54 protein-coding genes (1 of these 54 only partly in view) are annotated in these 55110 nt (G+C 64.6%); 23 read left to right on the plus strand and 31 right to left on the minus strand.

Features of this window, described 5'->3' with window-relative positions; genetic code table 11:
- The first annotated feature begins 367 nt into the window (after positions 1 to 367).
- The 10 genes from CKW13_RS08725 (at position 368) to CKW13_RS08770 (ending at position 10538) form a co-directional block, all read left to right on the plus strand.
- Complete coding sequence (locus tag CKW13_RS08725; RefSeq protein WP_095108192.1) at positions 368 to 970, plus strand: transposase; 603 nt, start codon at positions 368 to 370, stop codon at positions 968 to 970.
- A gap of 89 nt (positions 971 to 1059) precedes the next feature.
- Complete coding sequence (locus tag CKW13_RS08730) at positions 1060 to 2646, plus strand: ShlB/FhaC/HecB family hemolysin secretion/activation protein (protein ID WP_095108193.1); 1587 nt, start codon at positions 1060 to 1062, stop codon at positions 2644 to 2646.
- 24 nt (positions 2647 to 2670) lie between these two features.
- Positions 2671 to 4497, plus strand: a complete 1827-nt coding sequence (locus CKW13_RS08735; RefSeq protein ID WP_095108194.1) for a DUF2341 domain-containing protein — start codon at positions 2671 to 2673, stop codon at positions 4495 to 4497.
- Between the two features lie 11 nt (positions 4498 to 4508).
- A complete protein-coding gene (locus CKW13_RS08740) occupies positions 4509 to 4934 on the plus strand; it encodes a biopolymer transporter ExbD (RefSeq protein WP_095108195.1) in 426 nt (141 codons plus the stop codon).
- Between the two features lie 2 nt (positions 4935 to 4936).
- Positions 4937 to 5641, plus strand: a complete 705-nt coding sequence (locus CKW13_RS08745; RefSeq protein WP_095108196.1) for an energy transducer TonB — start codon at positions 4937 to 4939, stop codon at positions 5639 to 5641.
- Between the two features lie 42 nt (positions 5642 to 5683).
- Positions 5684 to 7378 (plus strand): putative porin, encoded by a 1695-nt coding sequence (locus CKW13_RS08750; RefSeq protein WP_095108197.1) that lies wholly within the window; start codon positions 5684 to 5686, stop codon positions 7376 to 7378.
- A 17-nt stretch (positions 7379 to 7395) separates the two neighbouring features.
- Positions 7396 to 8043 carry a DNA repair protein gene (locus CKW13_RS08755; RefSeq protein WP_095108198.1) on the plus strand — a complete coding sequence of 216 codons (648 nt, stop codon included), beginning with the start codon at positions 7396 to 7398 and terminating at the stop codon, positions 8041 to 8043.
- 20 nt (positions 8044 to 8063) lie between these two features.
- The gene (locus CKW13_RS08760) at positions 8064 to 8546 is read left to right on the plus strand and encodes a YbjN domain-containing protein (protein ID WP_095108199.1); all 483 of its coding nucleotides are present in this window, start codon (positions 8064 to 8066) and stop codon (positions 8544 to 8546) included.
- On the plus strand, positions 8543 to 9493 hold the full coding sequence (locus CKW13_RS08765) for a peptidylprolyl isomerase (protein ID WP_095108200.1): 951 nt from the start codon (positions 8543 to 8545) through the stop codon (positions 9491 to 9493). The genes CKW13_RS08760 and CKW13_RS08765 overlap by 4 nt, the downstream gene beginning before the upstream one ends.
- A gap of 64 nt (positions 9494 to 9557) precedes the next feature.
- Positions 9558 to 10538: a LysR family transcriptional regulator gene (locus tag CKW13_RS08770; protein WP_095108201.1), complete on the plus strand. Its 981-nt coding sequence runs from the start codon at positions 9558 to 9560 to the stop codon at positions 10536 to 10538.
- A 137-nt stretch (positions 10539 to 10675) separates the two neighbouring features.
- Here the strand turns inward: CKW13_RS08770 and CKW13_RS08775 are convergent, their stop codons facing one another.
- Entirely contained in the window at positions 10676 to 10942 is a 267-nt protein-coding gene (locus CKW13_RS08775) for a hypothetical protein (RefSeq protein WP_095108202.1), read from the minus strand.
- A 354-nt stretch (positions 10943 to 11296) separates the two neighbouring features.
- On the opposite strand from CKW13_RS08775, the gene CKW13_RS08780 reads away from it, so the two are divergent.
- Positions 11297 to 12622 carry a sigma-54 dependent transcriptional regulator gene (locus CKW13_RS08780; protein WP_095108203.1) on the plus strand — a complete coding sequence of 442 codons (1326 nt, stop codon included), beginning with the start codon at positions 11297 to 11299 and terminating at the stop codon, positions 12620 to 12622.
- Between the two features lie 55 nt (positions 12623 to 12677).
- Here CKW13_RS08780 and CKW13_RS08785 read toward each other — a convergent pair whose 3' ends face one another.
- The 9 genes from CKW13_RS08785 to CKW13_RS08825 all read right to left on the minus strand — a co-directional run bounded on the left by CKW13_RS08785 (position 12678) and on the right by CKW13_RS08825 (position 20903).
- Positions 12678 to 13982: a transporter gene (locus tag CKW13_RS08785; protein WP_095108204.1), complete on the minus strand. Its 1305-nt coding sequence runs from the start codon at positions 13980 to 13982 to the stop codon at positions 12678 to 12680.
- Positions 13983 to 14028: 46 nt separating this feature from the next.
- The gene (locus CKW13_RS08790; protein ID WP_095108205.1) at positions 14029 to 14787 is read right to left on the minus strand and encodes a hypothetical protein; all 759 of its coding nucleotides are present in this window, start codon (positions 14785 to 14787) and stop codon (positions 14029 to 14031) included.
- Between the two features lie 46 nt (positions 14788 to 14833).
- Positions 14834 to 15526 carry a C39 family peptidase gene (locus CKW13_RS08795; RefSeq protein ID WP_095108206.1) on the minus strand — a complete coding sequence of 231 codons (693 nt, stop codon included), beginning with the start codon at positions 15524 to 15526 and terminating at the stop codon, positions 14834 to 14836.
- A 65-nt stretch (positions 15527 to 15591) separates the two neighbouring features.
- Complete coding sequence (locus CKW13_RS08800) at positions 15592 to 16563, minus strand: heme utilization protein (protein ID WP_095108207.1); 972 nt, start codon at positions 16561 to 16563, stop codon at positions 15592 to 15594.
- Positions 16564 to 16627: 64 nt separating this feature from the next.
- Positions 16628 to 17206: an adhesin gene (locus tag CKW13_RS08805; protein WP_095108208.1), complete on the minus strand. Its 579-nt coding sequence runs from the start codon at positions 17204 to 17206 to the stop codon at positions 16628 to 16630.
- Positions 17207 to 17208: 2 nt separating this feature from the next.
- Positions 17209 to 17661: a hypothetical protein gene (locus CKW13_RS08810; RefSeq protein ID WP_095108209.1), complete on the minus strand. Its 453-nt coding sequence runs from the start codon at positions 17659 to 17661 to the stop codon at positions 17209 to 17211.
- Between the two features lie 328 nt (positions 17662 to 17989).
- Complete coding sequence (locus CKW13_RS08815) at positions 17990 to 18526, minus strand: AAA family ATPase (RefSeq protein ID WP_095108210.1); 537 nt, start codon at positions 18524 to 18526, stop codon at positions 17990 to 17992.
- A complete protein-coding gene (gene pnuC / locus CKW13_RS08820) occupies positions 18523 to 19086 on the minus strand; it encodes a nicotinamide riboside transporter PnuC (RefSeq protein ID WP_095108211.1) in 564 nt (187 codons plus the stop codon). Before pnuC ends, CKW13_RS08815 begins: the two co-directional genes overlap by 4 nt.
- A 182-nt stretch (positions 19087 to 19268) precedes the next feature.
- Positions 19269 to 20903 carry a methyl-accepting chemotaxis protein gene (locus CKW13_RS08825; protein ID WP_095108212.1) on the minus strand — a complete coding sequence of 545 codons (1635 nt, stop codon included), beginning with the start codon at positions 20901 to 20903 and terminating at the stop codon, positions 19269 to 19271.
- Between the two features lie 279 nt (positions 20904 to 21182).
- On the opposite strand from CKW13_RS08825, the gene CKW13_RS08830 reads away from it, so the two are divergent.
- Together CKW13_RS08830 and CKW13_RS08835 are read left to right on the plus strand one after the other, a co-directional pair.
- Entirely contained in the window at positions 21183 to 22013 is an 831-nt protein-coding gene (locus CKW13_RS08830) for an undecaprenyl-diphosphate phosphatase (RefSeq protein ID WP_095108213.1), read from the plus strand.
- A complete protein-coding gene (locus CKW13_RS08835) occupies positions 22010 to 22408 on the plus strand; it encodes a DUF1294 domain-containing protein (RefSeq protein ID WP_095108214.1) in 399 nt (132 codons plus the stop codon). The genes CKW13_RS08830 and CKW13_RS08835 overlap by 4 nt, the downstream gene beginning before the upstream one ends.
- Here CKW13_RS08835 and CKW13_RS08840 read toward each other — a convergent pair.
- Together CKW13_RS08840 and CKW13_RS08845 are read right to left on the minus strand one after the other, a co-directional pair.
- The gene (locus CKW13_RS08840; RefSeq protein WP_095108215.1) at positions 22405 to 22755 is read right to left on the minus strand and encodes an MmcQ/YjbR family DNA-binding protein; all 351 of its coding nucleotides are present in this window, start codon (positions 22753 to 22755) and stop codon (positions 22405 to 22407) included. The genes CKW13_RS08835 and CKW13_RS08840 overlap by 4 nt on opposite strands.
- Positions 22752 to 23660, minus strand: a complete 909-nt coding sequence (locus tag CKW13_RS08845; RefSeq protein ID WP_095108216.1) for a LysR substrate-binding domain-containing protein — start codon at positions 23658 to 23660, stop codon at positions 22752 to 22754. Before CKW13_RS08845 ends, CKW13_RS08840 begins: the two co-directional genes overlap by 4 nt.
- 129 nt (positions 23661 to 23789) lie before the next feature.
- Here CKW13_RS08845 and CKW13_RS08850 point away from each other — a divergent pair, with 129 nt between their 5' ends.
- Both CKW13_RS08850 and CKW13_RS08855 read left to right on the plus strand, forming a co-directional pair.
- Positions 23790 to 24401: an FMN-dependent NADH-azoreductase gene (locus tag CKW13_RS08850; protein ID WP_095108217.1), complete on the plus strand. Its 612-nt coding sequence runs from the start codon at positions 23790 to 23792 to the stop codon at positions 24399 to 24401.
- Between the two features lie 135 nt (positions 24402 to 24536).
- A complete protein-coding gene (locus tag CKW13_RS08855) occupies positions 24537 to 25574 on the plus strand; it encodes a dienelactone hydrolase (RefSeq protein ID WP_095108218.1) in 1038 nt (345 codons plus the stop codon).
- 12 nt (positions 25575 to 25586) lie between these two features.
- Here CKW13_RS08855 and CKW13_RS08860 read toward each other — a convergent pair whose 3' ends face one another.
- The 5 genes from CKW13_RS08860 to CKW13_RS08880 all read right to left on the minus strand — a co-directional run bounded on the left by CKW13_RS08860 (position 25587) and on the right by CKW13_RS08880 (position 32023).
- The gene (locus CKW13_RS08860; RefSeq protein WP_095108219.1) at positions 25587 to 26783 is read right to left on the minus strand and encodes an MFS transporter; all 1197 of its coding nucleotides are present in this window, start codon (positions 26781 to 26783) and stop codon (positions 25587 to 25589) included.
- 372 nt (positions 26784 to 27155) lie between these two features.
- A complete protein-coding gene (locus tag CKW13_RS08865) occupies positions 27156 to 28214 on the minus strand; it encodes an ABC transporter substrate-binding protein (protein ID WP_095108220.1) in 1059 nt (352 codons plus the stop codon).
- Between the two features lie 27 nt (positions 28215 to 28241).
- Positions 28242 to 29294, minus strand: a complete 1053-nt coding sequence (locus CKW13_RS08870) for an ABC transporter substrate-binding protein (RefSeq protein ID WP_095108221.1) — start codon at positions 29292 to 29294, stop codon at positions 28242 to 28244.
- Positions 29291 to 30469, minus strand: a complete 1179-nt coding sequence (locus CKW13_RS08875; protein WP_095108222.1) for an LLM class flavin-dependent oxidoreductase — start codon at positions 30467 to 30469, stop codon at positions 29291 to 29293. The genes CKW13_RS08870 and CKW13_RS08875 overlap by 4 nt, the downstream gene beginning before the upstream one ends.
- 288 nt (positions 30470 to 30757) lie before the next feature.
- Complete coding sequence (locus CKW13_RS08880) at positions 30758 to 32023, minus strand: acyl-CoA dehydrogenase family protein (protein WP_095108223.1); 1266 nt, start codon at positions 32021 to 32023, stop codon at positions 30758 to 30760.
- Between the two features lie 329 nt (positions 32024 to 32352).
- Here CKW13_RS08880 and CKW13_RS08890 point away from each other — a divergent pair, with 329 nt between their 5' ends.
- Positions 32353 to 33396, plus strand: a complete 1044-nt coding sequence (locus CKW13_RS08890; protein ID WP_095108225.1) for an ABC transporter substrate-binding protein — start codon at positions 32353 to 32355, stop codon at positions 33394 to 33396.
- A gap of 15 nt (positions 33397 to 33411) precedes the next feature.
- Positions 33412 to 34143: a class II aldolase/adducin family protein gene (locus CKW13_RS08895; RefSeq protein ID WP_095108226.1), complete on the plus strand. Its 732-nt coding sequence runs from the start codon at positions 33412 to 33414 to the stop codon at positions 34141 to 34143.
- 218 nt (positions 34144 to 34361) lie between these two features.
- Here CKW13_RS08895 and CKW13_RS08900 read toward each other — a convergent pair whose 3' ends face one another.
- The 6 genes from CKW13_RS08900 to CKW13_RS08925 are packed head-to-tail and all read right to left on the minus strand — an operon-like array spanning position 34362 to position 39766.
- A complete protein-coding gene (locus CKW13_RS08900) occupies positions 34362 to 36284 on the minus strand; it encodes a response regulator (protein ID WP_095108227.1) in 1923 nt (640 codons plus the stop codon).
- Entirely contained in the window at positions 36274 to 37149 is an 876-nt protein-coding gene (locus CKW13_RS08905; RefSeq protein ID WP_095108228.1) for a sensor histidine kinase KdpD, read from the minus strand. The genes CKW13_RS08900 and CKW13_RS08905 overlap by 11 nt, the downstream gene beginning before the upstream one ends.
- Positions 37142 to 38158 carry an ATP-binding protein gene (locus tag CKW13_RS08910; protein ID WP_176465078.1) on the minus strand — a complete coding sequence of 339 codons (1017 nt, stop codon included), beginning with the start codon at positions 38156 to 38158 and terminating at the stop codon, positions 37142 to 37144. The genes CKW13_RS08905 and CKW13_RS08910 overlap by 8 nt, the downstream gene beginning before the upstream one ends.
- Entirely contained in the window at positions 38149 to 38553 is a 405-nt protein-coding gene (locus CKW13_RS08915; protein WP_095108229.1) for an anti-sigma regulatory factor, read from the minus strand. Before CKW13_RS08915 ends, CKW13_RS08910 begins: the two co-directional genes overlap by 10 nt.
- Positions 38550 to 38912, minus strand: coding sequence for an STAS domain-containing protein (locus CKW13_RS08920; RefSeq protein WP_095108230.1), 363 nt, complete (start codon positions 38910 to 38912; stop codon positions 38550 to 38552). Before CKW13_RS08920 ends, CKW13_RS08915 begins: the two co-directional genes overlap by 4 nt.
- Positions 38913 to 38914: 2 nt before the next feature.
- Positions 38915 to 39766, minus strand: a complete 852-nt coding sequence (locus CKW13_RS08925) for an STAS domain-containing protein (RefSeq protein ID WP_095108231.1) — start codon at positions 39764 to 39766, stop codon at positions 38915 to 38917.
- A gap of 687 nt (positions 39767 to 40453) precedes the next feature.
- On the opposite strand from CKW13_RS08925, the gene CKW13_RS08930 reads away from it, so the two are divergent.
- Together CKW13_RS08930 and CKW13_RS08935 are read left to right on the plus strand one after the other, a co-directional pair.
- The gene (locus CKW13_RS08930) at positions 40454 to 42016 is read left to right on the plus strand and encodes a TerC family protein (protein WP_095108232.1); all 1563 of its coding nucleotides are present in this window, start codon (positions 40454 to 40456) and stop codon (positions 42014 to 42016) included.
- Between the two features lie 62 nt (positions 42017 to 42078).
- Positions 42079 to 42537 (plus strand): NUDIX hydrolase, encoded by a 459-nt coding sequence (locus CKW13_RS08935; RefSeq protein WP_095108233.1) that lies wholly within the window; start codon positions 42079 to 42081, stop codon positions 42535 to 42537.
- A gap of 40 nt (positions 42538 to 42577) precedes the next feature.
- Here the strand turns inward: CKW13_RS08935 and CKW13_RS08940 are convergent, their stop codons facing one another.
- Both CKW13_RS08940 and CKW13_RS08945 read right to left on the minus strand, forming a co-directional pair.
- A complete protein-coding gene (locus CKW13_RS08940; RefSeq protein ID WP_095108234.1) occupies positions 42578 to 43606 on the minus strand; it encodes an LLM class oxidoreductase in 1029 nt (342 codons plus the stop codon).
- 2 nt (positions 43607 to 43608) lie between these two features.
- A complete protein-coding gene (locus CKW13_RS08945; RefSeq protein WP_095108235.1) occupies positions 43609 to 44232 on the minus strand; it encodes a glutathione S-transferase family protein in 624 nt (207 codons plus the stop codon).
- A gap of 138 nt (positions 44233 to 44370) precedes the next feature.
- Between CKW13_RS08945 and gcvA the strand changes: the two genes are divergently transcribed.
- Both gcvA and CKW13_RS08955 read left to right on the plus strand, forming a co-directional pair.
- Positions 44371 to 45258, plus strand: a complete 888-nt coding sequence (gcvA, locus tag CKW13_RS08950) for a transcriptional regulator GcvA (protein ID WP_095108236.1) — start codon at positions 44371 to 44373, stop codon at positions 45256 to 45258.
- Positions 45259 to 45297: 39 nt separating this feature from the next.
- Positions 45298 to 45978: a GNAT family N-acetyltransferase gene (locus CKW13_RS08955; RefSeq protein WP_095108237.1), complete on the plus strand. Its 681-nt coding sequence runs from the start codon at positions 45298 to 45300 to the stop codon at positions 45976 to 45978.
- A 4-nt stretch (positions 45979 to 45982) separates the two neighbouring features.
- Here CKW13_RS08955 and CKW13_RS08960 read toward each other — a convergent pair whose 3' ends face one another.
- Together CKW13_RS08960 and CKW13_RS08965 are read right to left on the minus strand one after the other, a co-directional pair.
- A complete protein-coding gene (locus CKW13_RS08960) occupies positions 45983 to 46606 on the minus strand; it encodes a glutathione S-transferase family protein (RefSeq protein WP_095108238.1) in 624 nt (207 codons plus the stop codon).
- A gap of 265 nt (positions 46607 to 46871) precedes the next feature.
- Positions 46872 to 47720: a CAP domain-containing protein gene (locus CKW13_RS08965; RefSeq protein WP_095108239.1), complete on the minus strand. Its 849-nt coding sequence runs from the start codon at positions 47718 to 47720 to the stop codon at positions 46872 to 46874.
- Between the two features lie 159 nt (positions 47721 to 47879).
- Here CKW13_RS08965 and CKW13_RS08970 point away from each other — a divergent pair, with 159 nt between their 5' ends.
- Entirely contained in the window at positions 47880 to 48485 is a 606-nt protein-coding gene (locus CKW13_RS08970) for a cell wall hydrolase (RefSeq protein WP_095108240.1), read from the plus strand.
- A 120-nt stretch (positions 48486 to 48605) separates the two neighbouring features.
- Here CKW13_RS08970 and CKW13_RS08975 read toward each other — a convergent pair whose 3' ends face one another.
- From CKW13_RS08975 to CKW13_RS08985, 3 genes are all read right to left on the minus strand, one after another.
- A complete protein-coding gene (locus CKW13_RS08975) occupies positions 48606 to 49247 on the minus strand; it encodes a LysE family translocator (RefSeq protein ID WP_095108592.1) in 642 nt (213 codons plus the stop codon).
- Between the two features lie 52 nt (positions 49248 to 49299).
- On the minus strand, positions 49300 to 51504 hold the full coding sequence (locus tag CKW13_RS08980; protein WP_176465079.1) for an LTA synthase family protein: 2205 nt from the start codon (positions 51502 to 51504) through the stop codon (positions 49300 to 49302).
- A 114-nt stretch (positions 51505 to 51618) separates the two neighbouring features.
- Positions 51619 to 52509 carry a DMT family transporter gene (locus tag CKW13_RS08985; protein WP_095108241.1) on the minus strand — a complete coding sequence of 297 codons (891 nt, stop codon included), beginning with the start codon at positions 52507 to 52509 and terminating at the stop codon, positions 51619 to 51621.
- Positions 52510 to 52592: 83 nt separating this feature from the next.
- Between CKW13_RS08985 and CKW13_RS08990 the strand changes: the two genes are divergently transcribed.
- Complete coding sequence (locus CKW13_RS08990; protein ID WP_095108242.1) at positions 52593 to 53924, plus strand: PLP-dependent aminotransferase family protein; 1332 nt, start codon at positions 52593 to 52595, stop codon at positions 53922 to 53924.
- A 275-nt stretch (positions 53925 to 54199) separates the two neighbouring features.
- Here the strand turns inward: CKW13_RS08990 and CKW13_RS08995 are convergent, their stop codons facing one another.
- Positions 54200 to 55110: the 3' portion of a class I SAM-dependent methyltransferase gene (locus CKW13_RS08995; protein WP_095108243.1), read on the minus strand. The gene runs 34 nt beyond the window's last position; the window shows 911 of its 945 coding nt (coding positions 35-945); its start codon lies beyond the right edge, outside the window — the gene reads right to left on this strand; its stop codon occupies positions 54200 to 54202.

A 55110-nucleotide genomic window follows, 5' to 3' on the forward strand; every position in this document is an offset into this window, starting at 1 on the left:
TCTCAGGCTCGATGCGCGGGTGAAGCCATCACATACCCGCAGCCTGCGGCCTGGCTACTGTCAGATCTGACAGTAGCGATGAACGGTATCGGTCCTTGCCCCACCCTGTGGAAGCGGGCTGGCCCGCCATGGCGGCCTGACAGCCAGGCTGTTCCGGCGCCTTCGCCCGCTCCCCACTGTTGCACGGGGAATCTGGCTTCAGTCTTGGCCCCTTGCCGCTCACCACGCCTTCGCTAAGTGAAGCTTTCATGACAAAAGTTCGGTAGCACTTGGCCAGGCCCGTCATGGATATGTACAGCGCTTGGGGCGGCCGCGAGGTCGGTTTTCCTGTCGATGACAGGGAGCAGGGAGTGAGGCAGTGGGCACTATGGAACGCTACTCGAAAGTAGGGATGCAGGAGCTGGACCAGCGCTTATCGAAGATCGTCGAAGCCGCGCGCAAGCGCCCGGTGTCGGTCTATCGCTACGGCGCGCCATGGGTCTGGATTGTCTCGCAGGACGACTGGCAAGGCGCGCGCAAGGATGTGGCCAGCTATATCCCGCCAGGTCACTCCCTGGTGTTGCTGCGCCCGCAAATCGAGGCGCTGCTAGACGAGCACCATGAACTGCTGCGAGGGCTGGGCGCCGAGCCGGGTTTGTCGGTGGCGCCGCAGACCCTGGTGCAGATCCTGTTGCTGCAACTGCTCTATTCGGTGCCCGGTGAGCAGCAGCTGTACGAGCAGCTCAATTACAACCTGCTGTTCCGCTGGTTCGTCGGCCTGGACCTGAACCAGAAGGTGTGGGGTTTTAACGTCCTGAGCCATGACCTGGGCGCGTTGTTGAACAACCCGGACGCGGTGCAGTTGATCCACAAAATCATTGGTGAAGTGTTCTGTGGCGCCTTGCTGCACATGCCGGAGTTCTCGCTGAACTTCGCGCTGCTGCACACCTGGCTGTCGCGGCACGCCACACCATCGGCATCAAGCCATTGAGTGGGCCGCACGCTGCGCGGGCGGCACCGGTCATTTCAAATCTAGGGGGCGGTGTGGAGCAATTTTTCAAGGCAGGGCGGCCGCGCACGATGGGCAACGGCCTGGCGCTGTGGAGCTGCCTGGCGGTGGCTCTGGGCGTGCAACCGGTACTGGCCGAAGAAGACGGGCAGGGCGCAGCGCCGGCGAAGTTGGTGGATGTGAATGAGTATTTTGTGCGCGGCAACACGGTGCTTGATGCGCGGGCCATCGAGGAAGCGGTGTACCCGTTTCTCGGCCCGCAAAAGGCCCTGAGCGATATCGAAGGCGCCCGCGAGGCGTTGCAGAAGGTCTATCAGAGCCGCGGCTATCAGTCGGTGTTCGTCGAGTTGCCCGAGCAGAAGGTCGAGGACGGTATCGTCTACTTGCAGGTCAGTGAAACCAAGGTCGGCCGGGTGCGGGTGGTGGGCGCCAAACACTACTCGCCGGTGGAGATCCGCGACCAAGTGCCAGCCCTGCAAGAAGGCCAGGTGCCGGACTTCGGCCGCGTCCAGGGTGAGTTGGCCAACCTCAACAAGAGCGCCGGGCGCCAGGTCATGCCCCTGGTACGCGAGGGCCAGCGCCCGGGCACCATGGACGTGGATTTGCAGGTCGAGGACCAGAACCCCTGGCAGGCCAGCGTCGGCCTGAACAACGACTACAGCGCCGACACCGAGAAGCTGCGCAGCGTGGTCAGCCTGGGCTACAACAACCTCTGGCAACTGGGCCACACCATTTCCCTGACCTACTTCACCGCGCCCCAGGAGCAGGACAACGCCAAGGTCTGGTCCGGCTCGTACACCGCGCCTTTGAGCGAGCGCTGGAGCCTGCAACTGGCGGGCTACCAGTCCGACAGCGACGTGGCCACCATCGGCGGCAGCAACGTGCTGGGCAAGGGCCATTCCTACGGGGTGTCGGCGATCTACAACCTGCCGCCCAGCGGCGTGTGGGCCAACTCGTTCTCGGTGGGGGTGGACTTCAAGGACTTCGAAGAGCAGATGACGCTTGCAGGCAGCAGCGACAAGGTGCCCCTCAAATACGCGCCCTTCACGTTCGCCTACAACGGCTTTCGCTACACCGAAACCTCACAGTTGGGCCTGAGCCTGAGCCTGGTGGCCGGCACCCGCGGGCTGTTCGGCTACGGCAGTTCGGACGAGGAATTCAACTACAAGCGCTACCGCGCCAATCCCAGTTTCGCCGTGCTCAAGGGCGACGCCGATTACACCTACACCTTCGCCAACGACTGGCAGAGCGCGAGCAAGGGCTCGTTCCAACTCGCCTCTGGGCCCCTGGTTTCCAACGAGCAGATCAGCGCCGGTGGTGCGACCTCGGTGCGCGGCTACCTGGCGGCCGAGCGCACTGGCGATGACGGTTATGTGATTTCCCAGGAGCTGCGCACGCCGTCCCTGGCCAAGTACCTGGGCAAGTACGTCAACGAGTGGCGTTTCTACGCCTTTGCCGAAGGCGCCCAGTTGTCCCTGCGTGATGAGTTGCCCGACCAGGAGGCCGATTTCAGCCTGGCCAGTGTCGGCCTTGGCACCCGCGCCAGCCTGAGCAAGTGGCTGTCCGGCAGCCTGGATTGGGGCTACCCGTTGCTGGAAGGCCCGAACACCTCGAAACAGGAATCGCGCGTGCATTTCAACCTGCAAGCGACGTTCTGAGAACCCTATCAAGGAGCACTTTTGATGCAACGCCTATTTATCAGCCTGATGATCTGCCTGGGCTTCGTGCTCCCGGCGACCGCCCATGCCTGGTGGCAGGACGACTGGCAGTACCGCAAGCAGATTTCGGTGGACACCACGCCCCAGGGCGCGGCCATCAACGAAAGCCTGGGCCGTACCGCGCTGCTGGTGCGCCTGCACACCGGCAACTTCACCTTTGATGGGGTCAAGGAAGACGGCGCCGACCTGCGCTTCGTCGCCGCCGACGACAAAACCGTACTCAACCACCAGATCGAAAGCTTCGACCCGCTGATGGGCATGGCGCTGATCTGGGTCGATGTGCCCAAGGTCGAGGGCGGCCAGCGCCAGGACATCTGGATGTACTACGGCAATCAGAAAGCCGCGGCCAGTGGCAACGGCCAACTGACTTTCGACCCCAGCTACACCGCGCTCTATCACTTTGACGGCGCCAGCGGCACCCCGGCCCGCGACACCACGGCCTACGGCAACACCGCCCAGAGCGCCACCGGTGCCGCCATCGATGGCGTGATCGGCCGGGCTTTGCAATTCAACGGCCAGCCGCTGCTGTTGCCGGCCAGCCCTTCGCTGCAACAGGTCGCCGGTGGCGCGTTCACCTTCAGTGCCTGGCTGCGCCAGGACCAGGCCCCCGGTGAACAAGTGCTTTTGGCCCGCCGCGAAGGCGCCAATCGCCTGCTGGTGGGGGTGAACCAGGGCGTGCCTTTCGTCGATATCGATGGCCAGCGCAGCGCCGCCACCCAGGCCCTGAGCCCCGGCCAATGGCAGCACCTGGCCCTGAGCGCGGAAGGTGCCAAGGTCACGCTGTACCTCAATGGCCGCGAAGCCGCCAGCCTGGCGGTGGCCTTGCCGGCGTTCAACTCGGCCACGGCCATTGGCGCCGACCTGCCAGTAGTGGTGGCGGTGGAAAACCCCGACAGCAGCGTGTACCAGGGCTTTGTCGGTGCCATCGATGAGTTGCGCCTGTCCAAGGTCGCGCGCCCGGCGGCGCTGCTGCTGGCCGACGCCACCTCCCAGGGCGCCGAGTCGAAACTGGTGGCCTATGGCGTGGACGAAGAACAGTCCGGTTTCGGCTTCGGTAGCCTGGGCTTCTTGCTCAACGCGGTGCCCTTGGACGCCTGGGTCATCATCGCCGTGCTGGTGCTGATGATGTTCCAGTCCTGGATCATCATGATCCGCAAGAACCGCACCGTGACCCGTGTGAGTAACGCCAACGAGGCCTTCCGCGAGCAGTTCGCCAACGTTGGCACGCGCCTGGAGCTGTTCGCCGACGACCGCGAGTTGGCTACGCGCCTGGAGCATTCTTCGCTGTGGCGCCTGTACCTGGTGGCGGTCAAGGAAATCCGCACCCGCCGCGCCCAGGGCGCCGACACGTCGTCGGTATCGGCGGCCACCATCGAAGCCATCCGCTGCTCGATGGACGGCGTGCGCACCCGGGAAAACCAGCAACTGAGCGCCAAGCTCTCGACCCTGTCCAACGCTATCGCCGGCGGCCCCTACATCGGCCTGCTCGGCACCGTGCTGGGGATCATGGTGGTGTTCCTCGGCACGGCCATGGCCGGCGACGTCAACATCAATGCCATCGCCCCGGGCATGGCGGCGGCGCTGCTGGCCACGGCCATGGGCCTGTTCGTCGCGATCCCCGCGCTGTTTGGCTACAACCGCTTGATTACCCGCAACAAGGAAGTCAGCGCCGACATGCGCGTGTTTGTCGACGAGTTCATCACGCGCCTGGCGGAGATGCACGGTGAAAGCCAGCACAGCGAAGCGGCCCACGGTCGCGGCCACCACTTCAACGCGCCCGTGTCGGCCTGAGGGAAACAGCCATGGCTTCTGTAAACGCCTCCCACGACGATGACGATGATGCGGCCGTCGACACGATCAACATCACGCCCCTGGTGGACGTGCTGATGGTGGTGCTGGTGATGTTCATCCTGACCGCTACAGCCCAGGTTTCGGGCATCCAGATCAACCTGCCCAAGGCCAGCGCCTCGGTGTCGCTGTCGGAGGCCAAGACCAAGGCCATTTCGGTCAACGACGGCGGCCAGGTGTTCCTTGACGCCTACCCGGTGACCCTGGCAGAGCTGGAGGATCGCCTGCGGATCGAGAAGGCCCAGAGCCCGGACTTCCCGGTGATCGTGCGCGGCGACGCCACGGTGCAGTACCAGAAAGTCATCGAGGTACTGGACCTGCTGCGCCGCCTGGAGCTGTCCCAGGTCGGGCTGGTTACCGGCAAACCGAGCCAGGGCTGACCATGACCGCACAATTACCTGTCAAGCCAGCACCGCTGAAAAAGTCGCCCCTGCGCCCACTCAAGTGGGGCGCGGGCCTCTTGCTCGGCGCCGTGGCCGCGTGGTTGCTGTGGCAATGGGCCAATGACATGAGTGGGATCCGCCGCGAAGCGCCGAAGATCCCCACCATCATTCCGTTGCCGCCACCCCCACCGCCGCCCCCGGAAAAACCGCCGGAGCCGACACCGCCGGTGGAAGAAAAGGTCGTCGAACCAGAACCCACGCCCGAGCCTGAGGACGTCAAGCCCGAGGAAGAGGCGCCGCCATCCCCGGCCGACGACCTGGCCAACCCGATGCAGATCGACGGCGACGCCCAGAGCGGCAACGACGCCTTCAACATCGGTGCTGGCAAGGGCGGCGGCATGGCGGGTGGTGGCGGCGGTGGGTTGGGCAGTGGCTCTTACGGCCAGTTCCTGGCCATGAGTTTCCAGCGCCTGCTGCGCGACAACCCCGAACTGCGCAACCAGGTTTACGCGGTGCAGGCCGATGTGTGGCTCAGCGCGGTGGGGGAAGTCACCCGCGTGGAGCTGACCCGCACCAGCGGCAACCCGCAGACCGACGCCCAGCTCCTGGCCACCTTACGCGCCGCGCCGGCGTTCACCCAGCGCCCGCCGGCCACCATGAAGATGCCCATCCGCCTGTCCCTGCAAGGGCGGCGGCCGGGTTAACCCTCTTATTTTTTAAGCTTTGCCAAAAGGAGTTGTGTGCAGATGATTTCCAACCTGAATCGATTGTCCCTGGCGGTTGGCCTGGTCATTGCGACCCTGGTCGGGCCCGTGGCGGCAGCGCCTGCGCCCTCGGAAAACGCCACGATCAATCTGATCCGCCTGCTGGTGCAGCAAGGCGTGCTCAAGCAGGACCAGGCCGAAGGCTTGATCGCCCAGGCCGAAAAGGAAGCGGTGCAGGCCCGCCAGAGCGCCAGTGCGGGCACCGCCGTGGCCGCCACCGGTGCGGGGGGAGATGTGCGCGTGCAATACGTGCCGGCGATTGTGCGTGACCAGATCCGCGACCAGGTCAAGGCCGAGGTCATGGCCACTGCCAAGCAGGAAAACTGGGCCCAGCCCAATACCTTCCCGGATTGGGTCTCGCGCATCAGCTTTGACGGCGATATCCGCCTGCGTGATGAGTCGCGCTACTACTCGGGCACCAACAGCAACGAAATCCTTGACTACGCCAAGCTCAACGAAAAAGGCCCCTACGACGTCAACCCCGACAGCGGCACTACATTGCCGCCGCTGCTCAACACCCGCGAAGACCGCGAGAACCTGTTCCGCCTGCGGGCGCGCCTGGGCATGAAAGCGCAGATTGCCCAGGACTGGAGCGCGGGCATCCGCATCGGCACCGGCTCGGACAACAACCCGGTGTCCACCACCCAAACCCTGGGCGGCGGCTTTGGCAAGAAGGACATCTGGCTCGACCAGGGCTACCTGACCTGGAAAGCCACCGACTACATGACCCTGACCGGCGGGCGGGTGGCCAACCCGTTCTTCTCCACCGACATGCTCTATTCCAACGACCTGAACTTCGACGGCGTAGCGGCAATTTTCAACCATGCGCTGAACAAGCAATGGGGCGTGTTCGGCACCGTCGGCGCGTTCCCGGTGGAGTACACCAACGACACCGCCTCCAGCAACGGCCAGGACAAGGAAGAAAGCGACAACAAGTGGCTGTACGGCGCGCAGATCGGCGCCAATTGGGCCATCAACGCCAGCAACCGCCTCAAGGGTGCGATGGCCTACTACCGCTTCGAGGACATCGAAGGCCAGCGTTCCAGCCCTTGCGAACCCTGGGCCGGCGACCCTGGCTGCGACACCGACGGCAGCCGCGTGGCGTTCATGCAAAAAGGCAACACCGTGTTCCAACTGCGCGACATCGTGCCCAACCCGCAGGACCCGGTGCGCACGCCGCAACCGCAGTTTGTCGGCCTGGCCTCGCAGTTCAACCTGCTGGACCTGAACCTGGTCTGGGAAACCGACCTGCCGCAAGACTTCAAGTTGCGCACCCAGGGCAACTACGTGCACAACCTGGGCTACGACGAAGGCGAGATGCGCAAGCGCTCCGAAGGCCAGATCGTCAGCAACCTGGACAGCAACGGCCAGCTCAAGAGCGGCGCCGATGCCTGGATGGTGCAGTTCACCCTGGGCAACGACCTGGAACTCAAGAAGCAGGGCGACTGGAACCTCTTCGCTGGCTACAAATACATCGAGCCAGATGCCTTGCCGGACGGTTTCAACGACTCCTCCTTCCACCTGGGCGGCACCAATGCCAAGGGTTACTTCCTGGGCGGCAACTATGGCCTGGCCAAGAACGTCACGGCCACTGGCCGCTGGTTGAGCTCGGAGGCGGTGTATGGCGCGCCGTTCGATATCGATGTCTTGCAGCTTGAACTCAACACGCGCTTCTAAGGCGCCAGGAGAAACCCATGAACAGGCTCGCCACTTCTCGCTGGAGTTACCTGCTGCTGGCCGCTGGTGTATTGATTGCCAGCGGGGCCAGCGCCGAAGGCATGGAAGAGCGCTTGCGCACCCAGTTGCGCAGCACCACCGCGCAGTTGCAGGCGCTGCAAAGCGAACAGGCCCAGGCCAGCGCCGCGCGCCTAGCGGCAGAAACCCAGGCCAAGGCCGCCCAGGCGCAAATCAAGCAATTGAGCGCCGAGCTGGCCAAGGCCCGCGGCACGGCCGAACAACTGGCCGGCCAGCAGGACGCCCTGCAAAGCCGGGCCCAGGCTCAGGCAGCAGCCAGCAGCGAACAACTGGGCAAGTTCAAGCAGGCCTATGAAGAACTGCTGGTGATGGCCCGTGCCAAGGAGGCCGAGCGGGCCAAATTGCAGGCGCAACTGACTGAACGTGACACACAAGTGCAGCAATGTTCGGCCAAGAATCAAGAAATGTACGGCGTGGCCAAAAGCATCCTGCACGCCTACGAAACCATCGACGTCGCCCAGGTGATGAACATCCGCCAGCCGTTTGCCGGCGGGGCGCGGGTCAAGTTTGAAGAAATGGCCCAGGCCTTTGGCGACGACCTCTACAAAACCCAGTTCGATGCCCCTCAGGCAGCGATTGCTCAATGAACAGTAAGGAAGCAACGACCATGACCCAAGCACAGTTGATTACCCGCGTTTCCCCCCAGAGCCTGACCGAGTTGCTGCAAGGCGCTGGCTACCGGGTCAACCAGACCGAACAGAACGCCATTGTGCAGTTGCTCAGCGCCAGTCAGGGCATCGGTTACGCCGTGCGTTTCGGCAACCCGGCCGCTGAGGCGGGTGAGTACGTGGACTTCACCTTCAGCTGCGCGCTGCGGGTGCAAGGCCAATTGCCGGCCGGCCTGGCCGAGCTGTGGAACGCCTCGCGTCGCTTTGCCCGGTTGTCGGTGCAGGGCGAATTCCTGGTGATGGAAATGGACGTGGTGGTGGCCGCAGGTGTCAGCGCCGACCACCTGCGCGCGAGCCTGGAGTTGTGGGATCGCCTGCTGCAAGAGTTCATCGTCTACCTGCGTGAATACAGCCAGAGCGCCGCCCAGCTCAGCGCCCAGGAACCTGAGCAGGTGCCAGCCGAAGAGGTGACCGCGCTGTGAGCAAAACGGCCCTGTGGGCCGGCGCGGGTGCGCTGGCCTTGCTGGTGGTGGCAGTTGCCGTGGGCCTGCGCCCAGGCAGTGAACCGGTGGCGGCGCAACCGCCAGCGCCGGTGGCCCATACGGCGGTCGGCGAGCCTGCGGTGGCGCGCCTGGGCAGCCAGCAGGTGACGCCTGAGGAACTCAAGGAACTGCTGGCCGCGTTACCTGCTGAGTCGCGCGAGCAATTGCGGGCCAACCGCCCGGCCCTCGAAGGCTGGATCCGCTCGCGCCTGGCGGAAAAAGCCGTGCTGGAGCAGGCCGAGGCCCAAGGCTGGCGCCAGCGCCCGCAGGTGGAGCGCCAGACCCGCGCCGCCACCGAGCAGATCGTGTTTCGCGATTACTTGCAGTCGGTCAGCCAGGTGCCGGCGGGTTACCCCAGTGAGGCCGAGTTGCAGCAGGCCTATGACGCGGGCAAAGCAGATTGGGTGACGCCGCCGCTGTACCGGGTCAGCCAGATTTTCCTGGCGCTCGCTTCGCCCCAGGAGCTCGATGCAGTGCGCAAGCAGGCCCAGGAACTGAGCCAGAAGGCCCAGGCCATGCCCGCGCAATTCGCCAGCCTGGCGAGCCAATATTCCCAGGCCGCTGACAGCGCCCAGCGCGGCGGCGACACCGGCCTGCAACCCTTGCAGCAACTGCTACCGGAGGCTCGCAGCGCGGTGATGCGGCTCAAGGTGGGCGGGGTGTCCGAGCCGGTGCAGAGCGCGGCGGGGTTTCATGTACTCAAACTCATCGAGCAGCAACCGTCCCGTACCGCCAGCCTGGAAGAGGTGCGCGAGCGCCTGACCCAGGCCCTACGGGCCCAGCGTCAGGAACAGATCGCCAAGGCCTACCTGGAAGGCATGCTCGATAGCGCCACCCTGAGCATCGATGGAGCGGTGTTGAACCAGGTGTTGGAGCAAAAGCAGTAGCGCAGCTGTCGGTAGCCTTTACCTGCCGCAATGGAAAACCAACAAGATCGACAGGGAGTCATCGATGTCATTGACCGAGCCCACAGGACGTCAGGGGGCTGGCGAATATCCCGGCCAAACGCAGTCATCGGCCTCTTGGCTGGCGCTGGCCGCCGAGATCGAGCCACAGGTGGCCCAGTATTTTCTGGTCAGTGCCCGTTGTGGTTGTTTCATGCAGGCGGCGCGCAGTCTCAACATCAAGTCCACCGTGTTGCGCAAGCAACTGATGTTGCTGGAGGAGCATCTGCGCCGGGCGCTGTTCTGCTACCAGGGCAGCGCCTTGAGCCTGAGCCGCGAAGGCCAGCAATTACAGGCACAACTGATTGCCCTGGCCCATGAGCGCAAATTGCCGGTGATCGAGCAGCCGCTGATTCGTCTGGCGGTGGCCGAGTCGATCCTGCATGACATCCTGGGACGCGACCTGATAGCCCTGTTGCGGCGCAATGCCAGCGCGCGCCTGGAAGTGCTCTCCCTGGACAGCCCCCTGGCCCTGCAAGCTGTCAGCGCCGATGTGGTGGTATGGCTGGCCGAGCCGGAACAGCCCCTAACGGGCCCCAGCTTTGCCACCCACGCACCGGTTTGCCTGGCCGAGCTCACTTACTTGCCCCATATTGCCAAGCGCTATTCGCGGGTGGCGGCGCGGCCCGACAGCCTCGACGACCTGGCCGACTACATGCTGGTGCAATGGCAGCAAGATGCCCAGGTCGAAAGCTTCGGGCCGTGGAATGAATTGGTGGAACAGCGCCTGGCGGGGGTGGTGCAGGTGCAGGCGTATGAGTTGATGCTGGAGATGATCCGTTGTAGCGCGTGTATCGGTCTGTTGCCGGCCTATATGAGCCATTTCGATCGAGGCTTGACCGCATTGCCCGGGCTGTTCGCCCAAGGCATGGCGCGGCAGGTGTGGATGGCGACCAATGCGCGGGTGGAACACCACGAGTCGGTGGCGTTGATCGTGGAGTTGATCCGCAACACCTTTAATGAGCGCAAAGAGTGGTTCGAGTTGTAGCAAGCGGGTTGGCTTCGGGCGCCGATCCCGCTCTGGAGTGCGTAGCGCGCCTGAAAATGTGAGTTGCTCCATCCATTTTCAGGGCGCCTGCGCAGCCCAGCGCGGGCGAGCCCGCTGACTACTTAGGGGCAGGCAGATCAGGCCGGCATGGTCCAGGGCTTGAGGGCGTAGCCTTCCTGGCTCAGCTGCTCGCGGGTCTGGGTCAGCAGGTCGGCCAGCTTGGCTGGGTCGCGGTAGGCGCTGCTCGGGATCTGCTGGTGGCCGATGTGGGTGTTGGTGCGGTCGACAACGGCCAGGTTCAGTTCACCGTTGCCGTCTTGTTGGGCCCAAGCGATGCACTGGAAAGGTTCAAATGCATGGCCGGCGATCAAAAGTGCTTCGTTGAAACGGAGCGGGGCGTTCATGGGGTCTTCTCTCTGTATGCCCAATCAAATGATGTGCCGTCGGTTGGGCGTACCGTGCGGCTGGATACTTGTACTGATGCTTGATGTCCGGTGGCGGGTCACACATTCAGCGTAAGTTTTTTCATGTTTGTTTCGTTTGGCTGTTTATAAACACAATATTGAAAGCTAAATGAAAGCTTTTGCTTCGCAAGGTAACTTCAGACGTGGATTCTTATAACCAATACAGAGGTATTTGCTATTACCGCTATAGTCAATCGATACAAGGGCGCGTCAAGTTCTTGCTAGTGTTACAACCGGGCTAGCCAAATCACTGTTTCTACTCACAATTCTTAATTTTGGCGCCAAGGAACAGTCATGAACGAAGCGCCGGCCCTACGCCGACTACTGGTGGTCGATCCCTGCGATGACTGTCATGGCCTGCTGCCCGGTTTACGGGCGGTGGGCTGGGACGTCGACAGCTGCAACCTCGAAGCGGCCAGTGACCGCACCTGCGATGTCGGGTTATTGCGTTTGCAGTCTTTTCACCTGGAACGTCCCGAAGCGGTCAAGGAACTCATCAGCCGCAGCGGCACCGAATGGATTGCCGTGCTCAGCCCGGAAGTCTTGCGATTACAGAACGTTGGCGACTTTGTTTGCGAGTGGTTCTTCGATTTCCATACCTTACCGTTCGATGTCTCCCGTGTGCAGGTGACACTTGGTCGCGCCTTTGGCATGGCACGCTTGCGCGGCAAGGGTTCGGTGCGCATCGACGAGCCCGAACACGAGCTATTGGGCGATAGCCGGCCGATCCGCGAACTGCGCAAGCTGCTGGGAAAATTGGCGCCCACCGAGTCGCCGGTACTGATCCGTGGCGAAAGCGGCACCGGCAAGGAATTGGTGGCGCGCACCCTGCATCGCCAATCACAGCGCCACAGCAAGCCCTTTGTGGCGATCAACTGCGGGGCTATTCCCGAGCACCTGATCCAGTCCGAACTGTTCGGCCACGAAAAGGGTGCCTTTACCGGCGCTCACCAGCGCAAGGTCGGGCGCATCGAGGCCGCCCATGGCGGCACTTTGTTCCTGGATGAAATCGGCGACCTGCCCTTGGAGTTGCAAGCCAGCCTGCTGCGTTTTCTTCAAGAAAAACATATCGAACGGGTGGGCGGCAGCCAGCCGATCCCGGTGGATGTGCGGGTGCTGGCCGCGACCCACGTTGACCTGGAGGCGGCCATCGAGAGGAAGCGTTTTCGCGAAGACCTGTACTACCGCTTGAATGTCCTGCAAGTGGTCACCGCGCCCCTGCGCGAGCGCCATGGCGACCTGGGGATGCTGGCCAACCATTTTTCCCACTTCTATAGCCAGGAAACCGGGCGCCGCCCCCGCAGTTTCAGCGAGGACGCCCTGGTGGCCATGGGCAAGCACGAATGGCCGGGCAACGTGCGCGAGCTGGCCAACCGGGTCCGCCGCGGCTTGGTGCTGGCCGAAGGCCGGCAGATCGAGGCCCGCGACCTGGGCCTGCTGAGCAACCAGGCCATCGCCGCGCCCATGGGCACCCTGGAAGACTACAAGACCCGCGCCGAGCGCCAGGCCTTGTGCGATGTGTTGAACCGCCACAGCGACAACCTCAGCGTCGCCGCCCGGGTGCTGGGGGTGTCGCGGCCCACCTTTTATCGCCTGCTGCACAAACACCAGATCCGCTAAACGGGCATAAAAAGGCCCGCTGCGACGTGAATCGCGGCGGGCCTTTTGGCATGGCTTAGAAGTAGTAGGGGAATTTCAGGCTGAAGGTGAAATCCGGGGCGTCGTCGGTCAGGCCGATGGACAGGTTGGGCACAATGGTCAGGTTGTCGGTGGCGGCCACGGTCATGCCGACGTTGAAGTAGCCGGCGTTGGCATCGCTGGACACCACCGATTGCCAGTCGCCACCATCGGACTTGAGCTTGCTCTTTTTCTGGATCAGGTCGGACACCGAAAACGACATACTCATTTTCTCGTTCAACGCAAAAGCAATACCGGCGCCAATCTGGAAGCTGTCGCCCAGGCGTACGCTGCCAGGGGTCTTGATGCTGGGTGAGGAGCTGATGTCGTCGAAATCCTGCTCCAGGTTGTGGGTGTACGACAGGCTGCCGAACAGCACGGCCGGGTCGAAGGTCTTGACCAGGGAAATGCCCGGGGTGATCGACCACACACCGTTACCGGTGGGCAACTCATCCGGTACGAACAGGTTGGTGTTGTTGCTTACCTGGCGCAGCTTGATGCCGAACGGCTCCTTGCCGGTGGGCGCCTTGACCCGCAGGGTGACGACCGCGTCGGGGGTGTTTACCGACTCGTCCATGAACTTGTACGCCACGCCGAAGTTGACATCGCCGATGGTCGGGTCGCGGGTGATGGATTTTTCGCTGGTCACGCCCGCCGCGCCGTTTTGCGCGCCGCCGGATTGATAAGTGGATTCGCGATAGACCACCGGCACGTTCAGGTCGAACTGCCAACGGTTGTTGAAGTTGTAGCGCCCGGTGACGTCGAAGGTCCAGTTGTCGGCCTTGATCCGATCCAGGTTGATGTTGCCCAGGAAGATCGAATCCAGGGCCAGGAAGCCGTTGAGGATCAACTGGCGCGTGTCGTAGCGCGAATAAGTCATGCCGGTTTCGAGGCTGAAACTGCCGCCGCCAAAGAAGCCGCTGGCCTCGTCATACAGGTTGGAGACGCTCTGGGCCGGTGCCGAATCGTCCTGCAGGGACTGGCCGTAGGAGGTTGCGCCCGCGCCACCGGCCGCCCCTCCCGAGGCGGCTGCGGCACCGGTGCCCGCGACCTGGTTGCCGCGCATATCGGCGGGGGATTTGGCCAGGCGTTTGGGCGCCGGTGTCGCCGGTTGGTCTTCCACTTGGCGGACTCGTTGTTCAAGTACCGCCAACGCTTTTTGTTGAACTTCGTAGCGTTGTTTCAACGCTATAAGTTCTTGTTTCAATGCCTCTATGTCCGCATCGGGCGCCGCTTGCAATAAGGCCGAAGGAAACAGAGTGCTCAGACACACAACAGCGCGCAGCGTCGATGATCGGTACATGAATTAAGCCGTCCCTTTAAACCCAATGGTCGAGAAGCAGCGTAGTTCAATATCCCAAGTTGCGTAGGCCAACGAGTTGGCTCAAGTTGCAATCCAGTGCGCCGGCGCTAGGGCCGTTGTTATTGAGTACTACGTTGAGTTGAGTGAGGTTATTGACCAGGTTGCTACTGCCCAGTAGCCGGGTGTTTTGCAACAGGCCGCCTTGAGCTACTTGTTGCAGGGTGCTGCCCTGGTTGTTGCTGGCCTGGATGGCCATCTGGATGCCGCCGCCGTTGTTGGACACCGCGATGCTGCCGGCGCCATTGCTGGCGGTGACGGCGTTGTCGCCGGTCAGCAGCACACCCTGGTTGGGCGCCAGGGCCGGGGCCTGGTTGGCTTCGCTGACGTCGATGCTGACGTTGTTATAGGCCGTGTTGCCATCCCCCGCGGCCCGCACGCTCTGGGTTACGCCCTGGCCGCTGCCCAGGCCCGCGCCGCCGATGATGTTGCCCGTGCCCGGGTTGCCGGGCGTACCGCCGCCCTTGCCGGGTTCATTGATGGTGGAGACGTAAAACTGCGGCTTGATGGTCGATTGCTGAACTTGCATGGACGTGGCGGCGCCAATCACGTCGCCAGTGGCGTTGCGCCATGTAGTACTCATGACAATACCGAAGCTGATGATCCGCCCCGGCATCACATAACGGCCGCGAAGTTCCGAGAGTTCCGCATCCTTGATCTCGATGGGTTTGAATCCCGAACTGGCCAGTGCGGGAAGGGGAAGTACGGCAACCAGACAAGCGGTCGCCAGCCAGTATGGAGTTTTCATGTGCTGCTGCTCCCGGAGCGTCCTGCTCCTTTATCTAAAGTGGCGTTTAGAAGAAGTCGCTTTGAATGAAACCAAAGTCCAGTAGTTCTGCATCTTTGACCGGGTTGAAACCGTCGAGCTTGTTTTTGGCCGTGACTGGCAGCGGTGGCGTGAGCAGGGCGTTGGCTTTGTCATAACCGGGGCCGATGATGGCGAACACGATGCCGTTCCAGCCTTTGACGAAATCTTCATGGGTGTAGCGTTTATGGCCCAGGACGGGGTCGCCGATGTAAACCCAGTCCTTTTCCGTGCGTTGCAGTACCACGAAGTGCTTGTAGCCGCGGATATCCACCAACACCACCACGGGAATGGAGATGTCCTGCAGCTTGTCCGCCGGTATCCGATACCCCCGCGCACGCATGCCGATGCTTTCCACGTAGAGCTTCATGTCCAGCATGGAAAACCCTTGTGTGCGCACCAAGTCATGGTCAGCGTTGGCCAACATGCCCTCGATCACCTGGTTTTCATCGACATCCAGCCAGTAGCTCTGGCGCAGCACCGTGGCCAGTGCGGCGGCGCCGCAACTGAAATCGGTTTTTTGTTCCACCAGGTCGACGAATTTACGCTCACGCACGCTTTGCACTTGCTTGTAAACCAAGGTGCCGCCAGGAAGGGCGGCAATGGCCATGGAGGCCGCCTGGCACTGCGCCGAGGCCAACCCGGTCAGGCCCAACAGAACGGCGAGGGCGGCAATTCGCATGGTCGATACGCCTTGCTGGGGGAAATGGGAAAGCCCCGTTGCCGGGGCTTTGGGGTTTATTGCCGTCAGTTGCCAGCAGGGCAAGCGTTGCAACCGGCCGCAATCGACATCGAGTTGACTTGTTGGTTACTCACGCCAGCGGCGTTGTTGTAGCCCACGTTGCCGGAGTTGCTGTTCACCGAACCGGTGGTGGTAGCGTTGTTGACTACAGGGTTTTTCCAGCCGTCTTTGACCAGCACTTGTTGGGTCCATACCGCGCCCAGCAAGAAGTTGCCTTGTTCTACGAGGTCAACTTTCTGGCCTTTGTTGCCACCGCTGCCGCTACCACCTTTGTCGTCGTAGTAGCCACCTTTGTCGTCTTTGATGGTGCCTTTGATGGTGCCTTTGTAGGAACCACCGGCGATGGCACCGCCACTGAGGCTGACCACTTTGTTTTCACGATCGGCTTTGTTGTTGACACCCAGGTCGGTGCTGTTTTGCGATGCGCCTGAAACCGCGTTGGCCACGCGGCCGCCGGACACAGCAATCGCCAGGTCGTTTTTCTGTTGGTTGAAGTTGCCGGCCGCGTTGTTGAAGCCGATGTTGCCGGAGTTGCTGTTAACGCTGTTGTCAACTTGCGCACGGTTTTGGGTCGAGGCGTTTTTCACGTAGTTGTTGACGTTGTTCTGGCTCGCCAATGCCAGGGCGTTGGCGCTACCGAACACAAAGGCTTCGTCAGCGGTGGCGATGGCTGCGTTGTTGGCTTGTTGGTTGCCGTCGCCGGCTGCGTTGTTGCCGCCTACGTTGCCGCTGTTGCTGTTGAATGAGTTGTCAGACTTGGCATTGTTTTTGGTGGCCTGATTGTTCACATAGTTGTCTTCACTGTTCTGCGTGTCGGCGGAAATGGCGGTAGCGCCGGCGCCGATTTGCAGTTGGTCCTGCCAGGTTGGCCCTTGTGGTTTGTGCGGGTGTTTTTTGTCGCTGTCAGCCTGAGCAGCCATAGCCATCACTGCAGCCAAGGCGAAAACCAGTGGTTTCAGAGCGGTTGTAGGTTTCATGGTGTTTCTCCGTGCCTATTGAATTGGTTAAGTGTTGCGACTTGCCAAGTGCACTGCGGTTGGGTCAATCAGCGACCCGGATGCTCAGGGTGTTGGCCATGCGGTTCCCCACACCCGCGCTCTGGTTCACCTGAATCACGCCACGGCTGCCGGTGAAGGCCTGGTCACTGGTGGTGACCTGGCGGCTGCCGGTGGGTGTGCCAGTTGCTCCCGAGACTGGTAGCAGCGCCACGTTCTGTTGCGACAGGGCGCTGTCATCGACGCTTTGCGGTTGGGCACTGATGCTGACCCGCAAGGCGTTAATCATTTGGTTATTGGCCCCGGCGGACTGGTTGACGCCCAGTGCACCGTTGCCGTTGATGAACGAGTTGCCGCTGATGTCGCTGCTGGCGTTCATCGAACGGTTGGCGGCGGTATTGATGCTCTGCTGCAGGCTGTTGACGGCTTTGGCGTCTTTGCCTATGGCAATGGCCCGGCTGTTGACTTGCTGCTGTTGATCGCCGGCGGCCTGGTTGACCATCAGGTTGCCGCGATAGGCCGCGCCGGAATTATCGATCCGGGCCTGGTTGACCACCGCTACGGCGGAGTCGGCCAGGGCGCTGGTGCTGGCGAGCAGGGCGATTGCCATTACAGTGAGTTTCATCATCAGTTCCCCTTGCCGCCTAGGTTCATCAGGGGGCGCATGCCGGTTTCCATGGCCCGGTTGATGGTGCCGGAGATCCGCGCACCGGCACCGCTGCCAGCGCTGGCGCCCATGCCGGGCAGGCCATTGGGGTTGGTCACCACGTTGAGGCCGGGCATGTGGGTGGGGGCGGTGTTGTTAACGGTCTGCTGGATGCGCTGGCCGCTGCTGACCCCGGCGAAATCGCCATCGCTCAGCTCCCCCGTAGCCCTCAAGACCTGTTGCGAGGGGTTGGCGTTGACGGTGGTGGGGTTGGGGTTGGGCGCCAGCGGCTTGCGGCCGGCAGCAATGGGGTCAACAGGGCGCGTGAGCACAATAGTGCCGTCACCGGCCGCCACCACGGGCAGGCAATACATCGCGCTGAGGACACAGCCTGTCAGCAGGAGGCGGTTCAAGCGCTTATTGTTGTTGCCCATGTCGGCATTCCTTCTTCCAATGCGCTGGCCTTGTCAGCGTTGCGAAGGTGTAGAGCAGAAGCCGTGCCGCTTTTTGTTTGTGTCTTTAAATCAAAGGGTTAGCTCGGCGCCGGAGAACAGCGCGAGCGAGCCTGTATCAACGCTGAGACAGGCGTGAGGGCCGAGAACCGCTGGATGTGGTGAAAACGCTCTAGACCGGGCCTTTGGGCAGGGCTGTATCAGCCGCGTGACAGTTGCCCCATTAAAGGCGCGTGCCGCTGGCGGGGGTGGGGGTTCGGCGCACAAGGGTGTATCAGGAATGGACAGTTTCGGGGATTTTGCAGGCTTTTCAGCCCTGGTTCGGGGTGGCGAGCAGGTGCTCCACGGCGGCGAAGGCTTGCTCACGTCGCGCCGTCCAATCGCCAGTGACGACTTCGAATCGCCGCTGGTGCTGTTGCAGCCAGGCGTGGCTGGCATCGAAAAAGGCCTGGCGTTGCGCCAGGTCGGGCTGGCAGCGCAGGCCATCGCCCGTCCAAGCCACGCCTTCGGGAGAGAGCAGCAGGTGCAGGTCGTAATGGCGTGCCAGTAGTGCTTCCTCGATCCACCCCGGGCAGTCGCCGAACAGGGCCAGGCTCCAGAGCTGGTTGCTCAGCAGGTGGGTGTCGAGAATCAACAATTGCGGGGCCTGGGCGCGGGCCTGGTCTTCCCAGGCCAACTGCCCGCGGGCGATGGCCGGGATGTCGGCCAGGCAGGTGTCGCGCTGGGTTTGCTCCATGAAGTGGCGCACATACTCGCCCACCAGCACACCGCCAAAACGCTGCTGGATGCCTTCGGCCAACCAGCTCTTGCCGCTGGATTCCGGGCCGCTCAACACCAGCACTTTCATGGCTGCAACGCCGGGTCGGCGCGCCATTGGCGCCAGCCCTGCACGGCAATCAGGGTGAACAGTGCATAGAGGGCGGCGGTGAGGTACAGGCCCTTATAGACGAACAGCGCGACGAAGATCACGTCCACCACAATCCACAAGGCCCAGCATTGCAGGCGTTTCTGCGCCATCCACATCTGTGCCACCAGGCTGAACCCGGTGAGGGCCGCGTCCAACCAGGGTTGCGCGGCGTCGGTCCAATGGGCCATGGCGCCGCCCAGCGCGAGGCTGCCGACTGCGCCGATGGCCAGGCCCTGCGCCACGGCCTGGGTGTTGAGCCGGGTGACCTGGCGGCCGCTGTGGCGCTCGCCGGCACGGGTCCACTGCCACCAGCCGTAGAGCTGCAACGCGGCGTAGATCACCTGCAAGAGCATGTCGGAATAGAGTTTGACCTCGAAGAAAATCCAGCTGTAAAGCAGCACCATCACCAGGCCGATGGGCCAGCACCAGGGGTTTTGCTTGACTGTCAGCCACACGGCTATCACGCCGAGCGTTGCGGCAAACAGTTCTAACCCGGACATGGCATTTCCTTGCAGAGCACGAAGAGGGCCGGGATTGTACCCCGTAGCAAGCGGGCGTGCCCGCGCTGGGGTGCGCAGTGCGCCCCGACGGTGGTGTGCCCGGAAGATTTTTACGGCCGCTACGCGCCCTTGCGCGGGCAAGCCCGCTTGCTACAACAGCAGCAGCGGGCCGGGAGGGAAGGTCAGACCTTGAACTGGCGCAGCAGGGCGTTGAGCTGTTCGCTCAATTCCTTGAGGTGAACGCTGGCTAGGCTCGATTGTTCGGCAGCCAGGGCGGTGCTTTGGGACAGCCCGGCGGCCTGGGTGACGTTCTGGTTGATGTCTTCGACCACATGGGCTTGTTGCAGGGTGGCGCTGGCGATGGAGGCGTTGAGGCCGTTGAGGTTTTGCAGGGCCTGGCCGATGGCGCTCAGGCTGGCGCCGGCCAGGCCGGCTTGCTCGATAGTCAACTGCGAGGCACGGCTGCTGTCACCGATCACCCGCACGGCGGCTTCGGAATGGTTTTGCAGGCGTTCGATCATTGCCTGGATTTCCGCCGTGGACTTCTGCGTGCGCTGGGCCAGCAGCCGCACCTCGTCTGCCACCACGGCAAAGCCGCGGCCTTGCTCGCCGGCGCGGGCGGCCTCGATGGCAGCGTTCAGCGCCAGCAGGTTGGTCTGCTCGGCGATCGAGCGGATCACCTCCAGCACGCTGCCGATCTGGGTGCTTTCGGCCGACAGGGTGCGGATCACCTCCACGGCTTGGTCGATGGTGCTGGACAACTGGTCGATCTGTTGCAGGCTGCTGTCGATATTGACCTGGCCCTGCTGGGCCTGGACCTGTGCATCGCGCATTTCGCTGGCGGCGTGCTCGGCGTTTTTCGCCACGTCCTGCACGCCGTAGGTGACTTCATTGATGGCGGTGGCCACCAGTTCCATTTGCTGGGACTGCTGCTGGCTACGTTCCTGGGCCTGGCTGGCGTTGTTGCCCAGATCCGTAGACGACTGGCCCAGGGCGCTGGCCGAGAGCTGCAGCTGGCCCACCACTTGGCGCAGCTTGGCGGTGAAGGTGTTGAAGTGACGGGCCAGTTGGGTGACTTCGTCCTGGCCGTGGGTGTCGAGGCTGCGGGTCAGGTCGCTTTCGCCGCTGGCGATGTTGGCCATGGCGTGCACAGCTTCTTGCAACGGCTGCACGATGCTGCGGGCAATCAGGATCACCAGCAGCGCCATCACCAGCGCGATCACGATGCCAATCAGCGAGGCTTTCCAGACCTGCTCATAGAACTGGGCCTGAATATCGTCGATATATACCCCCGAGCCGATGATCCAGCCCCAGGGCTGGAACAGTTGCACGTAGGAGGTTTTCTGCACCGGTGCCTCGGCCCCCGGTTTCGGCCAACGGTAGTCCACGGTGCCGGCGCCTTTTTCCTGGGCGATGGCGACCATGGCGTTGAACAGCGCAAAGCCGTCCGGGTCTTTGATGCCGGACAGTTCCTTGCCTTCGAGCTTGGGGTTGGCCGGGTGCATGACCATGACGGGCTTGAGGTCGTTGATCCAGAAGTAGTCGTCCTGGTTGTAGCGCAGCCCGCGCACGGCGTTCAGGGCTTGTTGCTGGGCGGCTTCGCGGCTCAGGGTGCCGGCGGTTTCCAGGCCGTGGTAGTAGGTGAGCACGCCATTGGCGGTCTCCACCACATGGCGGGTTTTCTCGGCCTTGGCCTGGTACAGGTCGCTGTGGATCTGATTGAGCATCAACATGCCCAAGGTCAATAGCATCAACACAGACACCACCAGGATCAGCCACAAGCGGCGGCTGATCGACACACTGCGTAAGCTATTCATTACCGGTCACTCCAGATTCTTGTTCTTGTCATTAAGGCCAAGCCATCCAAGCATGCTTTGGCCAATGGCACCAACCCTACCCAAGTCTACTAACGCGACAGCGCCAAACCGGTATGTCTGCTAGGATTTCGGCCGCGTTGGGCAAACCTGAACAGCGCTCAGGGAATTTTTCCCGATTCTACGGATCTCAGGCGCGCGCCAGTACGCGCTATGTTGTCGCAGTGAACGCATAAAAATTATTGACGGGGCATGCCAGGGGCATTGCTTCACGGGGGCTTGATGGATTTTTGGACCGCCGCATCGGCATTGATTCTTGGAGTTGTAGAAGGGCTGACGGAGTTTTTGCCCATTTCCAGTACGGGACACCAGATCATTGTTGCCGACCTCCTCGATTTCGGCGGTGAGCGGGCCATGGCCTTCAACATCATCATCCAGCTAGGGGCGATCCTGGCGGTGGTCTGGGAGTTTCGGCGCAAGATCCTCGACGTGGTCGTGGGCCTGCCCACCCAGCCGAACGCACGGCGCTTTACCGCCAACCTGCTGATCGCCTTTCTACCGGCGGTGGTGCTGGGGGTGGTCTTTGCCGACCTGATCCATGAATACCTGTTCAACCCCGTGACCGTGGCTGCCGCCCTGGTGGTGGGCGGTGTGGTGATGCTCTGGGCCGAGCGCCGCGAGCACGAGGTGCACGCCCACAGCGTCGACGACATCACTTGGAAGGATGCCCTCAAGGTCGGTTTCGCCCAGTGCCTGGCGATGATTCCCGGCACCTCGCGCTCGGGCTCGACCATCATCGGTGGCTTGCTGTTTGGCCTGTCGCGCAAAACCGCCACCGAGTTCTCGTTTTTTCTCGCCATGCCGACCATGGTCGGGGCAGCGGTGTATTCGGGCTACAAGTACCGCGACCTGTTCCAACCCGCCGACCTGCCGGTGTTCGCCATTGGCTTCGTCACCGCTTTCATCTTCGCCATGATTGCGGTCAAGGGCCTGCTGCGCTTTATCGCCAACCACAGCTACGCGGCGTTTGCCTGGTATCGCATCGTGTTCGGCTTGCTGATCCTGGCCACCTGGCAGTTCGCCTGGGTGGACTGGACGGCGGCCCAGCCATGAAGGCGCCGAACGGCGCACTGCAATACCCGCGCCTCAAGGTTCTGGTGTTTGCGCTGCTGGTTGCGTTGCCATTGGGTGGCTCGCTGGCCTTGTGGTTGCGCGGGGTGTCACCGATCCCATTGGTGGCCTACGGGGCGGTCAGCCTGTTGGCGTTCTTGCTCTATTGGCGCGATAAACGTATGGCCCGCGCCGGGCAGTGGCGCGTGCCGGAAAACGTCCTGCACGCGGTGGAACTGGCGGGCGGCTGGCCCGGCGCCTTGCTGGCCCAGCAGTTACTGCGCCACAAAACCCGCAAAGTCGCCTACCAACTGGTGTTCTGGCTGATCGTGCTGGCGCACCAGGTGTTTTGGATCGATCGCCTGTTCCTCGGCGCCACCCTGTTTTCGATTTTCTAGAGCAACAGGCCGACCTGGGTGCGCTTGGGCAGTTTGCTCACCACCAACTGGTGGGAGCGTCGCAGCAAGCCTTGCAGTTCTTCGGCGCCCAGCGGGTAGGGGGTTTGCATGATGATCCACTGCGCCCGCGCCAGATACGGCGCGGGGCCGATGCCAGGGCGGTCGATGTGGCCCAGGAACAGATCCTTGTCCACCTTGAATGCCAGGGAATCGCCGCGCAGGTTCTGCAGGGCAAACATCTTGCTGCCCGCCACCGAAAACACCCGCACACCGCCCCATTTGTAGTCTTCCCGGGCGCCGGGCAAGGCCAGGCAGAAGGCTGCCACATCGGCTTCGTTCATCTTCATAACAGGCGATCCCCACAGGCGTTGAATGAATGGGCCAGATGATCGATCCATGCGCGCACGGCTGGCAACAACCCGCGGCGGTGAGGGTACACCGCCAGCAACCAGCCGCCGGGCAGTGACCAATCGGGCAGCAGTTGCACCAGTTGGCCACTTTGCAGCTCCTGCTCGCAGTACATCATCGGTAGCAGGGTGAACCCCAGGCCCGCCAGGGTGCAGGCCTTGCGCACCACAAAGTCATCGATGCCCAGGCGGGCTTCCAGGCTCAGCTCGGTGGCGTGGCCTTGCAGGTCGAGCATGCGCAGGTGCACCAGGCGATCGCTTTCCAGGGCGCCGAGCACCGGGACGCTTTTCAGGTCGTCGGGGCGTTCGATTTGGCGCTCTTGCAAAAACGCCGGGCTGGCCACCATCACCATTTGCGCCTGGCGCAGGCGACGGGTTACCAGCAGCGGGTCTTCATCGCCCAACTCGCGCACCCGCAAGGCTACGTCTATGCCTTCGCTGACCAGGTCCACGCGGCGGTTGACCAGCATCACGTCCAGTTGCACCTGGGGGTAGCGTTCAAGAAAGCTGCCGATCACCCCCGGCAGGAACTCATGGGCCAGGCCCACCGGGCACGACATGCGCAACCGCCCACGGGGCTCGCTGGACATGCTCGCCACCGCCTCGTCGGCCATCTCCGCCTCCAGCAGCATCGCCTGGCAATGGCGCAGGTAGCGTTCGCCCACGGCCGTCAGCTTGAGGCTGCGAGTGGTGCGTTGCAGCAGGCGTGCGCCCAAGCGCTCTTCCAACTCGGCGATACGCCGCGACAGGCGCGACTTGGGAATGCCGAGCAAACGCCCGGCGGCGGCGAAGCCACCGGCCTCCACCACCTTGGCGAAATAGTACAGATCATTAAGGTCTTGCATGGGGGTGGGCTCATTGTCCTGTCGGTGGGACGAATAATCGCATTATTACCGCCTAATAGGTGATTGGATTCACCTGTAGGATTGTCCCCACTTGATCGCCCTGTCGCGGTCCTCACTTGGAGATCCCACATGAAACTTCTGCATATCGATTCGAGCATCCTGGGCGACAACTCGGCCTCCCGTCAGTTGAGCCGCAGCGTGGTACACGCCTGGCAAGCCGCCGAGCCTGGCCTGGCCGTCACCTACCGCGACCTGGCGAGCGACGCCATCAGCCACTTCAGTGCTGCCACCCTGGTCGCCGCCGGCACCAGCGCCGAACTGCGTGACGCCGCCCAGCAGCACGAAGCCCAGCTCAGCGCCTCGACCCTGGCCGAGTTCCTCGCCGCCGACGCCGTGGTGATCGCCGCACCGATGTACAACTTCACCATTCCCACCCAACTCAAGGCCTGGATCGACCGCATCGCCGTCGCCGGCCAGACTTTTCGCTACACCGAAGCCGGCCCCGAAGGCCTATGCGGCAACAAGAAGGTGATCGTGGTGTCCACCTCCGGCGGCCTGCACGTGGGCCAGGCCACGGGTGTCGGCCATGAGGATTACCTCAAAGTCATGCTCGGCTTCATGGGCATCACCGACGTCGAGTTCGTTCGCGCCCATGGCCTGGGCTACGGTGAGGACGTGCGCGGCAAAGCCATGGGCGATGCCCAGGCGCACATCGATGAACAATTGTTCGCCGCCGCCTGATCGCCACGGCCAACAGCCACTAGACTCCGTAAGCGGCGCCGCTTGCGGAGTTTTTTTATGCTTGCGCTAAAGGCTTGGCGCGGGTTGTGCTTAAACCCGGCGGCGATGCCTTCAACCAAATCGACAGGGCTTTGCATGGCACGTTTGGGTGCGTTGTGGCTGATTTTTCTCTGGGCTGGCCTGGCGCCGGTGCACGCGGTGGCGGGCGGGCAGCCGCGCTGGAGTGTGGGTTATCACTGGATGAGTTTTCTCGACCCGCTGGACCAGCAACCGATGCGTGCGATTGCCTTCTACCCCTCCACGGCGTTGCAGCAAATCAGTGACGTGGAGGGCTACCCATTGCTGGCCAGCCAGGACGTGCGCCTCGCCCCGGGGCGTTTCCCGCTGCTCATGCTGTCCCACGGCAACACGGGCACGCCGCTGGCCCTGCATGACCTGGCCACCGCCCTGGCGCGCCAGGGGTTCGTGGTGGTAGCGGTGTTCCACCCCGGCGACAACGCCGAAGATCACAGCCGTTCGGGCACCCTGAGCAACCTCTACGGGCGGCCGTTGCAGATTTCCCGTGCCATCAGCGCCACCCTCGACGACCCGTTGCTGGCGGCCTCGGTGAGTGCACGGCAAGTAGGGGTGATCGGCTATTCGGCGGGTGGCGAGACAGCGCTGATCCTCTCCGGTGCCACACCGGACCTGCAGCGCTTACGCCGTTACTGCGCGCTACGGCCCAACGACCTTGACGCCTGCAGCACCCAAGGCGAGTTGATCGCCGACCGCGACGACCTGCAAGTGGTGGCCGATCCAAGGGTGGGGGCGTTGCTGTTGATGGCGCCGTTGAGCCTGAAATTCGGCCGCCACAGCTTGGCCGAGGTGCATGTGCCGGTGCTGCTGTACAGCGGCGACGGCGACAACCTAGTGGCTTACGACAAAAACGCCGCTGCCCTGGCGCGCAAATTGCCGTCGGCGCCGGATTTCAAACTGCTGCCCGGGGCCGGGCATTTTGTTTTCATGGCCCCCTGCACGGCGCAACAGCAGCGCGCCATGCCGGCGCTGTGCATCGACGCCGATGGGGTGGATCGCAACAACATCCACCGCACCTTGATTGGAGAAGCCGGGCGTTTTTTTGCCCATGCGTTGGGTAAACCGGGCCAGGCCAGCGCCCACCACGAGCTGCCGTAGCAAGCCCGCTTACTACATCAGCATCGACAAGGCGCGGCGTTTGAGCAGCAAGGTCAGGCCCAGGCCTGACACCGACAGCAACGCCGCGCAGAAGAATATCCACGAATACCCCAGGTTCAACGCCACCGCGCCCATCACCGGCCCGGCAATCGCCAGGGCCAGGTCAAAGAACACCGCATAGGCACTGAGCCCCGCGCCACGGCTGGTGCTGGGCACCTGGGCGATGGCTTCCACCCCCAGCGCCGGGTACACCAGCGACAGGCCAAACCCCGCCAACCCCGCGCCCAGCAGGGCAAACCCGGTCGAAGGCGCCAGCCACAGCAACACCAGGCCGAGGGTTTCGATGCCCATGCAGGCAATCGCCGCCGCATACCCGCCAAAGCGCTGGATGCTGGAGATAAACAGCAGGCGCGAGAGGATGAAGCACACCCCGAACACCGTCAGGCACCACGCGGCGCCGCGCCAGCCCAGGTCGGCGTAGTACAGGGTGATAAACGTGGTGAGGGTGCCGTAGCCGATGGAGGCCAGGCACAGGCTGGCGCCATAAGGCGCGATACGCCCGAATACCGCCCAGAACGGCATGCGTTCGCCCCCCAGCACCGGCACCGAGGGCTTGTTGCGGATCAGCAGCAGGGCCAACAGGGCCAGGGCCGTCAGGGCAATGCCCAGGCTAGCGAAGCCCAGTTGCGCCACCATCACCACCCCCAGCGGCGCGCCGATGGCGATGGCGCCGTAGGAGGCGATGCCGTTCCAGGAAATCGAGCGTGCGGTATGCTCGACGCCCACCTGGCCCATGCACCAACTGATGGTGCCCACCCCGATCAGCCCCTGGGCGATGCCCAGCAACAGGCGCCCGCCCAACAGCACCAGCAGGCTCAACAGCGGCCAGCCTTGCAGCAACGCGGACAGCCAGGTCAGCACGCCACTGGCGGCGATGCCGCCCAGGCCATAAACGATAGCGCGCTTGGTGCCGATGCTGTCTGACACCCGCCCGGCCATGGGCCGGCTGAGCAGGGTGGCCAGGTATTGCGCGCCAATGGTCAAGCCGGCCACCACCGCGCTGAAACCCAACTGCTCATGGACATAGCCCGGGAGCACGGCAATCGGCAGGCCGATGCATAAAAAGGCAATGAAGGTATAGAAAACGATCGACAGGATTTGCACGGTGACGGCCATGGAGCCGAGCGGTGGCGTGGGCTGTGCAGTCATGGGAACTCGTTCGCGGGTGGGCGGAGTCGTTCATTCTGGGGGCGCGGTGGGGTAAAGGAAAGCAGGCTAACGATTCAGCCGCAGGGTTGGCACAAAACCCTTCTTTAGCCCGGATGTTGCTTTGGCATCACCTCTTTGTGGGAGCAACGGTCTGACCCTACCACTCGTCACCGCCACTCAGCGCCGCCATCGCGAGCGGGCTCGCTCCCACAGAGGAAAATGAAAACCCCACCCACACCAGCGTTCCACGGTGGGCGCGGGCCTGCCCGCGATGGCGGCCTATCTGCCAACGCAGATGTATGGGCCCGTCGCAGCCCATCGCGAGCGGGCTCGCACACAGTGGATGAGTGGTAGGGCGGCGCAATGAACGCCTCAAACCGCGAGCCTTGAGGTAGAGCCGATGACTTTCTCCAATACGCTGAAGTCGATCCAGTCGCGCACGTCGAAGCGCTGGGGGATGAAGTCCCAGCGGTGGAGGAAGTCGGTGAAGTCCTGCAACGCGGTGATGGAGCGCGAGTCGAGGGTGGTGCGCAGGCGGCGGTGGGCGTCTTCGCCGTAGGCGGCAGCGACCCAGTATTCGCTGGTGTTGAGCTCACGTGCGAGGAAGCGCCGGGTGTCGTCGGGGTTGGCCCAGGCCCACTGTTCGGTGCGCAGCACGGTGTCGACGATGCGCACGCTGGCATCGAAGTGCTCGCGCAGCAGGTGGGTGTCGACGGTCAGGGTGCGGGGCGTGCCGTTGTTGGCGCGGATCAGCGGGTCCGGGTGCGAACCGGTGTCCACCACCACATGCAGGCCGAACTCGTCCGCCAGGTGCACGGCGTGGGCGCCCTTGAGGAAAATCGCGTCGATATCGCCGCGCAGCAGGCCGATCAGCTCGTTGTTGCGGCGGCTGAAGCGGCTGGTGCCCAGGCTCACTTGCGAGCCATAGACGTGCTGCTTCTGCTCGTCGCTGTAGGTGCCGCCGTAGGGGTAGTCCACTAGTTCCACGTCGGCCACGTTCAGGCCTTCCAGGCGCAGGGCGTTTTCCAGGCCGCGCAGGGCCTGGGCGCGGGTGAAGTCGATCTGCACGTTGGCCCATTTCGGTACGCCGAAGCGGCGGTTTTTCAGGTCGCGGATGGTTTTCACACCGCTGTCGGCGGTGGTCAGGATCAACTGCACCTCATCGCTCCACGACAGCCCCACGACCCGCGTCTGTGCGCCGCTGGCGTAGGCCCAGATCGCCGGGATATTGCCGCCGTGGCGCACCGAATTGACCAGGTGATGGTCGTAGTGGGCCTCGCGCACTTCCCGTTCGCTGGATTCGCGCAACGACTGAATGCGCGTGCCGAACGGGGCAAAGGCCTCGGCCAGGCGCCCGGACTGCACGGCGATGCCCAGGCCCGTGGGCACCGGGCTGTGGGTGTACCAGAGGGTGTCCAGTGGTGTGCTCATACGTTCTCGTCCTTTGAACCGGGCCGGTCAACCAGCCAATGCGGTGTGTGCGTTGAGCAGCGAATCCAGGGGCCTGGGGTCGATCCACTCGCGCACGTCGAAGCTACGGGGGATGAAGCGCCAGCGATGGAGGAAGTGGGTGAAGTCCTGCAGGGCGCTGATGGCCTGCTCGTCCAGGGCCGTGCGCAGGCGCAGATGGGCGTCCTCGCCGTAGGCGGCGCCGACCCAGTATTCGCTGCTGTTGGTTTCCCGGGCCAGGTAGCGGCGGGCTTCGTCGCCGTGGCCGTGTGCCCAGTGCTCGGCGCGCAACACGGCGTCGAGGATGCCCTGGGCCACATCGAAGTGCTGCTCCAGCAGGGGCAGGTCCACCGCCAGGGTGCGTGGCGTGCCGTTGTTGCTGCGCACCAGCGGGTCGGGGTGCGAGCCGGTGTCGATCACGGTGTGCAGCCCCAGGTCGTGGGCGTACTGGGCGGCGCTGGCGCCCTTGAGGAAAATCGCGTCCACCTCGCCGCGCAGCAGCCCCAGCAGTTCCAGGTTGCGCGTCTGGCGCTGCGCTGCGCCCACCGGGCTGCCCGCCACCGTGCGTACCTGCGGGTCGCTGAAGGTGCCGCCGTAACGGAAATTCACCAATTGCATGTCACCCACCTGCAAGCCTTCCAGGCGCAAGGCGTTTTCCAGGCCGCGCAAGGCCTGGGCACGGGTGAAATCGATCTGCGCCCCGGCCCAGTCCGGCAGGCCGAAGGTGCGGCCCTTGAGGTCCTTGACGGTGTGGATGCCGCTGTCGGGGCGGGTCAGGATCAACTGCACTTCATCGGCCCAGGACAAGCCGAGCAGCCGGGTTGCGCGGCCCTGGGCGCGGGCCCAGATTGCCGGGATGCTGCCGCCGTGGCGCACCGAGTGGCGCAGGCTGTGGTCGAAGTGGGATTCGCGCACAGCCTGGTCGGCGGACTCGCGGATCGACTGCACCTGGGTGCCCAGGGCGCCGATGCGCTCCTGCAACCAGCCTTTTTGCACTGCAATACCCAGGCCGGTGGGCACCGGGCAACGGGTGTACCAGAGGGTGTCGAGAGCGTGGCTCATGCTGGGTTCTCCGCCGGCGTCAGGCGCTGGTTTTCATGTGGGGGGGCGACAGCGGGCCGTTCGTGCACCAGGGGCAGCACTTCCTGGCCGATGCGCAGGGCTTCTTCCAGGTGCGGGTTGCCGGCCAGGATAAAGGTCGAGAAACCGGCGTCGCGGTATTCCACCAGGCGTTCGGCGATGTTCTCGTGGCTGCCCACCAGGCCCACGGTCGGCCCCGGCTTGGCCTTGGCGAAACCGGCCCACAGGTTGGGGCCCAGGATCAAGTCCTCGAAGCGGTCGACGTTCTGGTGATAAGCCGTCTGACGTGCACCGCCCACTGAGTCCGAGCCGCTGGTGAAGCCCTGGGCGAGGCTGCTGCCACGGCCTTGGAGTTTGTCGAACTGGCGCCGCAGGTCGGCCCAGGCCAGCTCTTCGGTTTCCCGGGCGAACAGATCGACTCGCAGGCCAAAGCGCACGGTGCGCCCCTGTTTATCCGCCAACTCGCGCACCCGCTCGATGTGGGGTTTGAGCTTGTCTACCGGCTCGGCCCAGTTGAGGTACACATCGGCGTGCTTGGCGGCGACATCCAGCGCGGCATCGGAGAAGCCGGAGAAGTACACCCCAGGCTTGCGCTCGTTGTGCAGGCCTGGGGGCAGGGCGCCGTTCTCCAGTTGATAGACATCGCCCTCATAGGAGAACCGCTCGTTGTTCCACAGGCCCTGGATCACCTCCAGGAACTCACCGGTGCGCTGGTAGCGGCGGTCGTGCTCCAGGTAGTCGCCCTGGGCGCGCTGGCTGGCGGGGTTGCCGCCGGTGATGATGTTCCAGTCCAGGCGCCCGTGGCTCAGGTGCTGCAGGATCGCCGCCTGTTGCGCGGCGTAGGCCGGCAGGGTCCAAGTGGCCTGGAAGGCGATCAAAAACCGGATGCGCCGGGTTTCCCGGGCCAGCGCCGCGGCGACGATCCACGGCTCCGGGCCAGTGGGCAGCAATGCGCCCTCGAACCCGGCCAGCTCGGCGGCCTTGGCCACCTGGGCGATGTAGTCGATGTAGGTAAAACCGTCCGCCTCGCCATTGGCCAAACTCCCAGGCGCGATATGGCCGGGGCGATGGCGCGGGCTGCCGCGATTGTGTTTGTCGGTGCTGAGCTGCGGCCCGTCGGTGCCCAGCGGCAAACGCCAGAAAAATTCAGTGCTCATGGGGTACTCCTGATCCACTTATGGGGTCCGGTGCCTGGCGGCGCGGATAACTGAACAGAGCGATTGCAACCCCCATGCCATGCCTCCAACCCCCAGGTTTACGGGGCTTGCCGCCTGGGCGCGGGGCGGGCTGCGTCTGTGGCAACACCTTGGCAGCAATCACTGTTGCCCTTGTAGCAAGCGAGCAAGCCCCGGGCGGCGTGGCGCCGCAGCGATTTTTTGCGACTGCTGCGCAGCCGAGCGCGGGTAAGCCCGCTTGCTACAGATAGAGGTAGGTAGGGGAGGGCTTCAAGCCTTGCGCGTAGCGCCGTCGGTTTCTTTTTTGTTGAGGATGGCGGTGTATTCGCCGGGGTCGACGTCGTTGAGGTAGTAGTTGCCCACGTGGTGCAGGCGCCAACGGATCGGGTCGTGGGTGGTGTGCACCCGGGCGTTGCGCCAGAAGCGGTCCAGGTTCCATTTGCTCAGGGAAGAGCTGGCGCCCAGCAAGGAGAAGATATCGCTGGAGATTTTCAGCGAAGCGCTGTCGGAGTGGGCGCGGGCGGTGGCCACCGAGAGGATCAGCTCGTCTTGCAGGGCTTTGTTGTCCGGGTCTTGCTCATGGGCATCGAACACCCGCGCAGCGTCGCGCAGCAGGGATTCGGCGGCGCGCAGGGCCACGGCGTATTCACCGATCTGCTTGATGATGTGCGGCTCTTCGTTGGCGTGATCGACGCCGCTTTCCACCCAGGGCCGGGCGTTGTGCTTGAGGTAATCCACCGCCGCACCGAGGGCGCCGGCGGCGATGCCGGTGTCGATGGCTGCGTGGAGGATCTGCGGGAAGGTCAGGCCGGTGCGCTTCATCGGGCCTGTGCGCGGGGACACGAAGGCCTCGTCCAACTCGATGTTGTCGAACCGCACTGTGCCGCTCACCGAGTTTTTCTGGCCGAAGGCGTCCCAGTCGTCCACCAGGGTCAGGCCCGGGGTATTGCGGTTGAGCAGCACCCCGGCGCCGCCGTCGTCGCTGGCGGCGGTGAGGGCGATCCACTCGGCCAGGTAAGCGCCGGTGGAGTAGAACTTGCTGCCGTTGAGGATCAGCCTGCCGTCGGCGCGGCGCTCGACGCGGGTCTTGAGGGCGAATTTGTTTTTGCCGCCGATTTCCGCCAGGGCATTGCCAAAGCGCTTGCCGGCCAGCACATCGGCGAGCAAGCGATCGCGCACCGCGTCCGAGTAGCCGCTGAAGATACCGCGCAGCATCACGTTATGGATTTGCAGCAATTGCCCGACGCCACCGTCGGCCACCGAGATGATGCGCACCGTCTCGACGAGGGTCGCCACCGAGGCGCCGAGGCCACCGAAGGCCTTGGGCACGCCGATGGCGGTCAGGCCACTCTCGGACAGCAATTGCGCCTGGCGCCGCGGCAATTGGCCGTTTTGCGCCGGGTCGGCGGCGATCTCGGCGATTTCTCGGGCGATCTGCCTGGCCACGGCAATGGCCTCGGCCTCGCTGCCCAACGGGCGCTGCGGCGCCTGTTCTTGCAGGGCTTGGGTGATGGGGTTGCGTTGAGCCGTACTCATGGGTCCACCTCTGGAATGTCTCGGAAGGTCGCTGCCCTGAATGGCGGGGCGCTGGAGGGGCTTGAGCAAGTTCTGCGCCAAGGCCCGCCGAGGCCTTGCAAGCCATGTGGCGCAAGGCTTTGGCACTCTCAGGCCGGGGCGGGTGTTGCTGGGGCAGCAGCGCGCGGCGGCCGGCTGCTGGGCCAGCAACAGTGGGGGCGCAATCCTGTTGGCAGGCCAGCAGCCCCGGGCCCGGTGCGGGCGGCAAAGCGCTTGAAAATCAGGGCCTTGCCGGATTGGCACGGGCGCTGCAATAGGCCTTGGCAACGCTGACCCACAGGAGCCGTGCCATGACCCTCGCTGCCGTACCGTCCACACCTGCCGCCCTGGACCAGATCTGGTTTACCCGTTGCCCAGTGCCGACCGCTTCAGGCATCGCCTACAAGCTCGGCTGGTTGAGCGAGGAGTTCGCCGCCGACGGCTTGCCCGTGTCCACCCTGCAAGAGGCCCGGCAACTGGGCCACCACCATTACGATCACGAACTGCCCGGGCTGTTTCGCGAAGGCGGTAACGTGCCGGCCCTGGCCGCCCGCGCCTCAGGTGCGCCGAGCCGTTTGATCGGCCTGACCTGGATCGAGGAATGGCAAACCATCCTGGTGCGCCCCGACTCGGGCATTCGCCAGCCGCAAGACCTCAAGGGCAAACGCCTGGCCCTGCCGGCCTGGGGCGACAGCCGCCCGGGAAGCATCGCCCGGGCCATGAGCCTGCACGGCTACAAAGGCGCACTGAGCCTGGCCGGGCTGGGCTTTGACGACGTGGAACTGGTGGAAGTGGCGTTGCAGGACCAGCAGGCCGCCAGCGCCAACGAAGGCTTGCAGCGCCTGTGGTCGGGCCTCGATTACCTGGCCCGGGGCGAGGTGGACGCGGTGTACGTCAAGGGTGCCTCGGCGGCTGACGCGGCGCGGCGCCTGGGCCTGGTGGTGGGCATTGACCTAGACCTGATCGCCGCGCCGCGCTACCGCATCAACAACGGCACGCCCCGGCCGATCACCGTGCACCAGAGCCTGCTCGATAATCACTTCGAGCTGGTGGTGCGCTTCCTCGCCCAGACCCTCAACGCCGCCGAATGGGCCGCCAACAACCGTGCCGGGCTCAACGCCATCCTCGAAGAGGAAACCCGGGCCGGCAGCGCCGGGGTGGACGAGGCCTATCGCGGCGACTTCCACACCACCCTGGCCCCGGACCTGTCGGCCCAACGCCTGGATGACCTGGGTGTGCAGAAAGACTTCCTGTACCTGCACGGTTTCCTCGAGCGGGACTTTGCCATCGCCGATTGGGTCGATGCCCGCCCGTTGCAAGCCGCCCACGACCTGCTGGCCAAGCGCCGCGCCTGAACCTGGAGCACCCCGATGACTGTCCTTATCCATGAACAACCGATCAGCGCCGAACTGCAACGCTTTATCGACCAGGTATTGGTGGACGCCGAGCAGGCGTTCACCGTGTTTCGCGAGACCGGCACCCTCACCGCCAACGGCACCGTGGGCTTTATCGAGCGGGTGCCGGGCCAGGAGCTGCTGGTGTCGGTCAACTACGGCGGGCCGTGGCACTACCGCGAGCCGCTTGCCGCCACCGTCACCGATTTCAACGGCAAGGTGATCTTGGGCAAAGGCAAGGGTGGGCTGGGCCGCTACACCAAGCTGTTCCAGCAACACCCGGACGTGACCACCGTGTCCCACGTGCACTCGCCGTACCTCGGCGCCTGGGCCCAGACCCACCGCACCTTGCCGTTCCACTACGTGCCGGTGCAGCGCTACCAGTTGGCCCGTGAGCTGGCGGTGTACATCGACCGGCGCCAGCCCGAGGTGGACTTCATCCTCGACACCCTCGCCGCCAACCCCTTCAACTTGGCGATCCTGGAAGCCAACGGCGGCTCTACCGTATGGGGCAAGCAGGGCCTGCGCGCCACCGCTGAGTTCATCCTGCTGCTGGAGGAGGGCGCGCGCCTGCAACTGCTGGCCGACGCCCTCGGCGGCTCCCGCGCCTACGGCCCGGGCGTGCTGACCCAGCAATGGAAAATGAGCGGCCTCTACGAGCGCGCCAGCGAACTGGGCCTGGTGCCCGGGATTGATCGCAAGGCTTGAAGTCTTCCCGTTTCCCCTTGTGGGAGCAGGCTGGCCCGCGATGGCGGTCTGGCAGTGGTCCATCGTTATCGCGGGCAGGGCCCGCTCCCACCGTTAAACGGTGGTGTGGGTGGGGTTTTCATTTTCCTCTGTGGCAGCGAGCCTGCTCGCGATGGCGGCACGCAGTGGCGGTGACGAATAGTCGAGATAAGACAGTTGCCCCCACAGTATTGGCAGAGTTACTGCCCCTCCAGGCTCTGGCGCACTTTGTCGAGCAGTTCCTGGATGTGGAAGGGTTTGATTATCAGGTCCATGCCGGTGCCCAAAAAGCTTTGCCGGTTGGCGGCGTTTTCGGCGTAGCCAGTCATGAACAACACCGGCAGGTTCGGGTGCCAGCCCCGGGCGAGGTCGGCCAGTTCGCGGCCATTGAGGCGCGGCAAGCCGACGTCGGTCAGTAGCAGGTCGATGCTCGGGTCGTTTTGCAGGCACGACATGGCTTCTTCCACATCGGCCGCCAGGGTGCAGCGGTAGCCGGCGTCCACCAGCACTTCGGCGACGAAACCACGCACGGTGGGCATGTCCTCGACCACCAGCACGTGCTCGCCGCTGTTGGCCTGGAACACCTCGCTCACTTGCGGCACCTGGGCCACCGGCTCGGCGCTGGCGGGCAGCATGATGGTCACTTCGGTGCCTTGGCGCGCCACGCTGCGGATGCGCGCATCGCCGCCGGACTGGCGGGCGAAACCGTAGATGCTCGACAGCCCCAGGCCCGTGCCCTGGCCTAAGGGTTTGGTGGTGAAAAACGGATCGAAGACCTTGTCGATCACGTGGTGGTCGATGCCGATGCCGTCGTCGCGCACGGAAATCGCCAGATAGGGGCCGTTTTCCAGCTTGATGCTGCCGTGGGAGTAGGCCGCGTAGGTGGTCACCCAGATATTGCCGCCATTGGGCAGTGCGTCGCGGGCGTTGATGACCAGGTTGAGCACCGCGCTTTGCAGCTGGATCGGGTCCACCAGGGCGACGGCGGCTTTGCTGGTCAGTTCCAGCTTCAGCGAAATGCGTTCGCCAATGGTGCGCACCAGTAATTCTTCAAGGGAACGGATGTGCTCGTTGATGTCGATGGGCCGGGTGTCCAGCGGCTGTTGCCGGGCGAAGGCCAGCAGGCGATTGGTCAGCCCGGCGGCGCTCAAGGCGGAACTGAGGGCCGCGTCGGCGTAGTCGATGACCTTTTCGGGGCGCTGGCTGGCCATGCGTTTTTTTATCAACTCAAGGCTGGTGATGATCCCGGTCAGCAGGTTGTTGAAGTCGTGGGCGATGCCGCCGGTGAGCTTGCCCAAGGCGTCCATTTTCTGCGCTTGCAGCAGTTGCGCCTCGGTGCGGGCCAGGCGGCTGGTGGCGTTGTCCAGTTCGGCGCGTTGGTCACGCTCGCGGTGGCGGTGCTCGGTGACGTCCTCGACGAACACCAGGCTCAGTTCAGGAGTGCGGTAGGGGGAAATCTGCCACTCGGTCTCGCGGGTCTGGCCTTCGACCTGGATGCTCAGGGTGCCTTTCCAGCGCTCACCGGCGGCCAGGCGCTGGCGCAGTTCCTGGATCACCGCGCACTGGTCCTTGCTGAAACATTCGAGCAGGGCGTCGGGGTTGAGGTTGTCCTGCACCAGTTGGGCAAACGCATGGTTGCATTCGTGGACCTTGAGCTGGGCGTCCATCACGGCGATGGGCGCGCTGATGTTGAAGAAAATTTCGCGAAACCGCGCCTCGCTCTCGCGCAGCGCGTACTCGGTGTCGCGCACCCGCAGCAAGGTGCGCAGGGTGGCCAGGAGCACGTCCGGGTCTACGGGGTGGGTCAGGTAGGCGTCGGCCCCGGCATTGAGGCCGGTGATGATATCGCCGGTCTCGATGGACGCCGCCGAGACATGCACCACCGGCAGCAGCGCGGTGGCCGGGTCGGCCCGCAGGATGCGCACGATGTCAAAGCCGCTCATGTCCGGTAGGTTGACGTCCAGCACCAGGCCATCGACCTGCTCTTGCGTGATGATGTCCAGGCCATCCTGGCCGGTGCCCGCCTCGAGCACCTGGTAGCCGTGCTGCACCAGGCGCCGGCGCAGGGCGTAGCGGGTGGCAACGTTGTCGTCGACGATCAGCAACCTGATGTCACGCTTCATGAACGGGCTCCGAGGGAATGGACAGCGGGATTATCACGAAAAACGTCGAACCGGCGCCGGGAACACTGTCCACCCCCACGCTGCCGCCGAGCAACGCCGCAAAACGCTTGCACAATGACAGGCCCAGGCCGGTGCCGCGCAGTCTTTTTTGCAGGGGCGAGTCGATTTGCGAGAAATCCTCGAACAGGTTGCCATGCAGCTCGGGGGGGATGCCCAGGCCAGTGTCGCTGACCGCGAAGCGGATCTGCGTGGGGTTGAGCATGTGGGCCGAGACTCGCACCTCGCCTTGCAGGGTGAATTTCAGGGCGTTGGAGATGAAATTGCGCAAAATCTGCGCCAGCTTCTTGTCGTCGGTGTAGAGCCTGGGCAGGCCCACCGGCTCCTCGAAGATGAGGTCCACGGCACTGGCGTTGACGATGGGCCGGAACATGCCGCGCAGGGCCGCGAACAGGTCGAACATGTCGAACCAGGCCGGGGAAATGGTGATGCGCCCGGCCTCGATCTTCGCCAGGTCCAGCAAGTCGTCGACCATGTCGGTCAACTCCCGGGCCGAATGGCTGACGAACGCTACCTGCTTGTGTTGCTCGGCGCTTAGCGGGCCGTCGAGTTCGTCGGTGAGCAGGCTGGCGATGCTCAGGATCGAGCCCAGGGGCGTGCGGAACTCATGGCTCATGTACGACAAAAAACGGCTTTTGAGGTCCGAGGCCTGGCGCAGTTGCTCGGCCTGGGTGTCGAGCTCGGCGTACAACGCCAGCACGCCCTGGTTGGTGTCTTCCAGTTCGGCGCGCAGGGCATCGGCCTCCGCGCGCAACTGGCGCACCAGGGCGCTGTCGTCAGCGCCAGGCGGGGTAGGGCAATCAACCATCACTGGCCTCCAATGCAATCACGAATACGGTGACGTCATCCCGGCCCCGGCAGTAGTCACGGTGCAGCAGGGCGGCGATAAGCGCCGGATGACGATGGACAAGGCCGGGGTAGTCCGCCAGGTTCCAGCGCGATTGCAGGCCATCGCTGTAGAGGATCAGCAATTGGCCATGCACTGGAGCGTAGTCGAACACCTGGGCGCGCCGGAACTGGCTGCCGACGATGCCGGGGTGGGACGGCAAGCCCTTGGAGCTGCCCGGGGCGATCAGGCAGGCGCCGATGTTGCCCACCCCGGTGAAGCTCAAACGATCGGCATGGGTGTCGAACTGGGCGAACGCCAGGGCGCCGCCACGGGTGCCGTTCATCGCCAGGTGGATCTCGTTCATGAGTTGCGAGGGTTCGCTGAAGGGCTCCAGGGCAAAGGCCCGGGCGCCGGCCAGGGACGCCCGCTCGGCTTCGCTGCCGTGGCCCAGGCCATCGGCTACTAGCACGCTGAGGCGTGACGGCTCCAGCACCAGATGCCAGGCGTCGCCGCAGGCCGGGTCGTGGTGCAGCGAATGCTGGCTGACGCCGTAGCGCACATCCTTCGCTGCAACGCCACGCGGGTACAGGCGTGCCAGCACCACGGCGCCACGGCTGTCCACGTACACGTCGAACACCTCGGCCAACCGCGAGATCGCCCCCAAGCCAATACCCTGGGTGCCGCCGGTGGAGTAACCGTCCACCAGGCAACTGTCGAGGTCAAAGCCCTGGCCTCGGTCGATGGCGATGATTTCGATGCCGCTGGCACCAGCCCCCGGCAGTTCGCGCAGGTGCAACTCGCCGCGCACAGCGTGCTTGAGCAGGTTGCTGGCCAGCTCGGTGACCACCAGGGCCACGCGCCCAGCGTCAGTGTCGTTGAACCCATAGCCTTCGGCTTGGCGCTGCGCGGTGCGGCGGGCGTGGCCGATCTGGCTGGGGTCTTCAATGGGTAGCACATGGGTGATGGCGCTGGGGATATTCAGACCCATCGTGTGATCGCCACGCGGGTGCCCTGGCCAGGCGCGGTGTCGAGCTCGAACTCGTCCACCAGGCGCCGGGCGCCCGTCAGGCCCAGGCCCAGACCGCTGCCGGAGGTCCAGCCGTCGGTCAGCGCCAGTTTGAGGTCGGCAATGCCGGGGCCTTCGTCGCGAAACAACAGGCGCAGGCCGGTGCGCGCCGGCTCTTCGATGATCTGCCAATCCATATGGCCGCCACCGCCGTACACCATGGTGTTGCGCGCCAGTTCACTGACGGCGGTGACCAGTTTGGTCAGGTCGATCAGGCGCATGCCGCATTGCTGGGACAGCTTGCGCGCCAATTGCCGGGCCAGGACCACGTCCTGTTCGATCTGGATCGGATGAGTGCCACTGCTGGGCAGGGTCATGATTGCGCCAACCGTTCGTTGAGCAACTTCATACCGCGCTCGACATTCAGCGCCGTGCTTACGCCGGGCAGGGTCAGGCCCAGTTCCACCAGGGTGATGGCCACGGCCGGCTGCATGCCCACCAGCACGGTTTGCGCGTCCATGATCCGCGAAAGCCCGGAAATGGTGCCGATCATGCGCCCGATGAACGAGTCCACCATGTCCAGGGCGGAGATATCGATCAGTACGCCTCGGGCGCAGGTGCGGTTGATGCGTTCGGACAAGTCGTCCTGCAGGGTCAGGGCCAGTTGGTCGTGCATATCGACCTGGATGGTCACGAGCAGCAGCTCGCCCATCTGCAAAATGGGGATGCGCTCCATGCTTACACCGCCTTGCTCACGCTGACGCCCAGGCGTTTAAGGGCCAGCGCCAGGGCATCGGCCAGGTTGGCTTTGGTCACTACGCCTTGCAGGTCCAGGCCCAGGTGCACGATGGTCTGGGCGATTTGCGGGCGCACGCCGCTGATGATGCAGTCGGCACCCATCAGGCGGATGGCGGTGACGGTCTTGAGCAGATGCTGGGCCACCAGGGTGTCCACGGTGGGCACGCCGGTGATGTCGATGATGGCGATTTCCGAGCCGGTATCAACGATGCGTTGCAGCAAGGATTCCATCACCACTTGGGTGCGCTGCGAGTCGAGCGTGCCGATCATCGGCAGGGCCAGCACGCCGTCCCACAGCTTGACCACGGGGGTGGACAGCTCCAGCAGTTCTTCCTGCTGGCGCTGGATCACCGCCTCGCGGGACTTCTGGAAGGTGGCGATGGTGTGCATGCCCAGGGTGTCGAGCAACTCGGAGACTTCCCACAGTTGCTCGGCCAGCAGGGCAGGTTCCTCGTTGTATTCGCGTTGCAGCAGGGCGAACAGCGGGCCCTTGAGGGCAAAGATGAAGTTGGCGGTTTGCCGCGAGTCCTGGCCCGCGAGGGCGCGGCTGTGGGAGAGCTTTTCCAGGAACTGGCGGGTTTGCGCCCAATTCTCAGTGGCAACGCTTTGCCCGTTACCGCCGTCGAGCGCGGCGACGATCAGGCCGAGAAAACTGCTGGCCTGGTGCTGCAAATCTTCTTCCTTGAGGTTGCGCGACCCGCCGGAGGCTTGGAGGCTGGCGACCCATTGGGTGAGCAGTGCTTGCTGATTCTGTTGAAGGGCCTGGAGGGTACGTGCTTGCAGTGTTGCCATGGGAGTGGCTCCTGAACGATTCGTGGGTAAATGACAACAAATAGAGATGAACGAATGACTGACCTGCGGCAATGGGTTTGGTTTTGCCCCGCTGCGGGTCCAATAGCGTTTTGTGACCGACGTCACGTTTGCCGCGTATTGGCAAAGTAATGGCGCCGCGCTGAGCATAGAACACCCTGTGCCGGGCCAGCGACGATGACAGCGAGCGCGCCCACGCCCGCGTGGGTTGATGGCTTCGACGGACGGGCGCTGGCGGAGTTCAGCAAAAACTGCACCGGCGCCAAAAAAAACCTGCGCCCCTGTTTATAGCCAGCCGGCGTGCCCGCGCCCGGTCGTGCAGCGGCCGTCAATCGCGGTATGTGGACGAACCTTAAGGGCGGTTTTGCCACCCAGCGCGGGCGAGCCCGCTTGCGACAGACAGAGGGGGACCTGTTATGGCTTGTAATAAATTGCGCGTATGAATTTGTCCGAAGTGTTGTAGGGTTTCTCCCCCAATTTTCTTCAGGTTTTTATGAGTACGTTACTGGAGCCTCCCAGTCCCCTGTTTCATCTGACACCCCGCCGCTTGTCCGCGATGACCACCCTGGCCATCGATTCTGCCGTACCCGCCAAGCCCCTGTTGCCGACTGTCCTTTGCCTGCGCGATGCCTATGCCCGTGCCCGGGCGTTGCGGGGGGTTGAGTAATCATGGAATGGATTGCCGACCCCACGGCCTGGCTGGGCCTGGCCACCTTGATTGTGCTGGAGCTGGTGCTGGGCATCGATAACTTGGTGTTTATCGCCATCCTGGCCGACAAACTGCCGCCGGCGCAGCGTGACCGCGCGCGGGTGATCGGCCTGTCCCTGGCGTTGCTGATGCGCCTGGGCCTGCTGGCCAGTATTTCCTGGATGGTGACCCTCACCGCGCCGCTGTTCGAGGTGTTTGACAAGAGCTTCTCGGGCCGCGACCTGATTATGTTGTTCGGCGGTGTGTTCCTGTTGTTCAAGGCCACCATGGAACTGCACGAACGCCTCGAAGGCCATGTCGCCGAGCGCACCGCCAACGGTACTTACGCGCGGTTCTGGCCCATCGTCGCGCAGATCGTGGTGCTGGACGCGGTGTTCTCCCTGGATGCGGTGATTACCGCCGTGGGCATGGTCGAGCACTTGGCGATCATGATGATCGCAGTGATCGTCTCCATCGGCCTGATGATCGTGGCCAGCAAGCCGCTGACCCGCTTCGTCAACAGCCACCCCACCGTCATCATGCTGTGCCTGGGCTTTTTGATGATGATCGGCTTCAGCCTGACGGCCGAAGGCCTGGGCTTCCACATTCCCAAGGGCTATTTGTACGCGGCCATCGGGTTCTCGATCCTGATCGAGGTGTTCAACCAGATCGCCCGCGCGCGGCGCAAGAAAAGCCTGCAAGGCGTGCGCCCCTTGCGTGAGCGCACTGCCCACGCGGTAATGCGCCTGCTGGGTGGGCGCACCCTGGGCGCCGACGAAGTGGGCGAGGAAATCGCCGACATGCTTGAAGGCGAGGCCAGCGCGCAGGTGTTCGACCGCCGCGAACGCATCATGATTAGCGGCGTGCTGCAACTGGCCGAGCGGCCCATTCGCACGGTGATGACACCCCGGGCGCAGATCGACCCTATCGACCTCGCCGACAGCCCCCAGGCCATTGCGGCGAAACTGATGCACTCGTCCTACTCGCGCCTGCCGTTGATTCGTGACGGCCGGGTGGACGAGCCCCTGGGCTTCGTGCACAAGAAGGAGCTGCTCAAGGAGCTGTTGGCCGGCAACCAGCCGGACCTGGCGACCATGGCACGCCAGACCATCAACCTGCTCGACAGCTTCACTATCCTCAATGCCCTGGAGCAAATGCGCAAAGCCTCGACCCACATCGCGTTCGTGGTCAACGAGTTCGGCGACTTCATCGGCCTGCTGACGATGACCGACATCCTCGAGTCCATCGCCGGCGAGCTGCCGGATTCCTGCGAGATCGAAGGACCGAACATCGAGGCCACTGCCGAGGGTTTTGTGGTCAACGGCGCCCTTAACCTGAGCCTGGTGCGTGAGCAGATCGGCTTCCAGGCCCAGGCCAGCGCGGACTACCAGACCCTCGCCGGCCTGGTGATGAGCCTGCTCGATCGCTTGCCGCTGATCGGCGACCGTCTGCACTGGCAGGGCTGGAGCCTGACGGTGGTGGAAGTCAAGGAACGGCGGGTGACCCGGGTGCTGATGCGCCAGGACGCGGAGACGGCGCAGTAACCGGTGCGCGCCGGGGGTGATACCCTGGCGCGCTTCCCCGTATCGCCCCAAGAGGAGCCCCCATGCGCGAACGCCCCGCCGCCCGTTTGCTGGTCATCAGCCCCGCCCGCGAAGTGCTGTTGTTTCGTTTCGTACACAAGGACGGCGCGCTGGCCGGCAAGGACTACTGGGCGACCCCCGGTGGCGGCGTCGAGCCGGGGGAAAGCTTCGAGGCCGCGGCCATTCGGGAATTGCGCGAAGAAACCGGCATGGTCATCGACAGCGTCAACGCCTCTGTCGCCCAGCGCACCTTTGAACTGATGCTGCCCGACGGCGAAACCGTGCTGGCCATCGAGCGTTTTTATCTGGTTCATGTGCATGACACCCAGGTATCTCGGGCCCAGTGGACGGCTGAAGAGGTGCAGGTGATGGCTGACCACCGCTGGTGGTCAGCCGCCGCACTGCGCCAGACCACCGACCTGGTGTGGCCCGCCGGGCTGGCGGACCTGCTCCAGGCGCTGGGGGCGTTCGAACCGGCGTGACGCGCCCCCCAAAGCCGGATCGTCAGCCGTGCCGGGTGACCTACCAATCACTCCTGCGCGGCACCGGCCCGGCCTGTGAGGGAAATAGCGGCAGCACCTCTTCGGCCAGTTCCTGCACCACCTCGGCGGCGGGGCGGGTGCAGAACTGGATGCCCAGGGCGGCATGGTTGACCCCTTCGCGCTGCCATTGGCTCAACAATTCGATCAAGCCCTTGCGCCCGGTGCGCAGCACATAGCCGCCTTGCAGCGGGGTGCGCGGATGGTCGGGGTCGGCCACAAGGTCGAGCCATTCATTGGTGACGTGGGGGCGGAAGCCGCCATCGCTGATCGCGCTGCGCCATTGCGCGATTTTCTGCCCCAGGCGCCGTGGCCCGTCGCTGTTGTGGGTGGCCTCGGGGAAGGTCAGCCAGCCGTCGGCGTGTTCGGCAATCCACTGCGGCGTCTGTCGGCTGGTGCCCGTCACCAACAGCGGGATCGAGCCGCTCACCGGTTTCGGCAGCAGTTCGGCGTCGCTGATACTGCCCAACGGGCTGTGCAGTGCGCGCCGCCCGGTTTGCAGCAATTGCCGAAAGTCGCTCACCGCCTGGGCAAAGCGTTCGCCGCGCTGGCTGTGCTCTAGACCATAGGCGGGAAACTCCCCGGGCCGGTCTCCCGACGCGATGCCCATCACCAGCCGCCCGCCCGAGAGTTGATCGACGCTGGCCGCGGCCTTGGCCAGGTCGATGGGGTGGCGCAGGCTGAAAATCGCACTGCCGGTGGCCAGGGCGATGCGTTCGGTGTGGGCGGCGAGGAAGGCCAGGTAGGTGAAGGGGGCGAACACTTGGCCGGCGTCGCCGAACGTGGGGTCGTACAGCGGCACGTCACGCACCCAGACGCCGGCAAAGCCCTGGCGGTCGATTTCGCGCACCAGCCGCGCCTGGCCGCGCAGCACCTCGCTGTCGCCCTGGTAAAAGCGCAGCGGCAGGAAAACCCCCAGGGTCAGGTGCCCGGGGGCGAACATGCGCCGGTAGCCAGGATGCTGGGCAAAGGCTTGGCAAGAGGCACCGCACAGGCGGGTAGGAAGGGTCATGGTCAGGCTCCTGTGGCCGGTGCGGGTAGGCTCAGGCCGGTTTGTACGGCGGGGCGGGCGGCCACACGCTGGTGCCACGCGCTGAGGTGGGCGAAGGCGCTGAAGTCAAAACCGACCAACTGGGCGATGTGGCTCCAGCCGAAGTGGGCGATGTCGGCGATGGAGTACTCGGTGCCGGCCAGGTACGGCTGTTGGGCCAGGCGCGTGTCGAGGGTGGCGAAGGCTTCTTCGCTCAAACGGGTAAAGCGCTGGACCTGAACCGGGTCTGGCGGGTTGGCGAACACTTGGGCATGCACCCGTTGCCCCAGCAGCGGCCCGACGCTGGCCGCGTGGAACACCAGCCACTGGATCGCCTGCCAGCGCGCCGTGGGCTCGTTGGGTAGCAGGCGCCCGGTTTGGTCGGCGAGGTAAAGAAGGATGGCGGCGGACTCGAACAGCGTGATGCCGGTGCTGTCGTCCACCAGCACCGGGATGCGGCCGTGGGGGTTGAGGCGCAAGAAATCGGGGTGGCGGTGTTCGCCGCGGTCGATCTGCACGTGGTGCAAGCGGTAGTCCAGGCCCAGTTCCGCCAGGGCGATGGTGGTTTTGAAGCCGTTGGGTGAACTGTCGGTGTAGAGGTGGAGCATGGGGCGTCATCCTGTCAGTGCTTGGCTGGTGTAGTTTTTCTAAAGCGGCTAAGGTGGGCCGCTTCTCGATATTGGCTATCTGCACCGCCTAGCGGAAACGATGATTTTTCACCCCTGAGTTAAGGAAAACTAAAGCCTATGAGCCGTCCCTTGCCGCTACAGGCCTTACGCGCATTCGTCGAAGTGGGCCAGCACGGCAGCATCAAGGCTGCGGCGGCGGTGCTCAATGTCACCTCTGGGGCGGTGAGCCAGCAGATCCGCCTGCTGGAGGAGCGGGTCGGCCTGGCGCTGTTCACCCGTGAGCGCCAGGGCCTGCGCCTGACGCAAACGGGGGCGGCGGTGTACCCGGCGTTGCACGAGGCCTTCGCACAGATCGCCCGGGCCAACGAGGCCCTGGAGCAGATCCAGGCACGCCAGACGTTGACGGTGAGCACCGTGGCCACCTTCGCTGCGTCCTGGCTGGTGCCGCGCCTAGGGCGCTTCAACCAGCGCCACCCGCAAATCGAAGTGCGGGTGGAGGCCACGTCGGCCCTGGTGGATTTTCGCCGCGACCGGGTGGACGTGGCCCTGCGCCACGGCTTGGGGCAGTACCCGGGGTTGTACGTTGCGCGGTTGATGGCGCCGGTGCTGGTGCCGGTGGCGCGCCCGGGCCTGCTGGGGGGGGACCGGCTCGGCGCGCCCGCCGACTGCCTCGACCACCCGCTGCTGCACGATGCCGACCGTGCCGACTGGCCGCTGTGGCTAACCGCCCATGGCGTGGCGGCGGACCCACGGGCCGCGCGCGGTTCGGCGCTGGAGGATGATTTTTTGCTGATCCGCGCCGCCGAGGCCGGCCAGGGCCTGGCCCTGGTACCCCAGCAATACGCCGAGCAGGAGATCGCCGCCGGGCGCCTGGTGCAAGTGCTGGACAAACCCTGGCCGGCGCGTTTCGCCTACTACGCGGTGGCTCGCCCGGAGGCCATCGAGCGCCCGGCGGTCAAGGCGTTTCTGGCCTGGATCATGGAAGAAGCCGCCGCCCTGGGTTAAGGTGGCGCGCTTCGCTCCCGCCCTGGAACCCGTTCGCCGATGCCCCTGATCCGTCATTTCCAAAGCCCGCCGCCCGAGGCGATCGAGAGCCAGATCCTGCAACTGGTGGTGGACAACCTCACCGACATCAGCGCTATCGGCATCGGGCCAAGCAACCTGCTCTACAACGTCTACCAATACGCCGTCGGCTACGAGGTGCACCTGTACCTGCAAGCCCTGGGCGGTGGCCAAGGCGTGGCCGCGGAGTTGCTGGTGGCCATGGACGAAGACGACCCGGAGGCGCTGCTGGGTTTTGTCCTGTACCTGCCGGTGCAGGACGACCCCCTGGCCTGCGGCGTGGCCTTCATGGCGGTACGCGCCAGCCATCGGCGCCAGGGGGTGGCGCGCGCGCTGCTGGGGCAGATGCTCGCCCGCTATCCCCACGGCGAATTGACCTGCGCGGTGGATAAGGTGGCGTACTTCGAGGCCCTGGGCTTCACCGTGCTGGGCCCCCGCGGCCCGCACGTGCTGATGAGTACCCGCCAACGGCCCACCGATGGGCTGATGGCTGTGCTGGACGTGGCGCCGGTGTACCGCTCCCTGGAAGTGCGGCAGATCCACACCTACCTGCTGCAAAAGCACGGCAAGCGGGCAATGCTCGACGCCGAAAAACAACGCGACCGCCACCTCGACCAAATGACCCGCAAGGCCCAGGCGTTCGTCCGCCAACGCCTGGGCTGAGCCTCTATGGCGTGCCGTTGCGCCCGTGCAGCAAGTAGCCGGGGCGCTGGCTCAGGCGCTCGTAGTAGGCGCTGACCGCCGGCAGGTGCGGGTGCTGCAACGGGGTCTGGAACCAACGGTTGACCGACAGCCCGATGGCGATATCCGCCAACGAGAACGCCTCGCCGCTGACATGCCCGCCGCTGGCCTGGAGCTGGCCTTCGAGAATCGCCATGTTCGCGGCCCATTGCCCGCAGGCTTCGGTCAGGGCCTGCGGGTCCTGGTGCGCCGGCGAGTGGCGAACCAGGGACAGGAAAGGGTAAGTCCAGGATTTGTTCAGGTCGGTGGCCTGCCAGTCCAGCCACTGGTCCACCCGGGCCCGGGCGCGGGGCTCGGTGGGGTAGAGCGCGGTGTTGCCTTCACGGCCCGCCAGGTAGCGGATGATCGAGTTGGACTCCCATAGCACGAAATCCTCGTCCTTTATCACCGGCACCATGGCGTTGGGGTTGAGCGCCAGGAACGCCGGGTCGTGGGTGGACTGAAAGCCCGAGCCCCAGTTTTCGCGGGCGAAGGGCAGGCCCAGTTCGGCGCAGGTCCACATCACCTTGCGCACGTTGATCGACGAAGCTTTACCCAGAACTTGCAGCATGGCGTGTCCTTGTCAGTGGCGGTGCACGACTATCGCTGATCGCCTGCCCTCGGGAAAGTGGCAAATCGCTAGTGCCTGCTTGACTCCACGTATCTGCCGGCGCTGGTGCTCAATCGCCGCGCATGCCTGGGCCAGGGGAAAGGCTCGGTAGCGCCCCTGGCGCGCAGGTTCGGGAATCAGCCCGAGGGCTTCGTACAGGCAAATGGCCGGTGAGGCTGGCGAGCTGGCCTGCGAACATAGGGCGCCCTGACAGGTGGGCTGGGGGTCATGGTTTGCCGAACAGCGCGGTCCAGTAGATCCCGGCATCGCTTTTCGGGTCTGCGGCGTAGGCCGCGCCCAGTTCCTGGAACGCGGGGTTCATCAGGTTGGCGCAATGCCCGGGGCTGGCCAGCCAGCCGTCGATCACGGCGCGCACGCTGTCGTGGCCGGCGGCGATGTTTTCGCCGATCTGCTGGCCCTGGTAGCCGGCCAGTTCGGCACGATCGCCCGGGGTGCGACCGTCGCGGTCGCGGTGCTCGAAGAAATTCTGGTTGGCCATGGCACGGCTATGGCCTTCGGCGGCGCTTGCCAGGGCTGCATTCCAGGCCAACGGCGCACTGGCCTCCAAGCGTTGGGCGCCGCACTGGCGGGCCTGGGCGCGGGCGCCGTTGAGCAGCTCTAGGAGTTTTTGCCCTTCGGCCTGCCAATCCCCCAGGCGTGCGCTGAGCAACGGGCGCGCCAGGACGATGCGCCATTCCCGGCCCTCGCGGCTGATGCCGACATCGACAAATTGCGGGTCCAGCACCACTTGGCAGAAGCTCTCGCGCACGGCCTGCATGGCGGCGGCCCCATCCCGCGGGCCGGACAGGCGAATGGCCTGCACATTGACCATCGGGTAACTGGCCTTGACCAGGGCCTGTTGCAGGTCGCCCATGCCGGTGGCGGGCAGGATCAGGCGCGGGTCGCTGGCCAGGGGTGGCAACTCCCCCAGGGCCTGGCCGGCGCAGCGTTGGATCTGGCTGCGGTAGCTGTTGAGCGAGTCGACCAATTGCGACTCTTCGCTGGCCATGGCGTGGGTGGTGCTGGCCAGGGCAAGCGTGAGCGCGCCAAGGCGCAGGACAGTGGTAAAGCCCATGGAGATCTCCTGGTGACGGACCGCGCCATGATGCGCGATAACACCGCGCCGAGTACAACCGCTTTTCATCCCGCGCAGGGGTTTGCCCCCATCTTTGCGGGGCTTTGGCCGACTACACTGAGCAAGTCGAACCGACCCTGCCGCACAAGGACTGCCCCCATGGGAACCCTACTGAACATCCTCTGCCTGGCGCTGTGGCTGGGCGCCGGGCAAGCGCTGGCCGGCGCCCAACAGGCCGAAGACAAGGCCCAGGCGCTGGAGCACAGTGCCGCGCAGCAGGACCTCGCCACCCCTGCGCCCAAGGGCCAGGCCATTACCCCTACCGAAGTGCAAGCCGTAGACCCGGCCGGCGCCGCGCCTCTGGACGACGCCATCACCTGCCTGGCCCGCAGCATCTATTGGGAAGCCAAGGGCCGCGCCAGCGCCGAGATGGAAGCGGTGGCCAGCGTGGTGATGAACCGCCTCGGCCATGAAGGCTTCCCCGACACCGTTTGCGCGGTGGTCAAGCAGGGCTCGGAAAGCGGCGCTTGCCAGTTTTCCTGGTGGTGTGACGGCCGCGCCGACGCCGTGCAGGAAGAGGCCCAATACAGCCTCGCCAAGGAAATCGCCCGCAAGGCCCTCAACCGCCAACTCCAGGACCGCACCCTTGGCGCCCTGTACTTTCACGACCGCAGCGTAAGGCCCGACTGGGCTGGGGTTTACGTCAGGACGAACGCCACGGGGCGGTTCGTGTTCTACAAGCCTAAGGGTGGGGAGGCGAAGTAGCGCCATCGTTGGGCGCGAGCCTGCTCGCGACGAGGCGGGCAGAGCGCCGGCACTTGTCTCTTCAGCAGTAGCGCTGTCGCGAGCAGGCTCGCTCCCACAGGGGGCGGGTTTGGCCCCGGGTCAGGCCGTTTGCCTGCGCATCGCCAGCAGGGCGGTGCCGAAGCCGATGAAGGTGGTGCCGACCACGCGGTTGACCCAGCGGGAGAACTGCGGGCGGCTGAGCAGGCCGCGGGCCTGGGAGGCGAGCAGGGCGTAGACGCTCAGGGAACTGAGGGACAGCGCCATGAAGATCAGGGTCAGGATCAAAAATTGCGGCACCAGCGGCGCTTGCTGGTTGATGAATTGAGGAAACAGCGCAGTAAAGAACATCGCCGCCTTGGGGTTGGTGGCGGCGGTGAGGAAAGCGGACTTGAACAGTTTCAGCCGCGACGGCATCGCACCGCGTTGCTGTGGGTCGCTGTCGCCGCCGAGCACGGCTTTCTTCGTGAGCAGGGCTTTGGCGCCGAGGTAGAACAGGTAGGCCGCACCGAGGACTTTCAAGGCGTTGAACACCCATTCGGAACTGGCGATCAGCGCACCCAAGCCCAGCATGGCGGCGGCGGACATGCAGAACAGCCCGCTGGCGTTGCCCAGAGACGACCACAGGGTGGATTTGGCGCCGTAGGTCAGGCTGTTTTGCAGGGCCATCACGGTGGCGGGGCCGGGGCTGGCGATGGCGATGCCGGAGACCAGGGTGTAGGTGAGTATCGAATGGGCATCCATGTTCGCATCTCGAGGCAGGGTCACGGCGGCCATTGGGGCCGCCGTGCGGGGGTCAGTTGGAGTGGGCGAGCTCTTCGGTGGCGCTGGTGTCTGGCGTTGGGTCCGGGGCTTGGGTGACGACGGTGAAGTCGCTGACTTCGACGGTGCCGACACCGTAGCCCACCAAGTGGAAGGAAAAGGCCTTGCGCGACTGCGGGTTATTGAACCGAAAGTCCATTTCCAAAGGCTGCCCGGCGGTGAGCACCATGGCCTCGGGCAGGCCGATCTGTACGTCTTTTTCAAACTCCTTGGCCTTGAGCTGGATCGAGGCGTTGTCTTGCAAGTCCACCGAACGGATGGTCAGGCGCACGTGGGTTTGGGAGCCCTTGGGCATTTCCAGGTACTGGGCGCCGATCAGGTTGTCGGTCCAGTCGTTGTTGGGTTGGGCATGCAAGGGCAGCACTTCGGGGCCGCCGAACTGGTAGCGCTGGTTCAGCGGCGAGCCCAGCAGCGTGCGGTCCAGGCCTTCGGCGCGGGCGGCGACTTCGCGGGCGCGTTTGCCGCCGTACTGGCCAAGGTAGCTCACCCGTTCGGCGATGAACCCTGCGCTGCTGTAGTCGCGGCAGCGTTGCTGGAAATCGCATTCGGTGAAGGTGCCCAGGCCATTGTGGTAGCGCAGCTTGCCGTTGGTGAAGGACATGATTTCACGGCCGCTGTCGTAGTCGCGAAACAGCGAGCGACCGCTGAGGGCGGCGGGCACCGGCAGGGCGAAGTAGTCCAGCACCGAGGTCGTCAGGTCGACATGGCCGTACACCCCGGGCTTGACCCGTGGCAGTTGCGCCTGCTCGGGCGCCAGGGTCAGGTTGAAGCCCCAGGATGAGGCCAGGCGCACGCCGTCGATGCCGTGGGATTCGTCGGAGGTAATCATCACCAGGGTGTCTTTCAACACGCCCTGGCGTTCCAGGCCCGCGAGGAACTGGCCGAGGGCGTCATCCAGGTAGGCGACGGCGGCCTGCTTGGGGGTGTCGTAGCGTTGCAGGTATTCCTCGGGCGCCGAGTAAGGCTGGTGGGTGCCGACGGTGAGGAGGGTGAGCATCCAGGGTTTTTTCTGTTTTTTCAGTTGGCCGACGTAATCCAGCGCGCCCTCGAAAAACGCCTTGTCGTCCTTGCCCCAGGGGAAGTCCAGGTACGAGGCGTTGGTGAACCATTCCAGGCCCAGGGTGGCGTCGAAGCCGATGTGGGGCATGATTTTGTCTTTGGCCATGAAGCGCAGGCCCGCGCCTTGCAGAAAGTGCGTGGAGAACCCGTTCTGGCGCAGTTGGGCCGGCAGGCAGGCTTGGTTGCGCTCGTTCAGGTTGAGCATTTCCACGCCTTTGGGGGTGCCGTTGTCGAGCTTGTCGTAGTCGCCGCAGAGCATGGCGTACAGGCCACGGATGGTTTGGTGGCTGTGCAGCACATAGTCGGGGGTGTTCATGCCGCGCTCGGCCCAGCGGCTGAGGTTGGGCATGAGGTTTTCCTGGTAGCTGCTGTTGAGCGCCTGGCGATTGACCCCGACATACGCCCCGGGAATGCCTTCCAAGGTGATGATGAGCACGTTGCGCGCCTGCCCGGGGTCACTGAGCAGGTGATGGCCATTGAGGTCCAGTTGGGTCAGGCCGGCCATGTCGGGGGCGATATCGACGCCATCGTCCAGCAGCCAGTCTTCGGCGCGCATCTGCACGTCGCCGACGCCCGCGGCGAGCAACTGGTGCGGCAGGTTGAATTGTTCCCACTGGTCGGCGTCCGAGGGCGCCAGGTGCTGGCTTGCCCAATGGCCGATCAGCAGCAGCGCCGGGGCGGCCCAGGCCTTGCGCGGCAGGGCGGGCGCGGGGCGATGGCGCCCGGCCCACTGGGTGGCCAGCCACAGGCCCAGGCCCAGCGCCAGGGAAACCGCCAGCCAGGGCTGGGCGAAGCCGCCGCCGGTGGAGTTTTCGACGAACTGCGGGTCGAACAGGTAATGCAGGTCCGTGACATCCGGCATGCGCCCCACGGCGCTGACCAACTCGGCCGTCGCCACGTTGAGCAGGCCCCAGAACAACAGCACCGGCAGCGCCAGCCACCAGGGCCTGCGGTGCAGCACCAGCACCAGCAGGCTGCCGATGCCCAGGTCCGACAAGTAACCCAGCGGGTTGGACCAGCCCAGTGCGGCGCGTAGGCCCACCGGCAGAAGCAGAACGAGGATGACCAGGGCGATCAGGCGTGCGCGTGGTTGTTGCAACCCGTGACGGATGATGTTCACAAAAAAACCTTCCAGACATGAAAACGACACAAAAGTGTGCTGGATGGTACCAAGGCACGGACGCGAGGGCCCGATTAATCCGTCTACACGTTGGCCAAGCGCACTGGCGCGGACCTAGTGCGAAAACTTTTTCGCCCCCGCCACACAACCAATCACCGCCACGGTGACCCCCACCATGCCCAGGCTGACGGGCTCGTGCAGCAAGCTCGCCGCCAGGGCCAGGCCGAAGAAGGGTTGCAGCAACTGCAACTGGCCGATCGCCGCGATACCACCCTGGGCCAGGCCGCGATACCAGAACACGAAACCGATCAGCATGCTGAACAGCGACACATAGCCCAGGCACGCCCACGCCGCCGGGCTGATACCGGCGAATGTCGGCGGCGCCAGCCACAGGGTCAACGGCGCCATGGCCGGCAGCGCTAACAGCAGCGCCCAGCAAATCACCTGCCAGCCGCCGAGGCTGCGCGACAGCTTGGCTCCTTCGGCGTAACCCAGGCCGCACAGCAGCACGGCCAGCAGCATCAGCAAGTCGCCGGCGGGCGAGGCGCTCAAGCCCTGGGCCACGGCATAGCCGACCACCAACAGGCTGCCCAGCACGGAGAACAACCAGAACACCGGGCGCGGCCGCTCACCGCCGCGCAACACGCCGAACACCGCCGTCGCCAGGGGCAGCAGGCCGATGAACACAATGGAATGGGCCGAGGTCACGTATTGCAGGGCCAGGGCGGTCAGCAGCGGAAAGCCCAGCACCACGCCCAGGGCGACGATCAGCAGGGGCAGCACCTGGGTGCGGGAGGGGCGTTTTTCCCGCAACAGCAACAACAGGCACAGGGCCACAAGGCCGGCGAGGGTGGCCCGGGCGACCGTGAGGAACACCGGGTCGAATTCCAGCACCGCCACCCGGGTGGCCGGCAGCGAGGCGCTGAAAATCACCACGCCGATAAAACCGTTGAGCCAGCCACTGGCGCTTTTTTGTGCGGGGTTCAGGAGTGTGGTGCGTGCCATGGGGGCTTACCTTGGGGAGTGATCGTGGCATGCTAGGGCGGCCCCTCAATACAATCAAAAAATTGTCCTGGATACATCTACCTATGTCTCGCTCCCGCTATAAAGCCCTGGTGGATGCCCTGGCCGGCGACATCCGCAGCGGTCGCCTGCTCCCCGGCACGCGCCTGCCCACCCACCGCCAACTGGCCAGCCGCGAGGGCTTGGCGCTGGTCACCGCCTCGCGGGTGTATGCCGAGTTGCAAGCCATGGGCCTGGTGAGCGGCGAGACCGGGCGCGGTACCTTCGTGCGCGAAACCTCGCTGCCGCCGGGCCTGGGCATCGACCAGAAAACGGTAACCCCAGGGGTGGTGGACCTGAACTTCAACTACCCCGCGCTGCCGGGCCAGGCTGAGTTGCTGCGCAACGGCTTGCGGCAGTTGGCGGCCAGCGGTGACCTCGAAGCCCTGTTGCGCTACCAACCCCACGCGGGCCGCCCCCACGAACGGGCGTCGGTGGCGCGCCACCTGCAAGCGCGCGGGCTGACGGTGGGCGCCGAGCAGGTGCTGATCGTCAGCGGTGCCCAGCACGGCTTGACGGTGGCGCTGATGGCGCTGCTCAAACCGGGGGACGTGATCGTCGCCGATGCCTTGACCTACTCGGGGTTCAAGGTGCTGGCCGAAGCGCTGCACCTGGAGGTGCTGGCGATTCCGGTGCTGGAGCATGGCCCCGACCTGGCCGCCCTCGACCACCTGTGCCGCAACCGCCGGGTGCGCGCGCTGTACAGCATGCCGACCCTGCACAACCCGTTGGGTTGGGTGATGAGCCGCGAGGCGCGGGATGGGTTGGTCGACATCGCCCGCCGTCACGACCTGCTGATCCTTGAAGATGCCGCCTACGCCTTCCTCGTCGACAATCCGCCGCCGCCCCTGGCCCACCTGGCGCCCGAGCGCACGGTGTATGTGTCCGGCCTGTCGAAAAGTGTGGCCACGGGCCTGCGGGTGGGGTTCGTCGCTGCGCCGCTGCACCAGGTGCCCGCCCTGGAACGGGCAGTGCGCGCCACCACCTGGAACACCCCCGGGGTGCTCACCGCCCTGGCCTGCGCCTGGATCGACGACGGCACCGTGCTGCACCTGGAAGCGCAAAAACGCGACGACGCCCAGGCCCGCCAGCACGTCGCGGCCAAAGCCCTCGCCGGGTTGCCCTGGGTGGGCCACCCGGCGTCGTACTTCCTCTGGCTACCCCTGGGCGAAGACGCCCGCGCCGACCGGATCGCCAAGGACCTGTTGGCGCGGCAGATCGCCGTCTCCACCGCCGAGCCCTTTGCCACCTCGGCCCACGTGCCCCATGCCTTGCGCCTGGCCTTGGGCTCGGCCCCTTTGGAAACCCTTGGCCCGGCCCTGGAAACGGTGAAGTGGGTGGTGCAGGCGCACACCTAGGCCTGCGCACCCTGATTTGCCGATGGCGGCAGGTTGGTGTGGGCGCGGGCTCTGCTCCTCTTCTATGGGAGCAACTGTGTTACCCCTGCCATTTGTCACCGCCACTGCGTGCCGCCCTCGCGAGCAGGCTCGCTCCCACAGAGGAAAAACAAATCCCACCCACACTGTGGGAGCGGGCCCTGCCCGCGATGAAGCCGGGGCAGGCGATGCACTTCTGGCGGCTGGAATGCCACCCTCGCGGGCGAGCGGCGCCGCCCGGCCTGCTGGCGAAGCCCTTACTGAGCGCCCGCCACAAACACCAGCGCCTTCAAGCCGCTGCGCGGGTCGATGTCGGGGAATTCCGGGGGGTTGTCCAGGCGTTGCACAAAGCGCAGGCCCGGGGCGCCTTGGGTGACGCCGTCGATGATGAAGTCGGCGCCCAGGGACGGGTCGTTCATGCACGCCAGGACCGTGCCGCCCTCGGCCAGCAGTTCCGGCAGGCGGCGGATGACGCGGGCGTAGTCCTTGGTCAGCAGGAAGCTGCCTTTCTGGAAGGACGGCGGGTCGATGATTATCAGGTCGTAAGGCCCGGTGTGCTTGACCTTGCCCCAGGACTTGAACAAGTCATGGCCCAAAAAGCTCACGCGGGCCAGGTCATGGCCGTTGAGGCGGTGGTTGTCGCGGCCTCGGCTCAGGGCCGCGCGGGACATGTCCAGGTTGACCACATGGCGCGCGCCGCCCTCGATGGCCGCCACCGAGAAGCCGCAGGTGTAGGCGAACAGGTTCAGCACCCGCCGGTCACGAGCGTTGGCCTTGACCCAGTCGCGGCCGTAGCGCATGTCGAGAAACAGCCCGCTGTTCTGCTTTACGCCCAAGTCCAGCAGGTAGCGCAGGCCGCCCTCGGTGAGGGTCCATTGCTCCAGCGGCTCGCCCAACAACCACTCGGTGGTGCTTTGCGGCAGGTAGCGGTGCTGCAGCGCCAGGTGATGGGCGCCACTGGCTTGCCAGGGCGCTTGCTGGGTGAGGGTGTGCAGGCTGGCGACGAGGGCCTGCAACTGTTCCTGGCTCGGTTCCTTGAACAACGACACCAGCACCACCCCTTGCAGCCAGTCTACGGTCAGTTGTTCCAGCCCCGGCCAGCAGCGCCCACGGCCATGGAACAGGCGCCGGGTTTCGGCCGGCGGGGCTTGCAGGGCGGTGGACAGGT

It is taken from the genome of Pseudomonas sp. Irchel 3E20 (assembly GCF_900187645.1).
Taxonomy (GTDB): domain Bacteria; phylum Pseudomonadota; class Gammaproteobacteria; order Pseudomonadales; family Pseudomonadaceae; genus Aquipseudomonas.

What these genes read in the sequence shown, in the direction of transcription:
- CKW13_RS08725 (WP_095108192.1), top strand. Translation starts at nt 368, where the DNA reads ATGGAACGCTACTCGAAAGTAGGGATGCAGGAGCTGGACCAGCGCTTA.
- CKW13_RS08730 (WP_095108193.1), top strand. Translation starts at nt 1,060, where the DNA reads ATGGGCAACGGCCTGGCGCTGTGGAGCTGCCTGGCGGTGGCTCTGGGC.
- CKW13_RS08735 (WP_095108194.1), top strand. Translation starts at nt 2,671, where the DNA reads ATGCAACGCCTATTTATCAGCCTGATGATCTGCCTGGGCTTCGTGCTC.
- CKW13_RS08740 (WP_095108195.1), top strand. Translation starts at nt 4,509, where the DNA reads ATGGCTTCTGTAAACGCCTCCCACGACGATGACGATGATGCGGCCGTC.
- CKW13_RS08745 (WP_095108196.1), top strand. Translation starts at nt 4,937, where the DNA reads ATGACCGCACAATTACCTGTCAAGCCAGCACCGCTGAAAAAGTCGCCC.
- CKW13_RS08750 (WP_095108197.1), top strand. Translation starts at nt 5,684, where the DNA reads ATGATTTCCAACCTGAATCGATTGTCCCTGGCGGTTGGCCTGGTCATT.
- CKW13_RS08755 (WP_095108198.1), top strand. Translation starts at nt 7,396, where the DNA reads ATGAACAGGCTCGCCACTTCTCGCTGGAGTTACCTGCTGCTGGCCGCT.
- CKW13_RS08760 (WP_095108199.1), top strand. Translation starts at nt 8,064, where the DNA reads ATGACCCAAGCACAGTTGATTACCCGCGTTTCCCCCCAGAGCCTGACC.
- CKW13_RS08770 (WP_095108201.1), top strand. Translation starts at nt 9,558, where the DNA reads ATGTCATTGACCGAGCCCACAGGACGTCAGGGGGCTGGCGAATATCCC.
- CKW13_RS08775 (WP_095108202.1), bottom strand. Translation starts at nt 10,942, where the DNA reads ATGAACGCCCCGCTCCGTTTCAACGAAGCACTTTTGATCGCCGGCCAT.
- CKW13_RS08780 (WP_095108203.1), top strand. Translation starts at nt 11,297, where the DNA reads ATGAACGAAGCGCCGGCCCTACGCCGACTACTGGTGGTCGATCCCTGC.
- CKW13_RS08785 (WP_095108204.1), bottom strand. Translation starts at nt 13,982, where the DNA reads ATGTACCGATCATCGACGCTGCGCGCTGTTGTGTGTCTGAGCACTCTG.
- CKW13_RS08790 (WP_095108205.1), bottom strand. Translation starts at nt 14,787, where the DNA reads ATGAAAACTCCATACTGGCTGGCGACCGCTTGTCTGGTTGCCGTACTT.
- CKW13_RS08795 (WP_095108206.1), bottom strand. Translation starts at nt 15,526, where the DNA reads ATGCGAATTGCCGCCCTCGCCGTTCTGTTGGGCCTGACCGGGTTGGCC.
- CKW13_RS08800 (WP_095108207.1), bottom strand. Translation starts at nt 16,563, where the DNA reads ATGAAACCTACAACCGCTCTGAAACCACTGGTTTTCGCCTTGGCTGCA.
- CKW13_RS08805 (WP_095108208.1), bottom strand. Translation starts at nt 17,206, where the DNA reads ATGAAACTCACTGTAATGGCAATCGCCCTGCTCGCCAGCACCAGCGCC.
- CKW13_RS08810 (WP_095108209.1), bottom strand. Translation starts at nt 17,661, where the DNA reads ATGGGCAACAACAATAAGCGCTTGAACCGCCTCCTGCTGACAGGCTGT.
- CKW13_RS08815 (WP_095108210.1), bottom strand. Translation starts at nt 18,526, where the DNA reads ATGAAAGTGCTGGTGTTGAGCGGCCCGGAATCCAGCGGCAAGAGCTGG.
- pnuC (WP_095108211.1), bottom strand. Translation starts at nt 19,086, where the DNA reads ATGTCCGGGTTAGAACTGTTTGCCGCAACGCTCGGCGTGATAGCCGTG.
- CKW13_RS08825 (WP_095108212.1), bottom strand. Translation starts at nt 20,903, where the DNA reads ATGAATAGCTTACGCAGTGTGTCGATCAGCCGCCGCTTGTGGCTGATC.
- CKW13_RS08830 (WP_095108213.1), top strand. Translation starts at nt 21,183, where the DNA reads ATGGATTTTTGGACCGCCGCATCGGCATTGATTCTTGGAGTTGTAGAA.
- CKW13_RS08835 (WP_095108214.1), top strand. Translation starts at nt 22,010, where the DNA reads ATGAAGGCGCCGAACGGCGCACTGCAATACCCGCGCCTCAAGGTTCTG.
- CKW13_RS08840 (WP_095108215.1), bottom strand. Translation starts at nt 22,755, where the DNA reads ATGAAGATGAACGAAGCCGATGTGGCAGCCTTCTGCCTGGCCTTGCCC.
- CKW13_RS08845 (WP_095108216.1), bottom strand. Translation starts at nt 23,660, where the DNA reads ATGCAAGACCTTAATGATCTGTACTATTTCGCCAAGGTGGTGGAGGCC.
- CKW13_RS08850 (WP_095108217.1), top strand. Translation starts at nt 23,790, where the DNA reads ATGAAACTTCTGCATATCGATTCGAGCATCCTGGGCGACAACTCGGCC.
- CKW13_RS08855 (WP_095108218.1), top strand. Translation starts at nt 24,537, where the DNA reads ATGGCACGTTTGGGTGCGTTGTGGCTGATTTTTCTCTGGGCTGGCCTG.
- CKW13_RS08860 (WP_095108219.1), bottom strand. Translation starts at nt 26,783, where the DNA reads ATGACTGCACAGCCCACGCCACCGCTCGGCTCCATGGCCGTCACCGTG.
- CKW13_RS08865 (WP_095108220.1), bottom strand. Translation starts at nt 28,214, where the DNA reads ATGAGCACACCACTGGACACCCTCTGGTACACCCACAGCCCGGTGCCC.
- CKW13_RS08870 (WP_095108221.1), bottom strand. Translation starts at nt 29,294, where the DNA reads ATGAGCCACGCTCTCGACACCCTCTGGTACACCCGTTGCCCGGTGCCC.
- CKW13_RS08875 (WP_095108222.1), bottom strand. Translation starts at nt 30,469, where the DNA reads ATGAGCACTGAATTTTTCTGGCGTTTGCCGCTGGGCACCGACGGGCCG.
- CKW13_RS08880 (WP_095108223.1), bottom strand. Translation starts at nt 32,023, where the DNA reads ATGAGTACGGCTCAACGCAACCCCATCACCCAAGCCCTGCAAGAACAG.
- CKW13_RS08890 (WP_095108225.1), top strand. Translation starts at nt 32,353, where the DNA reads ATGACCCTCGCTGCCGTACCGTCCACACCTGCCGCCCTGGACCAGATC.
- CKW13_RS08895 (WP_095108226.1), top strand. Translation starts at nt 33,412, where the DNA reads ATGACTGTCCTTATCCATGAACAACCGATCAGCGCCGAACTGCAACGC.
- CKW13_RS08900 (WP_095108227.1), bottom strand. Translation starts at nt 36,284, where the DNA reads ATGAAGCGTGACATCAGGTTGCTGATCGTCGACGACAACGTTGCCACC.
- CKW13_RS08905 (WP_095108228.1), bottom strand. Translation starts at nt 37,149, where the DNA reads ATGGTTGATTGCCCTACCCCGCCTGGCGCTGACGACAGCGCCCTGGTG.
- CKW13_RS08910 (WP_176465078.1), bottom strand. Translation starts at nt 38,158, where the DNA reads ATGGGTCTGAATATCCCCAGCGCCATCACCCATGTGCTACCCATTGAA.
- CKW13_RS08915 (WP_095108229.1), bottom strand. Translation starts at nt 38,553, where the DNA reads ATGACCCTGCCCAGCAGTGGCACTCATCCGATCCAGATCGAACAGGAC.
- CKW13_RS08920 (WP_095108230.1), bottom strand. Translation starts at nt 38,912, where the DNA reads ATGGAGCGCATCCCCATTTTGCAGATGGGCGAGCTGCTGCTCGTGACC.
- CKW13_RS08925 (WP_095108231.1), bottom strand. Translation starts at nt 39,766, where the DNA reads ATGGCAACACTGCAAGCACGTACCCTCCAGGCCCTTCAACAGAATCAG.
- CKW13_RS08930 (WP_095108232.1), top strand. Translation starts at nt 40,454, where the DNA reads ATGGAATGGATTGCCGACCCCACGGCCTGGCTGGGCCTGGCCACCTTG.
- CKW13_RS08935 (WP_095108233.1), top strand. Translation starts at nt 42,079, where the DNA reads ATGCGCGAACGCCCCGCCGCCCGTTTGCTGGTCATCAGCCCCGCCCGC.
- CKW13_RS08940 (WP_095108234.1), bottom strand. Translation starts at nt 43,606, where the DNA reads ATGACCCTTCCTACCCGCCTGTGCGGTGCCTCTTGCCAAGCCTTTGCC.
- CKW13_RS08945 (WP_095108235.1), bottom strand. Translation starts at nt 44,232, where the DNA reads ATGCTCCACCTCTACACCGACAGTTCACCCAACGGCTTCAAAACCACC.
- gcvA (WP_095108236.1), top strand. Translation starts at nt 44,371, where the DNA reads ATGAGCCGTCCCTTGCCGCTACAGGCCTTACGCGCATTCGTCGAAGTG.
- CKW13_RS08955 (WP_095108237.1), top strand. Translation starts at nt 45,298, where the DNA reads ATGCCCCTGATCCGTCATTTCCAAAGCCCGCCGCCCGAGGCGATCGAG.
- CKW13_RS08960 (WP_095108238.1), bottom strand. Translation starts at nt 46,606, where the DNA reads ATGCTGCAAGTTCTGGGTAAAGCTTCGTCGATCAACGTGCGCAAGGTG.
- CKW13_RS08965 (WP_095108239.1), bottom strand. Translation starts at nt 47,720, where the DNA reads ATGGGCTTTACCACTGTCCTGCGCCTTGGCGCGCTCACGCTTGCCCTG.
- CKW13_RS08970 (WP_095108240.1), top strand. Translation starts at nt 47,880, where the DNA reads ATGGGAACCCTACTGAACATCCTCTGCCTGGCGCTGTGGCTGGGCGCC.
- CKW13_RS08975 (WP_095108592.1), bottom strand. Translation starts at nt 49,247, where the DNA reads ATGGATGCCCATTCGATACTCACCTACACCCTGGTCTCCGGCATCGCC.
- CKW13_RS08985 (WP_095108241.1), bottom strand. Translation starts at nt 52,509, where the DNA reads ATGGCACGCACCACACTCCTGAACCCCGCACAAAAAAGCGCCAGTGGC.
- CKW13_RS08990 (WP_095108242.1), top strand. Translation starts at nt 52,593, where the DNA reads ATGTCTCGCTCCCGCTATAAAGCCCTGGTGGATGCCCTGGCCGGCGAC.